General features: G+C 49.1%; 44 protein-coding genes, 7 pseudogenes and 1 CRISPR repeat array (2 of these 52 only partly in view). Of the genes and pseudogenes, 44 read left to right on the top strand and 7 right to left on the bottom strand.

Annotated elements, in window-relative coordinates:
* The 15 genes and pseudogenes from SAQUA_RS21355 to SAQUA_RS21285 form a co-directional block, all read left to right on the top strand.
* A protein-coding gene (locus SAQUA_RS21355; RefSeq protein ID WP_380676921.1) for a TIGR02594 family protein crosses the window boundary here: on the top strand, nt 1-71 show its 3' portion. It extends 1,792 nt beyond the left edge of the window; 71 of the gene's 1,863 nt are visible here — the last part of the coding sequence; the start codon falls outside the window, past its left edge; the stop codon is at nt 69-71.
* Between the two features lies 1 nt (nt 72).
* Entirely contained in the window at nt 73-591 is a 519-nt protein-coding gene (locus SAQUA_RS21350) for a hypothetical protein (RefSeq protein ID WP_380676919.1), read from the top strand.
* 206 nt (nt 592-797) lie between these two features.
* Nucleotides 798-1,148 carry a hypothetical protein gene (locus tag SAQUA_RS21345; protein ID WP_380676917.1) on the top strand — a complete coding sequence of 117 codons (351 nt, stop codon included), beginning with the start codon at nt 798-800 and terminating at the stop codon, nt 1,146-1,148.
* Nucleotides 1,149-1,231: 83 nt separating this feature from the next.
* Nucleotides 1,232-2,272: pseudogene (locus SAQUA_RS21340) on the top strand (IS630 family transposase).
* 15 nt (nt 2,273-2,287) lie between these two features.
* Nucleotides 2,288-3,060: pseudogene (locus tag SAQUA_RS21335) on the top strand (hydroxyethylthiazole kinase); the annotation flags it as partial.
* Nucleotides 3,061-3,555 (top strand): hypothetical protein, encoded by a 495-nt coding sequence (locus SAQUA_RS21330; RefSeq protein WP_380676915.1) that lies wholly within the window; start codon nt 3,061-3,063, stop codon nt 3,553-3,555. It begins immediately after the preceding pseudogene.
* A gap of 40 nt (nt 3,556-3,595) precedes the next feature.
* Nucleotides 3,596-4,603 (top strand): annotated as a pseudogene (locus tag SAQUA_RS21325) (DUF2345 domain-containing protein); the annotation flags it as partial.
* Nucleotides 4,600-4,731, top strand: a complete 132-nt coding sequence (locus SAQUA_RS21320; protein ID WP_380676913.1) for a hypothetical protein — start codon at nt 4,600-4,602, stop codon at nt 4,729-4,731. The pseudogene SAQUA_RS21325 and the gene SAQUA_RS21320, both read left to right, overlap by 4 nt.
* A gap of 68 nt (nt 4,732-4,799) precedes the next feature.
* Nucleotides 4,800-5,927 carry an ISAs1 family transposase gene (locus SAQUA_RS21315; protein ID WP_404413090.1) on the top strand — a complete coding sequence of 376 codons (1,128 nt, stop codon included), beginning with the start codon at nt 4,800-4,802 and terminating at the stop codon, nt 5,925-5,927.
* Nucleotides 5,928-6,005: 78 nt separating this feature from the next.
* On the top strand, nt 6,006-6,491 hold the full coding sequence (locus tag SAQUA_RS21310) for a hypothetical protein (RefSeq protein WP_380675082.1): 486 nt from the start codon (nt 6,006-6,008) through the stop codon (nt 6,489-6,491).
* Nucleotides 6,488-6,766 carry a hypothetical protein gene (locus tag SAQUA_RS21305; protein ID WP_380675084.1) on the top strand — a complete coding sequence of 93 codons (279 nt, stop codon included), beginning with the start codon at nt 6,488-6,490 and terminating at the stop codon, nt 6,764-6,766. Before SAQUA_RS21310 ends, SAQUA_RS21305 begins: the two co-directional genes overlap by 4 nt.
* Before the next feature lie 389 nt (nt 6,767-7,155).
* Nucleotides 7,156-7,638: a hypothetical protein gene (locus tag SAQUA_RS21300; protein ID WP_380675086.1), complete on the top strand. Its 483-nt coding sequence runs from the start codon at nt 7,156-7,158 to the stop codon at nt 7,636-7,638.
* 128 nt (nt 7,639-7,766) lie between these two features.
* Complete coding sequence (gene vgrG / locus SAQUA_RS21295) at nt 7,767-10,112, top strand: type VI secretion system tip protein VgrG (protein ID WP_380675088.1); 2,346 nt, start codon at nt 7,767-7,769, stop codon at nt 10,110-10,112.
* Between the two features lie 15 nt (nt 10,113-10,127).
* On the top strand, nt 10,128-12,368 hold the full coding sequence (locus SAQUA_RS21290) for a M23 family peptidase (RefSeq protein WP_404413101.1): 2,241 nt from the start codon (nt 10,128-10,130) through the stop codon (nt 12,366-12,368).
* A 5-nt stretch (nt 12,369-12,373) separates the two neighbouring features.
* Nucleotides 12,374-12,832 carry an XAC2610-related protein gene (locus SAQUA_RS21285; RefSeq protein WP_380679144.1) on the top strand — a complete coding sequence of 153 codons (459 nt, stop codon included), beginning with the start codon at nt 12,374-12,376 and terminating at the stop codon, nt 12,830-12,832.
* A gap of 972 nt (nt 12,833-13,804) precedes the next feature.
* On the opposite strand, the pseudogene SAQUA_RS21280 reads toward SAQUA_RS21285, so the two are convergent.
* A pseudogene (locus tag SAQUA_RS21280) lies at nt 13,805-13,995 on the bottom strand (IS630 family transposase); the annotation flags it as partial.
* A gap of 16 nt (nt 13,996-14,011) precedes the next feature.
* Between SAQUA_RS21280 and SAQUA_RS21275 the strand changes: the two are divergent.
* From SAQUA_RS21275 to SAQUA_RS21265, 3 genes are all read left to right on the top strand, one after another.
* Nucleotides 14,012-16,285, top strand: a complete 2,274-nt coding sequence (locus SAQUA_RS21275; protein ID WP_404413100.1) for a M23 family peptidase — start codon at nt 14,012-14,014, stop codon at nt 16,283-16,285.
* Nucleotides 16,285-17,172: a lysozyme inhibitor LprI family protein gene (locus tag SAQUA_RS21270; protein ID WP_380671716.1), complete on the top strand. Its 888-nt coding sequence runs from the start codon at nt 16,285-16,287 to the stop codon at nt 17,170-17,172. Before SAQUA_RS21275 ends, SAQUA_RS21270 begins: the two co-directional genes overlap by 1 nt.
* Before the next feature lie 228 nt (nt 17,173-17,400).
* Nucleotides 17,401-17,676: a hypothetical protein gene (locus SAQUA_RS21265; RefSeq protein WP_380671718.1), complete on the top strand. Its 276-nt coding sequence runs from the start codon at nt 17,401-17,403 to the stop codon at nt 17,674-17,676.
* A 15-nt stretch (nt 17,677-17,691) separates the two neighbouring features.
* Here the strand turns inward: SAQUA_RS21265 and SAQUA_RS21260 are convergent.
* A pseudogene (locus SAQUA_RS21260) lies at nt 17,692-18,034 on the bottom strand (transposase); the annotation flags it as partial.
* 152 nt (nt 18,035-18,186) lie between these two features.
* Here SAQUA_RS21260 and SAQUA_RS21255 point away from each other — a divergent pair.
* The 13 genes from SAQUA_RS21255 (at nt 18,187) to SAQUA_RS21195 (ending at nt 33,320) form a co-directional block, all read left to right on the top strand.
* Entirely contained in the window at nt 18,187-19,041 is an 855-nt protein-coding gene (locus tag SAQUA_RS21255) for a hypothetical protein (RefSeq protein WP_380671720.1), read from the top strand.
* A gap of 115 nt (nt 19,042-19,156) precedes the next feature.
* Nucleotides 19,157-19,885, top strand: a complete 729-nt coding sequence (locus SAQUA_RS21250) for a hypothetical protein (protein ID WP_380671722.1) — start codon at nt 19,157-19,159, stop codon at nt 19,883-19,885.
* A 351-nt stretch (nt 19,886-20,236) separates the two neighbouring features.
* Nucleotides 20,237-20,494 carry a PAAR domain-containing protein gene (locus SAQUA_RS21245; protein ID WP_380671724.1) on the top strand — a complete coding sequence of 86 codons (258 nt, stop codon included), beginning with the start codon at nt 20,237-20,239 and terminating at the stop codon, nt 20,492-20,494.
* A 5-nt stretch (nt 20,495-20,499) separates the two neighbouring features.
* The gene (locus SAQUA_RS21240; protein WP_380671726.1) at nt 20,500-21,720 is read left to right on the top strand and encodes a hypothetical protein; all 1,221 of its coding nucleotides are present in this window, start codon (nt 20,500-20,502) and stop codon (nt 21,718-21,720) included.
* 154 nt (nt 21,721-21,874) lie between these two features.
* Nucleotides 21,875-25,111 (top strand): ImcF-related family protein, encoded by a 3,237-nt coding sequence (locus SAQUA_RS21235; protein WP_380671812.1) that lies wholly within the window; start codon nt 21,875-21,877, stop codon nt 25,109-25,111.
* A 98-nt stretch (nt 25,112-25,209) separates the two neighbouring features.
* Entirely contained in the window at nt 25,210-26,364 is a 1,155-nt protein-coding gene (locus SAQUA_RS21230; RefSeq protein ID WP_380671728.1) for a PAAR domain-containing protein, read from the top strand.
* Nucleotides 26,365-26,568: 204 nt separating this feature from the next.
* The gene (locus SAQUA_RS21225) at nt 26,569-26,994 is read left to right on the top strand and encodes a hypothetical protein (RefSeq protein WP_380671730.1); all 426 of its coding nucleotides are present in this window, start codon (nt 26,569-26,571) and stop codon (nt 26,992-26,994) included.
* 515 nt (nt 26,995-27,509) lie between these two features.
* Entirely contained in the window at nt 27,510-29,273 is a 1,764-nt protein-coding gene (gene tssF, locus SAQUA_RS21220) for a type VI secretion system baseplate subunit TssF (protein ID WP_380671732.1), read from the top strand.
* Complete coding sequence (gene tssG / locus SAQUA_RS21215) at nt 29,237-30,322, top strand: type VI secretion system baseplate subunit TssG (protein WP_380671734.1); 1,086 nt, start codon at nt 29,237-29,239, stop codon at nt 30,320-30,322. The genes tssF and tssG overlap by 37 nt, the downstream gene beginning before the upstream one ends.
* Complete coding sequence (gene tssJ / locus SAQUA_RS21210; RefSeq protein WP_380671736.1) at nt 30,294-30,833, top strand: type VI secretion system lipoprotein TssJ; 540 nt, start codon at nt 30,294-30,296, stop codon at nt 30,831-30,833. Before tssG ends, tssJ begins: the two co-directional genes overlap by 29 nt.
* Entirely contained in the window at nt 30,833-31,258 is a 426-nt protein-coding gene (gene tssE / locus SAQUA_RS21205) for a type VI secretion system baseplate subunit TssE (RefSeq protein WP_380671738.1), read from the top strand. The genes tssJ and tssE overlap by 1 nt, the downstream gene beginning before the upstream one ends.
* Before the next feature lie 35 nt (nt 31,259-31,293).
* On the top strand, nt 31,294-32,658 hold the full coding sequence (locus tag SAQUA_RS21200; RefSeq protein ID WP_380671741.1) for a VasL domain-containing protein: 1,365 nt from the start codon (nt 31,294-31,296) through the stop codon (nt 32,656-32,658).
* Nucleotides 32,659-32,669: 11 nt separating this feature from the next.
* Nucleotides 32,670-33,320: a hypothetical protein gene (locus tag SAQUA_RS21195; protein ID WP_380671743.1), complete on the top strand. Its 651-nt coding sequence runs from the start codon at nt 32,670-32,672 to the stop codon at nt 33,318-33,320.
* 557 nt (nt 33,321-33,877) lie between these two features.
* Here SAQUA_RS21195 and SAQUA_RS21190 read toward each other — a convergent pair.
* Nucleotides 33,878-34,102, bottom strand: a pseudogene (locus tag SAQUA_RS21190) (DUF4942 domain-containing protein); the annotation flags it as partial.
* A 114-nt stretch (nt 34,103-34,216) separates the two neighbouring features.
* Between SAQUA_RS21190 and SAQUA_RS21185 the strand changes: the two are divergent.
* The 9 genes and pseudogenes from SAQUA_RS21185 to cas2e all read left to right on the top strand — a co-directional run.
* A pseudogene (locus SAQUA_RS21185) lies at nt 34,217-34,593 on the top strand (transposase); the annotation flags it as partial.
* 341 nt (nt 34,594-34,934) lie between these two features.
* Complete coding sequence (cas3, locus tag SAQUA_RS21180) at nt 34,935-37,619, top strand: CRISPR-associated helicase Cas3' (RefSeq protein WP_380671745.1); 2,685 nt, start codon at nt 34,935-34,937, stop codon at nt 37,617-37,619.
* Nucleotides 37,620-37,643: 24 nt separating this feature from the next.
* Complete coding sequence (gene casA, locus SAQUA_RS21175; protein WP_380671748.1) at nt 37,644-39,224, top strand: type I-E CRISPR-associated protein Cse1/CasA; 1,581 nt, start codon at nt 37,644-37,646, stop codon at nt 39,222-39,224.
* Nucleotides 39,217-39,807 carry a type I-E CRISPR-associated protein Cse2/CasB gene (casB, locus tag SAQUA_RS21170; protein ID WP_380671750.1) on the top strand — a complete coding sequence of 197 codons (591 nt, stop codon included), beginning with the start codon at nt 39,217-39,219 and terminating at the stop codon, nt 39,805-39,807. The genes casA and casB overlap by 8 nt, the downstream gene beginning before the upstream one ends.
* A gap of 20 nt (nt 39,808-39,827) precedes the next feature.
* Nucleotides 39,828-40,889 (top strand): type I-E CRISPR-associated protein Cas7/Cse4/CasC, encoded by a 1,062-nt coding sequence (gene cas7e / locus SAQUA_RS21165; RefSeq protein ID WP_380671752.1) that lies wholly within the window; start codon nt 39,828-39,830, stop codon nt 40,887-40,889.
* 9 nt (nt 40,890-40,898) lie between these two features.
* Entirely contained in the window at nt 40,899-41,627 is a 729-nt protein-coding gene (gene cas5e / locus SAQUA_RS21160) for a type I-E CRISPR-associated protein Cas5/CasD (RefSeq protein ID WP_380671754.1), read from the top strand.
* Entirely contained in the window at nt 41,627-42,292 is a 666-nt protein-coding gene (gene cas6e / locus SAQUA_RS21155) for a type I-E CRISPR-associated protein Cas6/Cse3/CasE (protein WP_380671756.1), read from the top strand. Before cas5e ends, cas6e begins: the two co-directional genes overlap by 1 nt.
* Before the next feature lie 4 nt (nt 42,293-42,296).
* On the top strand, nt 42,297-43,217 hold the full coding sequence (cas1e, locus tag SAQUA_RS21150; protein ID WP_380671758.1) for a type I-E CRISPR-associated endonuclease Cas1e: 921 nt from the start codon (nt 42,297-42,299) through the stop codon (nt 43,215-43,217).
* A complete protein-coding gene (gene cas2e, locus SAQUA_RS21145; RefSeq protein ID WP_380671760.1) occupies nt 43,217-43,507 on the top strand; it encodes a type I-E CRISPR-associated endoribonuclease Cas2e in 291 nt (96 codons plus the stop codon). The genes cas1e and cas2e overlap by 1 nt, the downstream gene beginning before the upstream one ends.
* Nucleotides 43,508-43,593: 86 nt before the next feature.
* A CRISPR array of direct repeats spans nt 43,594-46,980; the repeat unit is 29 nt; unit sequence GTGTTCCCCGCGCCAGCGGGGATAAACCG.
* A gap of 93 nt (nt 46,981-47,073) precedes the next feature.
* On the opposite strand, the gene SAQUA_RS21140 is transcribed toward cas2e, so the two are convergent.
* The 3 genes from SAQUA_RS21140 to SAQUA_RS21130 form a co-directional block, all read right to left on the bottom strand.
* Entirely contained in the window at nt 47,074-48,093 is a 1,020-nt protein-coding gene (locus SAQUA_RS21140) for a LacI family DNA-binding transcriptional regulator (protein ID WP_380671762.1), read from the bottom strand.
* A gap of 277 nt (nt 48,094-48,370) precedes the next feature.
* A complete protein-coding gene (gene adhP, locus SAQUA_RS21135) occupies nt 48,371-49,396 on the bottom strand; it encodes an alcohol dehydrogenase AdhP (protein ID WP_380671764.1) in 1,026 nt (341 codons plus the stop codon).
* Nucleotides 49,397-49,422: 26 nt separating this feature from the next.
* The gene (locus tag SAQUA_RS21130; protein ID WP_380671766.1) at nt 49,423-50,943 is read right to left on the bottom strand and encodes an aldehyde dehydrogenase family protein; all 1,521 of its coding nucleotides are present in this window, start codon (nt 50,941-50,943) and stop codon (nt 49,423-49,425) included.
* A 289-nt stretch (nt 50,944-51,232) separates the two neighbouring features.
* Between SAQUA_RS21130 and SAQUA_RS21125 the strand changes: the two genes are divergently transcribed.
* The 3 genes from SAQUA_RS21125 (at nt 51,233) to SAQUA_RS21115 (ending at nt 56,487) form a co-directional block, all read left to right on the top strand.
* Nucleotides 51,233-53,014 carry a sigma-54-dependent Fis family transcriptional regulator gene (locus SAQUA_RS21125; protein ID WP_380671768.1) on the top strand — a complete coding sequence of 594 codons (1,782 nt, stop codon included), beginning with the start codon at nt 51,233-51,235 and terminating at the stop codon, nt 53,012-53,014.
* A 570-nt stretch (nt 53,015-53,584) separates the two neighbouring features.
* On the top strand, nt 53,585-55,021 hold the full coding sequence (gene ascF / locus SAQUA_RS21120) for a PTS cellobiose/arbutin/salicin transporter subunit IIBC (RefSeq protein WP_380671770.1): 1,437 nt from the start codon (nt 53,585-53,587) through the stop codon (nt 55,019-55,021).
* Nucleotides 55,022-55,056: 35 nt separating this feature from the next.
* Nucleotides 55,057-56,487 (top strand): 6-phospho-beta-glucosidase, encoded by a 1,431-nt coding sequence (locus SAQUA_RS21115; RefSeq protein WP_380671772.1) that lies wholly within the window; start codon nt 55,057-55,059, stop codon nt 56,485-56,487.
* A gap of 123 nt (nt 56,488-56,610) precedes the next feature.
* Here SAQUA_RS21115 and SAQUA_RS21110 read toward each other — a convergent pair whose 3' ends face one another.
* Entirely contained in the window at nt 56,611-56,985 is a 375-nt protein-coding gene (locus SAQUA_RS21110) for a lysozyme inhibitor LprI family protein (protein ID WP_380671774.1), read from the bottom strand.
* A gap of 314 nt (nt 56,986-57,299) precedes the next feature.
* Between SAQUA_RS21110 and SAQUA_RS21105 the strand changes: the two genes are divergently transcribed.
* Nucleotides 57,300-57,671, top strand: the 5' portion of a protein-coding gene (locus SAQUA_RS21105; protein WP_380671776.1) for a YhbP family protein. Its footprint extends 60 nt past the window's final position; the window shows 372 of its 432 coding nt (coding positions 1-372); its start codon is at nt 57,300-57,302; its stop codon lies off the right edge, out of view.

Genomic DNA, 57,671 nt, shown 5'->3' with positions numbered 1-57,671 from the left:
TAATAGAGTTGAATAAGGATATAAACTATACATATACACGTTCTTCAAAACATAGAGTAAAAGATAGATAATATGACTAGGAATATATTTTTTATTTTTTTCTTGACTCTCTCTTTTATACCTTCAGTTATTGCAGGTGATAGAGGATATTATTTGTTTGCATGGGGTAATGAGTCTGGGAAAGAGTATCTTAGACATTATAGGAATGATAGTAGAGTGTATAAAGAAAATGAACCCTGCTGGAATCAAAGATATGGGGGTTCAATAGCAGCTGTTTATAGCAATGTATACCCTACTGGAATGACAGATGCATTGATTAATTCATTTTTGGCTGGAAATAATAATACTATAACTAGAATTAGAAAGTCATTGCGGGATTTTGGTGATGATCAAATTTCATCATCTCATGGTTTCGATGGAATGATTATTGTAAACAAAGAAGGTAATGTTATTGAGATAGTAACGATTACAGTTAAAGGGGAAAAATATTTACATAAGAGAAGGTTTGTTGTTAATAACGATGCTTATCGCTCCTTTGATAAGCAATTATGTGAAGCCTTGGCACCTATTGATAATTATTTTTCACCATAGTTTTATGTTGAGTAGAAAGTAATCCAATGCTCGATTTGGGAAAAATCGTGGTATGCCGTAGGCATAAAAGAGATTTTTTGAATAAATCAGATTGGGGAAAATAGAGTTACCTGAATGTAAATACATCAGGTAATATGCTCACTTTTTGACATGTTTGTGAGCGTCATCTTGTTCAATGCACGGAGCATGATCATAATTTCTGCCACTTGCGTATCATTATTTCCTATTTTACCTTCCGTGGACGTCAGTATCCGCAAACTGTGCGTAATGCACTTGTTGCAGCTTATAACCGGCTAGCACAGGGGAATGAGGTGATTAGGCGAGACGATAGAACATTATATGACATAAACCACCCTGATTTATCAGCAGAGGTGATCGGTTGGCGAGATGGAGTGCAATCCGGTGCTTTTGAACCAGCAGATAGCGCTGGTTTTTATTGGTGTAGTATTGGCATGGCAAAATATGCTGACCAAGAGCATATTCTGGAACGTCAGGTTATTGCAACGGATCGGGGGAGTAATATTTATTATCGGAGTCTAAATACCTGCGCCAAATAGTAGATCACTGAAGGGAACTCAATCCGGTTTGAGCGATCTGAGCAATCGCCAAACATCACAAACCCTCACAACCGGACTGAGCAATGCCGATCATAGCACCCATCCCTCGACATGAACGACGCCAGATGCAAAAAATTGTTCAGAAAACGCCAGATAAAAATCATGCCAGACGCCTTACTGCCATGTTGATGTTACACCGTGGCAACACGCTGACTTATGTCGCTAAAACCTTGTGTGCAGCCCGTTCCTCTGTCGGACGGTGGGTTAATTTATTCACGTTATACGGCTATGAAGGATTGGAAAGTCGGTCTCCCGGACGACTCAGGAAATGGCCCACGGAGGCGATGTTGAAGATGCTTGATTTGCTCGTTCAGCGTTCTCCACAGGACTTTGGCTATCTGCGTTCTCGGTGGAATACTGAGATGTTAACGATTGAAATTAATAAATTATTTAACTCGACGTTACATCCTGGCTCACTTCGGCGCTGGTTGCCGAGAGCCGGTATTGTGTGGCGTAGAGCAGCCCCCACTTTGCACATCAGAGATCCTCATAAAGAGGAAAAACTGGCGGCTATCGATACCGCATTGAAAAATAACAGTCCAGAGCATCCCATCTTTTACGAAGATGAGGTGGACATCGATCTGAATCCTAAAATAGGTGCCGACTGGCAAAAAAAGGGTCAACAGAAACGCATTGCGACACCGGGCAAGAATGAAAAACATTACCTCGCGGGAGCCCTTCATGCAGGAACAGGTAGAGTTGATTACGTCAGTGGGATACATAAAAACTCGGGTTTATTCATTAGCCTATTACGCAAGCTGAGAAGCACATACTGAAGTGCCAAAACCATTACGCTGGTTGTCGATAATTACATCATTCACAAGAGTAAAGAAACGTTGAACTGGTTGCGGCGCAACCCGAAGTTTATTGTTATTTATCAGCCGGTTTACTCACCATGGGTAAACAGAATAGAGCTCCTGTGGCTGGCTTTACATGAGACAGTCACACGTAATCACCGTTGCCGGACAATGTGGCAATTGCTGAAAAATGTGGGTCAGTTTATGAAAGCCGCCTCACCCTTCCCGGGCAATAAACCTAGCTTGGCAAAAGTGGAGCGGTATTAGGCGCAGGTATTTAGAACATCTGAGGATATTAGGGAGAAATATCGTGTTCCTTTGAATCTTATTTTGAGGAAATATGGCATGAATAATCCTATTCGTACAGCTCATTTCTTAGGCCAAGGCTCTGTGGAAACACAAGATCTATCCTTAATGTTTGAAGGAACAGTATCATTTGGACGAAATCCTACTCATCCATCATTTATGTACGAGACTGTGGGGTATTACTCAGGCCCAAAAGATACATATGGTTTTTTTCATAATTATGAGCGTGATGGCAATGACTTGGGTAACGTTATTAAGAGCGAGCTGCGAGACTCAAGAAATAATATACTTAACGTTGTAATTAGAAGGGACTCCCATGGCAGGCCAATATTAACGTCACCAGGGAGAGATATGATTGACAGAAACCTATCAAAGGTTGGGGATGGCATGAAATTCCGAGGTAGGGGATTTAAACAGTTAACTGGTTTGGCCAATTATACAGGTTATTGGACTTATAGAGGATGGCTTAAACCACAACGAGATTATGATAACAACTGGTGGTCAAATCCTATGGCATTGAAAATTCCCGTAATAAATAACCCACAAGTTATAGGCCTGATACCATATAATTGCATTGATTCAGGAGGGCACTTTGTGGCAAGAAAAGGTGTTATAAAAAAACAGATCTAGGTATTACTTCTGAAATTTCAAGAACTGTCAGTATGATAATTAATAGATGGGATTCTGGTTCTTTTAAACGTAGGTTTGACTCAACGCTAAAAGCATATTTAGTTTTAGGGGGTAAATGAATGAAAGAGTTCTTTATACTGTTTATTTTTGTTATTAATATTGGGTGTGCTCATGGTGAAGAAGGGTGTGGATATATTTTTTTCAAAGGTGCGGAGTTAAGCATTCCTCCTAAATGGAAGGTTGATGAAAAAAATGGTTGTTTAAATATTAAAAGACATGGTTCTTATGATTTAGAGAGCTTTGAAATATGTAAATATACATCTAGCGAAGGTGGCTATTTATTTGTAAGGAATGAAGATGATAAATGGGAGGCTGTTACTGAAGGCACACCTATTTTAGCTGATGTGAATGCTATCTCAAAATTCACCGGTTTGAGTGCTATAGTATCATGTAGGTATAAAGATGATGCGGGGTATCATTTAGAACAATGTTTTCAAGCAGAGATATTTTTGCCAAAAAATAAAGGTTTTACTTTCATAGGTAAAGGTGATTTGAATTCTTTTGATATTTACAAAAAAATATATCTTTCATTAAAAATTAAAGGTGTTGAGTAACTATGATTCATGACCTCAATTTGTAAAAATTATCCTCTTTGAGGATGAACGTAGCAAGGAGCATATCAAGCTCAGTACCGAGTACGGCGGCAAGAGCCAACTGAACCTGGGGCATCTGGTTGACGGTGAAAGGCAGCGGCTTGGCGAGGGTTTTGAGTTGCGCACCGACAGTTACGGTGCCATCCGTGCGAATAAGAGGCTGTTTATCAGTGCCGATGGGCAGGCCAAGGCACAGGGCAAGGTGCTGGAGATGGATGCTGTCATCAGTGAGATGAATGCCTTGAAGGAAATGGCGAAGTCCCTGTCAGATGATGCGCAAAGCGCGCAAGCAAACCCCGGCGATATGGCTGCCCAGATTGCCCTGATCAATCAACGGGTGAAGGATCTGACCGCTTCGGTGTTGCTGATGCACGCTCCGCAAGGGATTGCCCTGAGCAGCGGTGAACATCTGCAACTGTCTGCCAGCGATAACCTGATCGCCACGGCGGGTAAACATGCGGACGTCAGCGTGGCAAAAAACTTCTTTATCGGTGTAGGGAATACCCTGAGCGTTTTTGTGCGCAAACTGGGGATGAAGCTGATCGCCAATCAGGGGCCAGTGACGGTACAGGCGCAGAACGATGCGATGGAGTTACTGGCCCGCAAGGCCATCACCATCACCAGCACCGAAGATGAAATCCAGATCACCGCCAAGAAGAAGCTCACGCTGAACGCGGGGGGAAGTTATCTCACGCTGGATGCGAACAAAATTGAGTCGGGGACGGCGGGGGATTATCTGGTCAAAAGTGCTTATTTTGGGAAGCAGGAGAAGGCAAAGCAGGCGGTGACAATGCCTGTGTTTTCGTTGATACCCGAAAATATTGATGAGGAAATAATAGAGAGCTTTATTCTTCTTGATGAGAAAGGCAACTCTGTCGATGGATATAAATATCGGTTAGCAGAGAAAAAATCAGCTTTGTTCTCTTCAGAAGGAACATCCGAATTCACGCCAGACGAAAAGATGGAGATATCTTTTTGGTTGGATACTGACAGGTTAGCAAAATCATGAATGATACGACATTACCACCAATTTCAGATGAAGAGCGACTATTGGCTGCGATGGCATATGGTGAAGGCTCGGTAAGCAATGATGCTAATGAGTTAAAGGCTCAGGGCAAGATCACGAACGTTTTATGAGCAAGGCTATCCTGTTTGACTGAGTGTACAAGCTGTGATCTTATACTCCCTTTTACGGGAGCATCACCATGTCTATCAACGCCTTTTCAGAACACTTCGCTGACCTGCAAGATCCCCGGCAGACGGCCAAGGTCGCCTATTCCCTGTTCGATATTCTGTTTCTGACAGTCTGTGCGGTGGTCGGCGGAGCCGAAGGTTGGCAAGATATTGAGGATTTTGGCGAAGCTCATCTCCCATGGTTTCAGAAGCGAGGGCTTTTCCCCGCAGGATTGCCCGTTGACGATACGATTGCCAGAGTGATTTCACGCCTCAACCCGGAGCAATTTCAATGCAGCTTTATCAACTGGATGCGTGCGGTAAGCTCCCTCAGTAACGGGGCTGTCATCGCTATTGATGGCAAGGTGTTGCGGAGGTCTTACAACCCTGAAGACCGTGCCTCAACCCTCCATATGGTCAGTGCCTTTGCCAGTGCCAATGGCGTGGTCTTGGGCCAGGTAAAAACAGATGCCAAGTCTAACGAAATTACCGCTATCCCCGCCTTATTGGCGTTATTGGATATTCGTGGTTGCCTGATTTCCATTGACGCCATGGGGTGTCAAACCGCTATCGCTGCCCACATTGTCGAAAAAGGCGGCGATTACCTGCTGGCCGTTAAAGGTAATCAGGAGCGTTTGTCCAAGGCGGTGCGCAAGGCGTTGAGTAGTGTAGTGCCCGGCATGAGTGATATCGCCTGCGTTGAGCAAAACCGAGGCCGTGCAGAAATGCGGGAATACCACGTTATCCCTGCCACTGAGGTCGCTCGTGAGTTCCCCATCTGGAAAGGGCTAACGACGCTGGGTGTAGCGATAGGCTACCGATACGACCCACAGGGCAAAGAGTCGCTGGAATACCGTTATTACATCAGTTCAGCGGAGCTAAACAAGGCTCAATTTGCCAATGCGGTGCGAAGCCATTGGTGCATTGAAAATCAACTGCATTGGGTGTTGGATGTCACGATGAAGGAGGATAACTGTTCGATTTATCGGGACAACGGGGCGGTAAATTTGGCGACAGTACGCCATATGGCACTTAACATGCTGCGTTTAGAGAGCGGTAAAAAGGCCAGCATCAGACGTAAACAGAAGATGGCTGCTATGAACAGCGATTATCTTGAACAAGTGATACTGGCAGGTATTAATGGGGTGGATAAAAAGTAAGCATACATGCGTTTGCCCTGGTTAAAGGCTCTAGCAAGTGTATTAGTCAGGCAAAAAAATGCTCGAGGATATTCGAGTATGAGTGATTTTGTTAATGGAGAGTCATCATATTCTTATGTTACTAGTGATGGGAATGCTAGATATACAAAACTCAAGAAAGCGACGGATGAAAACATACGCAATGACACTGGAATGTCGAATGCTTTGGCCGCAGCAAAAAATGCACTAGCGAATGGTGAGGACCTTTCTAATGGCGCATACTTTTGGGATGGTGCTGATATAAAGTCTAACTATGACAAACATTTCAAAGTTAAGCACGGGATCAAGTTTTCCGACCCATCACATAATATATATAGTATTGCCGAGTCTACTAAAGTAGTTATCCTTTATAAGGAGGTAAAGAAAAAAGTAAAGGTAAATGGCAAAATAAAAACAAAAAAAGAAAAAGTTGAGATAGGTCGTTATGACCATGTTTATGATTCCACTGCAGCCTATGGAGGAACAATTTTCTGGAAAAATAACGATGACTACATTAGGGTATCAAAGGGGAAACTATATAAATGAAAAGAATTATCATCACCTTATCCCTGTTTCTTTTTTCAGTGACCTGCTCTGCGAAAAATAGCGTTCTCACAAACATAATTAAAAGCTGTTTGTATCAAAAATCATTATCAGAGAAAATAAAATACACAATTATAAAAACTGATGAGGTCATTACAGATGATAACTATCTTTCCCTAGGTGAGGCGAGTTATGTTGATTATAAAGGTAATGATATTGGATATGCAGAAAATAAATCTAAACGAGTTTTTTTTATAACAAGAATGTTTTCCAATTAGACCATGCTATCCCAGCAGATACCGGGTTACCCATTAAGAGTGAGGTAAAGGACATAGAGTATCTACTCTCAGAGTGGGCAGCAATATCAATCAAAAGTGATAATTATATCTGCGTAAATTTTCCTTTTAGCGGTATCGGAGAAAGTGGTTCGCATCAATATATTAGAAATGTTTTTGTTTTTAAAGAAAAAGGGAAGGCATTATATTACGCTGTAGGTGATGTTAGTAAAGGAGAGTGATGAGCTACATTACAATGCGATGCAGTTAAGTAATTAAATATTGATTAGTGGTCAAGGCAATTGAATCATCAACGGGTTGGATAAGTAAGTAATATGCGAACATGCTTTTCTGCTCAATTTTTTATTTCGTTTTCCTGTTTTTCTGATTCCATGAGGATTATTAAAGCCTGTGATTTAAAGCATAGTGAAAAAGTTCATCTTCTTTCCTTAAGAACGATTGATGGTGATACGTTATATTCAAGGTTTAGACATATTATAACTGGTGCATTTTTGGATGATTCGAAAAATAGCCACCAGTTTTTTGGGGATATTAAGCTATCTAAGTGTATAAGCAACTCCCTTGTGTTCTCACTTGACTATGGTTATCCATATATAAAAGGCTGCGTAGTAACTGGTTGGGAAAACGGCTTTAAAGGTGAAAATGATCCCAAAGGGTTCTGTTTTGCGGAAAAAGATCTTCCTGAGTCAATCTGGTTTGGTGATAAAAATACGTTAATTGTTATAAAAAATGAAATCAGTGCATTAGATGGGAAATATACTGTCTATGACAGTGCAAGAAAAAGTGGAGAGCGTTCATATCACCTTGACACTCTCCCATCCAAAGAGGGATATAAAATATTTTCATTAAAATGAAAATCAATAGAGAAATATTCACTCAAAACTCATAAGCATTTACTAGTTTAAATAACAAGCTGCTAAATCTCCTTTGGTTATAAAAGGTGCTGCCGCAACGCTAATCATACTGATAAGGACATATATGTATGACGACCTCATTGCCAATTTCATTTAACCACAGCCACCATAAATTGGCGGTGCGTGGCAATCAGGCGCCGATCGATGTGCTGGGTTTTATCGGTGAAGATGCCCTGAGCGAACCGTTCCGTTACGACATCCAGTTCACCAGCCGCGAGCGGCACATCGACCCGGCGACGATGCTGATGCAGGATGCGTCCTTCACCCTGCAGGCCCCGGTGGCGCAAGCCTTTGGTGTGGCTATCCAACAGCCGCAGCGGGTGATCCAGGGAGTAGTCACTGCTTTCAAGCGGCTTTCAACCTCGAAAGACGAAAGCCGCTACGAACTCTGCCTGCAACCACGGCTGGCGTTGCTGTCGCGCAGCCACCAGAACGCGATTTATCAGGATATCTCGGTGCCTGGCATTGTGGAGAAAATCCTGCGGGAGCGCCACGACATGCGCGGGCAGGATTTTGTCTTCACGCTGGCCCATGAGTATCCGCGCCGCGAACAGGTGATGCAGTACGGCGAAGATGACCTGACCTTCATCCGCCGCCTGCTGGCCGAGGTGGGTATCTGGTTCCGTTTTACTGCCGACCCGAAGCTCAATATTGACGTGGTGGAGTTTTATGACGACCAGCGCCACTATCAGCAGGGGTTGACACTGCAGGCGGTGCCACCTTCCGGGATGCACGACAGCGGTGTTGAATCGGTGTGGGCGTTGGTCAGTGCCCACAAGGTGGTGGAGAAATCGGTCAGCACCAATGATTACAACTACCGCACCGCCATTGCAGACCTGAATAGCCAGGTGGACGTGACCCGAGGCGACGCCACCACCTACGGTGAAGCGTATCACTACGCGGACAACTACCTGACGGCAGGCAGTGAAGGACGAGACCCGGCGCCGGAAAGCGGGGCTTTTTATGCCCGGTTGCGCCATGAGCGCTACCTGAACGCGCAGGCGCGGTTCTCGGGGGTAGCGAATGCGGCCACGCTGGTGCCGGGGTGGGAACTGAAGGTGACGGGTCACGATGCCCCGGTGGCGTTTACCCAGGGCGTGGTTATCGTGCGCACCACCTGCTCGGCACGGCGTGACCGCAGCTTTGAGGTCGCCTTTGAGGCGATACCCTATTCGGAGGATTACTGCTTCCGCCCGGCGCTCATCAGCAAGCCCACCATGGCGGGCACCTTGCCCGCCCGAGTGACCAGCACCACCGCCAACGACACCTACGGGCATATCGACAAGGACGGGCGTTACCGGGTGAAGATGCTGTTTGACCGCGACAGCTGGGAGGCGGGCTACGAGAGCCTGTGGGTGCGCCAGGCGCGGCCCTATGCGGGTGACACTTACGGGCTACACCTGCCGCTGCTGGCGGGGACCGAGGTAGCAATAGCGTTTGAAGACGGCAATCCGGACCGGCCTTACATCGCCCATGCCCTGCATGACTCGGCGCACGGCGACCACGTGACCATCCGCAACTACAAGCGCAACGTGCTGCGCACGCCGGCCAACAACAAGTTAAGACTGGACGATGAGCGGGGCAAGGAGCATATCAAGCTCAGTACCGAGTACGGCGGCAAGAGCCAGTTGAACCTGGGGCATCTGGTTGATGGTGAAAAGCAGCAGCGCGGCGAGGGTTTTGAGCTGCGCACCGACAGTTACGGTGCCATCCGTGCGAATAAGGGGCTGTTTATCAGTGCCGATGGTCAGGCCAAGGCACAGGGCAAGGTGCTGGAGATGCAACCGGCCATCAGCCAGTTGAACCGTGCCCAGGAGCAGATGCAGGCTATTTCCAGCGACGCACAAACTGCTACCGCCAATCCGGCAGACTTGCAGGCACAGATTCATCTGTTACAGCAGAACCTTGATGAATTGAAAGCGGCGGTTTTACTGTTGAGCGCCCCGCAAGGGATTGCCCTGAGCAGCGGTGAATATCTGCAACTGTCTGCCAGCGATAACCTGATCGCCACGGCGGGTAAACATGCGGACGTCAGCGTGGCAAAAAACTTCTTTATCGGTGTGGGGAACACTCTGAGCGTCTTCGTGCGCAAGCTGGGGATGAAGCTGATCGCCAATCAGGGGCCGGTGACGGTACAGGCGCAGAACGATGTGATGGAGTTACTGGCCCGCAAGGCGATCACTATCACCAGCACCGAAGATGAAATCCAGATCACCGCCAAGAAGAAGCTTACGCTGAACGCGGGGGGAAGTTATATCACGCTGGATGCGAACAAAATTGAGTCGGGGACGGCGGGGGATTATCTGGTCAAAAGTGCGCATTTTGCTCATACCGGAGCGGCCACACAAAGCGTCGAGGCCCCGACAATGCCAGACAGGGTTACAGACCCCGCAGTACGTTCGTTATTCTCTTGATTAAGGTACAAAACAATGATTATCAGTCCTCCGAGATTACGTGATCAGAACCGTGGGGAAAGTGATGCCGATTGGGTAGAGCGGATGGTACCGATTGATGTTCAACGCAATTATCCGCTTAACGGTCATCATGCCTGGCACGGCGGGGTGCATCTGTTGCACAGCGATATGGGCGGCAAGGTGGAGTATATCCGCGCGATTGCAGATGGTACGGTGATTTCGTTGCGCCAACCCAGCCTGGAAAAACGGGATAAACCGCCCTTGAACTACAACGGGGGCACAGATTTTGGCTACGTGCTGCTCAAGCATGAGACTGAAATAGGCAGCGGTGAGGTAGGTAACGTCGAGTATTATTCCCTGTATATGCACATGGGGAGTATCAAAAGTGAAGTGAAACAGGGGGCCAGGGTTTATCGCAAAGACCCACTGGGCCAGGTGGGAAAGATTGATGGTCGAAATGGTATTCACTTCCAGATATTCTGCGATGATGCCAATCTGCAAAAACTGGTGGGGCGCACGACGCCGGAGCTGGATATCAGCAAGGACGGTCGCAGTGATATTGTGTATGGCGATATGCATTTTTATCTGCCTGCCGGGACGCCATTTTACCCGACAAGACCGTCGAATAACGGGTTAACGCCGAGAGAAAGCGCACGGTATAAAAGTAGCGAACCGCTGTACGTGACTATGCATTTTGAGAAAGGCAGTTGCAGCATGACCACCCGGCAGAAAGCCAAGGCTCCCCAAAATGGTTACACGGCAGTGGGGGAGGTGTTGGTTAACGCGGATGGGGCGGATTATGAATATAATCTTTATAAAACCGCGCTTGATTTATATCCCGACAGCCCAAGTGCCGGTTATGAGTTATTGCGTTTTGGACGGGTGATTAATACCGAGCATGAAACTCTGGTGCCAGCCAACGCACCGCTGTGGCGTACCGTCAACTATCCGGGAGGCAAAGGCTGGGTCAATCTGGCGGCCAGTGAAATCAAAAAGTTCAGCGACGGAGATTTTCCACACTGGATGGGGTGGCTGCTGGTCGACGATGATGTTGATAACAACAGCCAATGTAATTCCCTGAGCATTCTGTGCCGTACGGACGATAAATTGAGCCGAACGATTTGCCACTTTCCGCTGGAATGGAACGTGGCGACGGTCGAGTCACGCTACAACTGGTTAAAACCGATGAGCAGTTCGGCGCTCCAAAAAGCCTATGATATCTTGTGCACCAGGCCGGAGGGCGTGCCGGCTCTGCTTGCGGATGCCTACTTTGCATCGACAGCCGTGCAGGTGAATGAGGCGGAATTGTTGGCGCATATCAAGGCATTATGTTTTGACACCGAAGCGCAGGGTTTACCCTCTGGGCGGGTCTGGCATTTTGAACCGCGAGAGTTTATTACGCATTTTAGGACGTGTGGGTGGCTTAGCATTGAAGAGTTGGCATCAACTTTTCCTAAATACATGTTTTATACATCGACGGGTAATACAAGAACTGCAATCACAAAAAATGGTCAAACTTATGTATTGAGTAGAAGTGAAGCAATACGGCGTATAAAGAATCATACGCCTTCTTTGAATCAGTGTTTAAGAAAGTATATAGGTGGTGATAAAAATAGAATTGCTATATTTTTGTCTCAGGTTCTTCTTGAAACAGCTCAATGGAGAAATATTGGTGGTAATAAAAGACTTATGCACGAATGGGGATTCGGTGCCTATTCTCCATTGAATCCCGCAACTGAGTTTTATACTGCATTTTATGGTCGAGGAATAATGCAGCTGACTTGGGCTAGTAATTATAGAACTTACGGAGATTATCGAAAGCTACCAGATGTTTCTGGTGATTATATCGAACGTTTAACTCCAACTAGTCCAAGAATAACACAAGCATCACTTCATTATACTGCACACCCTAATGATGGTGGTTGCCAAATAAAGTGGTTCCCTAGATATGATCCGGATTTTGTTGCTGAAGATATTTATTCTTCTTGTGATTCCGGTGGGCTTTATTGGGTATCGAAAAAATTTTCTGAAGGGTATTCTATAAACAGAATTTCAGATAAAGGCTATTCATCTGCTAATATAGGGTCTGTTAATAGGCTAGTGAATGGTGGAGGTAATGGATACTATGAACGCCAAGCATATACAGTATATATGCTAAGATTCCTTACTGATGATACTGCTAACTCAGAAATTGTGGATATAGTTCCACCTAGTCCTAAGAAAGCTGTTCAAGCAAATATGAAATGTCCAGGGTGATTTCTATGAGATTGATTTTTTTTGTTTTTATATTCATTAAGGCTATATTATGTAATTTGGCTTTAGCTTCTGATGAGGTTATTTTTAATATTGATAACCAACATAAAGCTTCTATGCGTATCAGTAATAGGCATGTTTCCTATCATATTGATGATGGCAATGTTAATCACGCAAAAGAAATTAGCGTTGATACGGTAAAAAAAATCAATCTAATAGTCGGTGATTTTAATTTCGATGGAAAGAAGGATTTTTCCATCGTTCATATAGATGATGGTATGGGGGTGTATTATATTTATAGGTTTTTTTTATTTTCCGTTAAACTAAATGATTTCATTGAAATATATCCGTCATGTGGCGATGAGTTTATAAATATAAGGATCGATAAAAAAAAGAAAGTGATAATGAGTACTTACTATCAGGATAATCAACCTATGTTGTGTATCACTAAGCCGCCTAAGATTTAGTTATGAAGATTTATTATTGTGTTAACTTTAATACAGGTAAGGTTGGTAGCAGAGTCAGATCGTGTATTCAATGAGTTGATACCGCATCAAATTTAATACGTTTGTTCAATGAAAGTACCAATGATCCTGTCGTACATTTTAGGTTGGTATTGGACGGCAGAAGCCAGGCCTAATAAAACTATTATTGAAGGGGATGTTAGTTTTGAACATTCAAGAACGGTGACATACTCTATTAATGGTGGGCATAATGCCGATGTAGAATGATGGAAATATCCTGTTAGGATATCTAAAATTTTAATGGATAGGATTAATTAATATGAGAAAAAAAATTATAATTCCATGCTTGACGTTATTGTCAGTGTGTTATTTTTTTAGGTTGTAGTTTCGCCTCTTGGCTTATTGTTGATAAGTCGGGAGATAGCGATGTTAAAATTAAAAACTTGGGGGTGTTTCCATCTTAAAATAGATGTAAATTTGATAGTTTATAATGTTAATTTCTCTGGGGATAGATTGATTTTATGAGAGTACCCAATAAAAATTAATGAGAGTAACCAGCAGAATAGTGCTGTGATTTTATTTTATTTGTCAAAGCAAAGGGTTTTTAAAAGGATTGGTTTTAGTAAGGGGGGCCTTGATGTTGATTTTCTAATGAAATCTGATGATATATATTGGTAGTGACCCTGGTTTTATTAAGAATGCTAATGCTGGGGGAGTGGCTACAGCACAGGGAAATTTTGATCCTGATGGTCAGGATCTTTTTAAATAATGCGTAAAAGATAAAGACTGGAAATAATATGGATATCAAAGCCAAGGGTTTATTATTAGTTGGTTAAATGAGGTTGAGTTGAAAGTGTATAGTATATGAAATAGTGGCCGGATGGGGTTTATTTGCATTGCCACTCATTATTCAAATATACTTAATATATTTTAAATGATGGTGCTTTAAAATAATGACTATATATCCAATAAGACTCAAAATGCATTTTTTAACACCTGAAAGATATCGTTAATTCTGGTTATCAACGAGCTTGCTATTTCTGGGAGGGAGGTAGAAAATTGAAAATCGCATCCCACACATCGTGTTTACTGGGAAAATAGCAATTTTTCCGTGCGTATTCATCCATCATTTTCAACAGCCGTTCAATAGCATTTATATTCGGGCTATTAAGGTACAGAACAATGATTATCAGTCCTCCGAGATTACGTGATCAGAACCGTGGGGAAAGTGATGCCGATTGGGTAGAGCGGATGGTGCCGATTGATGTTCAACGCAATTATCCGCTTAACGGTCATCATGCCTGGCACGGTGGGGTGCATCTGTTGCACAGCGATATGGGCGTCAAGGTGGAGTATATCCGCGCGATTGCAGATGGTACGGTGATTTCGTTGCGCCAACCCAGCCTGGAAAAACGGGATAAACCGCCCTTGAACTACAACGGGGGCACAGATTTTGGCTACGTGCTGCTCAAGCATGAGACTGAAATAGGCAGCGGTGAGGTAGGTAACGTCGAGTATTATTCCCTGTATATGCACATGGGGAGTATCAAAAGTGAAGTGAAACAGGGGGCCAGGGTTTATCGCAAAGACCCACTGGGCCAGGTGGGAAAGATTGATGGTCGAAATGGTATTCACTTCCAGATATTCTGCGATGATGCCAATCTGCAAAAACTGGTGGGGCGCACGACGCCGGAGCTGGATATCAGCAAGGACGGTCGCAGTGATATTGTGTATGGCGATATGCATTTTTATCTGCCTGCCGGGACGCCATTTTACCCGACAAGACCGTCGAATAACGGGTTAACGCCGAGAGAAAGCGCACGGTATAAAAGTAGCGAACCGCTGTACGTGACTATGCATTTTGAGAAAGGCAGTTGCAGCATGACCACCCGGCAGAAAGCCAAGGCTCCCCAAAATGGTTACACGGCAGTGGGGGAGGTGTTGGTTAACGCGGATGGGGCGGATTATGAATATAATCTTTATAAAACCGCGCTTGATTTATATCCCGACAGCCCAAGTGCCGGTTATGAGTTATTGCGTTTTGGACGGGTGATTAATACCGAGCATGAAACTCTGGTGCCAGCCAACGCACCGCTGTGGCGTACCGTCAACTATCCGGGAGGCAAAGGCTGGGTCAATCTGGCGGCCAGTGAAATCAAAAAGTTCAGCGACGGAGATTTTCCACACTGGATGGGGTGGCTGCTGGTCGACGATGATGTTGATAACAACAGCCAATGTAATTCCCTGAGCATTCTGTGCCGTACGGACGATAAATTGAGCCGAACGATTTGCCACTTTCCGCTGGAATGGAACGTGGCGACGGTCGAGTCACGCTACAACTGGTTAAAACCGATGAGCAGCTCGGCGCTCCAAAAAGCCTATGATATCTTGTGCACCAGGCCGGAGGGCGTGCCGGCTCTGCTTGCGGATGCCTACTTTGCGTCGACAGCCGTGCGAGTGAATGAGGCGGAATTGTTGGCGCATATCAAGGCATTATGTTTTGACACCGAAGCGCTGGGTTTACCCTCTGGGCGGGTCTGGCATTTTGAACCGCGAGAGTTTATTACGCATTTTAGGACGTGTTTGTGGTTGAGTAAGGCTGAATTTAAACAGACTATCCCTCTGCATGGTATGAGGAAGCAAAATGGAAGTTTTGTTTGGGAGAATGTGAATGTCAACGAAGGTGCTAATTCAATTTTCTCCCGGCACTATCCTCAATTAAATATTATAATGAGAAAGTATTGCATTAATACGCCGCTGCGAATGGCGTGTTTTCTGGGTAATGCTATTCAGGAAACACAGTGGATGGGGAAAACCGAAGAGGGGTATATATATAAACGCAGAAACGCACTAACCAATACGTGGGAGTCGTATAATATTTGGTATTACCCTTGGTATGGGCGTGGTTTTTTACAGTTGACTAATCCTATAAACTATTTTTCCTATTTTACCTTCCGTGGACGTCAGTATCCGCAAACTGTGCGTAATGCACTTGTTGCAGCTTATAACCGGCTAGCACAGGGGAATGAGGTGATTAGGCGAGACGATAGAACATTATATGACATAAACCACCCTGATTTATCAGCAGAGGTGATCGGTTGGCGAGATGGAGTGCAATCCGGTGCTTTTGAACCAGCAGATAGCGCTGGTTTTTATTGGTGTAGTATTGGCATGGCAAAATATGCTGACCAAGAGCATATTCTGGAACGTCAGGTTATTGCAACGGATCGGGGGAGTAATATTTATTATCGGAGTCTAGCTTTCTGGCAGACTAGCGCAGCAGTTAACCTCCCTGGTCGTATTAATGAACCTCATTATCGCGGGTTAAATGGATTTGATGCTCGTTGTTGTGCCTATGGCAATGCCATTGCAATATTGACAGAAATGAAATTTCCCGATGGGAATAGTCAATATACATTTGAAAAACCAGAATCCAATCAATTACGGAGAGATTAATGAAAGTTCAACCCCTTATCTCAAAGTTTTCATTTTATATTTATATAAAAAAAGAGAATTTACCATTAATTTATTGCTATGGTGAAAATATAGTAAAAAAAACAATTCTTAAGTTTTTTTTACTAATATTCATTGCTTCATTTAACTATATGGCCTCTGCTGCTAGTTTTAATTGTCAAAAAGCTGATGTATTAGTAGAAAAACTAATATGCAGTAGTGATAACCTCATTAAATTAGATTATACATTGAGTGATACTTACAAGAGTCTTATTAAAGATGCTGTTGACCTTCATGCGCTGCGTCAAACTCAACGTGATTGGCTCACCATCAGAAATAAATGTCAAACTGTTGACTGTATTAGTCAATCTTATAATCTCCGTCAGTATCAACTCAGCATGGTGCCAAGAAAAGGTTGGAAGGAATATACTGATAAAACATTAGGTGTCAGTTTTTCCTATCCGAATGAATATAAAATTGGTTCTTGCCCTCAGGATTATGGTAAAAATTGTATAGCTATTTTAGATAAACCCCAAAAAATGCCTTATAGTGATTATGTGATAGCATTTAGAGTAGTCAATGGTGGATTAAAGGAAAATGCAGTAAAAGAGGCTGGCTTTAAATATAGTGATGGGAAATGGATAGCATTTCCAGCTCCTGCGCAGTCTGAACCTATAGAGGTAGAGCACTTTAGCTTCAATAATTGGCAAGGAATGAAAGTATTAATAACTTGCGGTATTAATGATGATTTTGGATTTCATGCTGCAGGTGGTGACTGTTTTAGTGGTGTGATTAGTAATGGAAAAAATACCGTTGTAGCGGATACTCAAGGTATCATTGGTAATGATTCACGAACTTTTCATATAATCGAAACATTAAGGTTTCTTTAATTATCTGATCTGGGACTTTTTCTCTAACTTAGGTAGTGTGGATGGCTGAGTCAACGTGAGGTAGCAGCTTTACTACCCAGAAATGTATACACAGGATACCCAGGCTCAGTAAGAAACACTACAATTACCTGAGATGCAGCATTCTCTCGATGGACAAAATATACCGAGCATTTTAATCGTTGTTGTAATAAATATTTGATTTTAAGTCCAGAGCGTAGAAGTGTTTTTTTGGGTCAGATTTATACAGAAACGATGTTAGTGCAAACTGTGACTGAGTTAGGTAAAGGTCGGGGGGATCCTAGAAGAGGCTGGGTTAGTCCTGCTATGGAATTTTATCAAGTTTTCTATGGGCGGGGTATGATGCAATTAACTTGGCCAGAAAATTATCAAAAATATGGAAAATTTCAAGGTAGTATACCTTTGCCTGATTTGGTACAAGGGATACAATACTCTGATAATAGAATTTCACGTGTATCTTTACATTATTGGTCTGATCCTAAATAGCTGATCCTAATACCGCTACACTTTTGCCTGACCGTGCTTCCTACCAGGGAATGGGCTGACCGTTTTCATAAAGTGGCGTACCTTTTTCAGTAATTGCCACATCGAACGGCAGCTATGATTCCGAGTTATCGTGTCATGTAATGCCTGCCATAACCGTTCTACGTGGTTCACCCATAGCGAGTAGACGGGTTGATAAATAACAGTAAATTTAGGGTTCTTCTTCAGCCACTGAAGCGTTTCTCGACTTTATATGGATGATGTAATTATCAACGATCAGGGTGATGCTTTTTGCCCGCCGATACGTCCCCTTGAGGTGTTTCAACAAGTCGATAAATAACCCCGAGTTTTTGCTGCTGCCTTGCATCGACAGCCGTGCAGGTGAATGAGGCGGAATTGTTGGCGCATATCAAGGCATTATGTTTTGACACCGAAGCGCTGGGTTTACCCTCTGGGCGGGTCTGACACTTTGAACCGCGAGAGTTTATTACGCATTTTAGGAAGTGTTTGTGGTTGAGTAAGGCTGAATTTAAACAGACTATCCCTCTGCATGGTATGAGGAAGCAAAATGGAAGTTTTGTTTGGGAGAATGTGAATGTCAACGAAGGTGCTAATTCAATTTTCTCCCGGCACTATCCTCAATTAAATATTATAATGAGAAAGTATTGCATTAATACGCCGCTGCGAATGGCGTGTTTTCTGGGTAATGCTATTCAGGAAACACAGTGGATGGGGAAAACCGAAGAGGGGTATATATATAAACGCAGAAACGCACTAACCAATGCGTGGGAGTCTTATAATATCTGGTATTACCCTTGGTATGGGCGTGGTTTTTTACAGTTGACCAATCCTATAAACTATTTTACCTTCCGTGGACGTCAGTATCCGCAAGCTATGCGTAATTCACTCGTGACAGCTTATCAACGATTGGAAGGAAATAGTAGGCTTAGAGATAATGACACCTCCTTACACGTTGAACGCTATCCTGGATTAACTCCAGAGATTATTAGTTGGCGTGATGAACTGAAAAGTGGTGTTTTCGAGCCAGCAGACAGTGCAGGATTTTATTGGTGTAAATCTGGAATGGCAAAGCATGCAGATAAGGCTCATGTTCTGGAACGTCAGAGCATTGCAACAAATAAGGGCAGTAATGTATATTACCGGAGTACTGCATTTTGGCAAGCTAGTGCTATCGTCAATCTCCCAAGTAAGCTTAATGATACGTATTCTCAACGACTAAATGGTTTTGATGCTAGATGTTGTGCCTATGGTAGTGCTCTTGCAATACTGACAGAAATGAAATTTCCGGACTCGAAAGGCCAGTTTACTATGGAAAATCCGGAGTCTAATCAGTTAAGGAGAAAGTAATAAATATTTATTTTTGAGAAATACTCAAAGGCGATAGTTACTGTAGTAATTAGGGCTTTATTTATTGCTATCAATGATAGTCAATTCATGGATAAATCACAAAAGGCTATTATATATGTATAAGTTGATTTTTTTAATGTTGCTCTCAGTCTCTTTCTTCGTAAATGCTCAACAGTTATATTCATCAATTGACTCTATGATTGGTCATTTTTATCTAAAAAGTGACAATAATGAATATCCATGGCGTAAGAAAGATAGTGATGCTAATGTTTCAGATTATACACTATGCCATAATGATTTTTTTAATCCCCAACGCCAACAATTCATTATTGTAATGTGCCCGAATATGTGGCAAGAAAATATTGTAAATACTCCCCCTCCGACAGATGTTTATATAATGCAAAAAACTGTTGGTGGATATATATTACTCGTGTCAGAAAAGAATGTAGGGGCTGATTTTTTAGGAGTGGTTGATATCGGTAATGCTGAAAAAGCAATTCATTTTACCTATAGTGAACGAAACCCGAATCAAGGATATTCACAGGCTCATGATAACCTATCTATTATTTCTGGCCATGTGTTGAAGAAAATTGCTGAATGGACATCGCTTAGGGATAACACCGAATTTGTAGATTCGGCAGTTCCTGATACGAGAGTTAGTTCTGAAAAAATAGAAAATACTATAATTATAGATGATCATCAAAAATATTTGAAATATTACCCTTTAACGATCACTTCCATTGGAAAGGTGGGTGAACAGAAAGTGAATAAAAAATATCTTATAGATTATTCACCTAAAGAAGAGAGATATTTAGTTCCTGATGAGTTAAATAAGAGTTATTAAGATTTTATTAGTGGGCTTTTGGTGATGGCTCTAATCGTTTGAATCTTATACATGATACTGTCTTTTGAAGTTTATTTATGGCCAATGTTCATTGTCCCTGTTGTGATTCAGTTCTGGTACTAACGGCTATTGTAATATGGGCGTATTTTTTACAATTGATAAACCCAATCAACTATTTTCCCTTACGGGAGAGTCAGTATTAAAAAATTGTGCATAATAAACTCATTATAGCATATAAAACGATACTTTAGAATAAAAGTAACCATTGTTTAAAAATCAGATTTTATTAAAAAATATCTGCAAGCCTGTTTTTTCATATTAATTTCAACGTAATATACGGGAAATAAAACGATGAAAGGAATTATTCGTATCGGTGATAAAACCACCCACGGCGGTACGGTCACAGCGGGATCGTCCACTATGAAATTTGGTGGTATTGGTGTTGCCCGTCTCGGGGATCCGGTTTCTTGTCCCCAACACCGAGATACTGTGATCAGCGAGGGGCACGCTACGTTTTGTGATCACGGGATCCCGGTGGCCTTTCACGGCCATCGGTGTGCCTGTGGATGCACGCTGATTTCTTCACTCTCCCAAGCCACGGCGAGCTAATCCTTATGCCTGTCAGATTGGATCGACTGCCCGGATTGGCGCCGCGTCCTGCGCCAATCCGCTGGCGGCGTTGGCTGGGCGTTTTTCCCTGTTTCCTGTTGGTCGGGGTGATGGCGACTGCATTGCGGGGGGGAGAGTCCGTGGGGCGTCAGCCGTTACTTTACTGGCTACTGGCCCTGGGGATCCCCTCGCTGTTCTGGGGTTTGTTGGTTGCGGGACGCTGGCTGGTCTATGCCGGTCAGCATCTGGTGGCCGATGGTTGGGATGAACGCCGTTGGCAGGTGTTGTTACAGCAAACCCGACAAGGCCGCCGTTCGCTTCAGGTGTTGGCGGCGGTATTACACACGGCACATACCGATGAGGAAAATCCTGATGCTCAGCTTTCTGCCCTGATGCAAAACGAAAATGCCCTGTTATCACAACCCTCCTGGCAAGGTCAGGCCGCAGTGCGGCATAGCCGGTTGCCGCAGTTTGAGGGAGAGTCATCGGAAGTGATGACGCAACGTCTGCTATTTTCGGTGTTCACCACGTTTGCTGAAACATTGGCCCCTCTGGACGAAGCCCTTCCTCTAAAGCTGATATGGGAATCTGATACGGCATTATCTGACGAGGCATTACAGCAGGTGTGGCAGGCCGCCTGGGACGATGCGGATATTGTTCACTCAATGAGTCGGGTTGATGGTATGGGATTGTCGGGGGTAGATGACTGGCTGGATAACCATATTCATGAGGAAGCACTCCTGGTTGTGGTGGCGTTGCAGATACACCCTCCGCAACCAGAGATGACCGCCGAATCGGTCGTAGGGCTGATTTTCGGCAACCGGTTGACTCAAAAAACGTTGCCCCCGTTGGCTTATCTGCACCGTCCTGAATTCGCCAACGAAGCCAGGCTGGAATACGGTGTCCGTCAGGCTTTGGACTGGGTGCCACTTACCTCTGGGGAGCTTTGCCATGTGTGGCTTTCGGGCTTGGCCGAGGAGAGTACCACCTCGCTCAGCACCGTGATGGAAACGGTGGCGTTTCCGGTGACGCGCGAGCAGGGCGTTTATGACATGGGGTCCTCGTTGGGGTATCTCGGTTGTGTGGCTCCTTGGCTGGCGATTGCTGCTGCCACCCAGGCGGTCCGGTTGACACAGGCTCCCCAGTTTATTTTCAGTGGGGGGGCCGCGCCAGACATTGGCATATGGAGTACCGTGGTTTCCCCCCTTTTACCCCGAAGGAGATGACGCAGTGACGCGCACCTGGACTCGTTCTTACTTTTGGCCACTGGTCGTGGTTGTATTACTGATAACTGCTGCCTTGAGTTGGCTGCTCTGGCGCCAACCGGAGGTTTTGGGTATCCCCCCCGGTAGCGACACATACCGTTTCTGGCAATGGGGAATTCCCGGAGGTGCCTTTCTCCTCCTGTTGCTATTGACGTTTTATTATGCAGCAGTCCGTCGTGCAGGTCGCCAGGCCTATGAAATACAACGGCAAGCGCTGAAAGGTGATGATACCCCTGAAGCAGAAAAAAATGCACAAGCCTCCCCGCCATTACAAAACGAGACGGCGCTGCTAAAAAACCGCCTGCGCCGCCGTTACGGTCTGTTCTGGCGTTATAAAGTGCGGTTGCTGATGGTGGTGGGCGAACCTGAGCAGATCGCCGCCCTGGCCCCTACCCTGGCGGAACAGGGCTGGCAGGAGGGGCAGCGTACCGTCTTGCTGCACGGAGGCTGCCTGCACGCGCAAAATAACCAGTCCCAACTGTACGCATGGCGCACACTGCGCCGCAGCCGCCCACTGGACGGTGTGGTCTGGGCTGTCACTCAGGCACAGAGCCGCCTGTCTTCGTGGATAGATGACGGGTTGCGCACGTTGGAAACCGTCGGCGAAACACTGCGCTATCAACCGCCGGTCTATCTGTGGCAGGTGTGCGAAAGCGACTGGCCGCAGGATGAGCGGGTGACGCAGCCGGTCGGCGCGGTCTTTGCCCCCAGGGCCACCCCAGAGAGTATTGAGCATCAGTTACGTTCATTAATCCCCACCTTGCGCGAACAGGGCATGCAGCAGGTTTGTACTACCCCCCAGCATGATTTTCTGCTGCGGCTGGCGCAGTCTTTAGAGCACGATGGGGCGGTGCGCTGGCGGCAGGTGTTGACGCCATGGCTAGCGGACTATGGCACACGCATTCCGCTGCGCGGGTTGATGTTCAGTCTGCCCGCCGGCCCGCTGTCCGCTAACGAGATACATGAAAAAACCTGGAGCGCCCCGGCCAGTTGGCTAGGCGTGCTGGAAGATTGCCGTTCCGCAGGTGGCCGCCGCGTTGGCTGGCCGTGGGAGCAGACGTTGTGTTACAGCCTGCTGGCCTTAACGGTGTTGTGGGGGGCGGGCAGCGTGGTGTCATTTGCCGTTAACCGGCATCAGATGCTCTCTGCCGCTGAACAGGTGCAGCATCTGGCGAAACCACAACCCATCTCGAATGAGCAACTGCTCGCCTTGCAGGCATTGCGTAATGACATTGGCCGTCTGCAGGTTCGTGTGGCGAAAGGAGCCCCCTGGTATCAGCGATTCGGTCTGGATCACAATACTCAACTGCTCAACACTCTGATGCCATGGTACGGTCAGGCCAATAATCGATTGATCAGACAGGCGGCAGCAGAAAGCTTGCAGCAGAAGCTGGGCGAGTTGGCCAACTTGCCAGCCAAAAGCCCGAATCGAGCCACTTTGGCGGCCTCGGGGTATGACCAGTTGAAAGCGTACCTGATGATGGCTCATCCGGAAAAGGCAGATGCAGCTTTCTTCGCCAAGGTTATGGCAACCACCGAACCGACACGTCCGGGAGTTTCTCCGGGGTTGTGGCAAAGCCTGGCACCGGACCTGTGGCAGTTCTATATCCATAACCTACCCACCCAGCCAGGCTGGGCAATCAAACCGGACAAAGCCCTGGTTACACAAGTGCGGCAGGTGTTGCTGGGGGAAATTGGCCAGCGCAACGCCGACAGCACGCTGTATGAAAACATGATGCTGTCGGTGCGCCGCAATTATGCCGACATGACGTTGGCCGATATGACCGGCGGTACCGACGCGAAGCGCCTGTTTCACACGGCCGAGCTTGTTCCCGGCATGTTCACTCGCAAGGCATGGGATGAGCAAATCCAGCAGGCGATAGACCAGGCTGTTACTTCCCGCCGTGAAGAGATTGACTGGGTGCTAAGCGATAATCGCCGCACCATTACTGATGACGTTTCACCGGAAGCGTTGAAAAAGCGTCTGACCGAACGTTATTTCACCGACTTTGCCGGTGCCTGGCTGAGTTTTCTCAACAGCCTGCGCTGGAACGAAGCGAGAAACCTCTCCGACGTTATCGATCAACTCACCCTAATGAGTGATGTTCGCCAATCGCCGCTGATTGCTCTGATGAATACGCTGGCCTGGCAAGGGCAGGCTGGGCAGCAGAAACAGGCCCTGTCTGATTCACTGGTGAAATCGGCAAAGGCCCTTATAACCAAAGAGGCACAGCCGGTGATAGACCAGCACGCCAGTGGCCCTGTTGGCCCGCTGGATGAGACCTTTGGTCCGTTACTGGCCCTAATGGGTAAAGGTAATGCGCAGACCATGATGTCGTCCGATAGTTCGCTCAGCCTGCAGACTTTGCTCACCCGCGTCACACGTGTGCGTCTGAAACTCCAGCAAGTTGCAGGTGCTGCCGACCCGCATGCCATGACACAGGTATTGGCACAGACCGTCTTTCAGGGCAAAAGCGTCGACCTGACCGACACTCAGGAGTACGGCAGTCTGATAGCTGCCAGCCTGGGTGAAGAGTGGAGCCACTTCGGGCAGAGCCTGTTTGTTCAGCCGCTGGCTCAGGCGTGGGAAATCGTGCTGCAACCGTCGTCAGCCAGCCTGAACGAACAGTGGAAAGATGCCATCGTGGCGAACTGGAAATCAGCCTTTGAAGGGCGCTATCCATTTGCAGCGAGTACCAGCGATGCCTCATTGCCTATGCTGGCCGACTTCATCCGCAAAGATAGTGGGCGCATCGACAGCTTTCTGACTCGGCAACTGAGTGGCGTGCTGCATAAAGAAGGCAACCGCTGGGTACCGGATAAGGTCAATAGCCAAGGGCTGACCTTTAATCCTGAATTCCTGACCGCTATTAATCAGTTGAGCCAGATTTCTGACATCCTGTTTACCGATGGCAGCCAGGGGTTACGCTTTGAACTGCTGGCACGCCCGGTGCCAGACGTGGTGGAAACCCACCTGTCGATTGACGGCCAGAAACTCCATTACTTCAACCAGATGGAAAGCTGGCAAAGCTTCCGCTGGCCGGGGGAAACCTATAAACCCGGTGCCATGCTGACCTGGACGGGTGTTAAGGCCGGTGCCCGTCTGTACGGTGACTATCAGGGCACCTGGGGCTTTATCCGCTGGCTTGAGCAGGCGAAGCGAAAGAAACTGGAGGAAGGGCGTTACCAACTCACCTTTACCACCCCGGACAAGCATCCTTTGCAATGGATATTGCGCACGGAGCTGGGCAAGGGCCCGCTGGGGTTGCTGCAGTTGCGTAATTTTACGCTGCCGACAACCATCTTCCAGGTACAGCATGCCCGGGAGCCAGCCGTTGACCGAGCCCGCTAATGATAAAGCATTGGCAAGAATGGCTCATTGATCGTTTTGGTGAAGCCCCAGTGTGAGCGTAAGTGCTGTGTAGTTGACTCGACATTAAGGATACTCCAATGGCAAAAGGTTATTACCTGGTGGTACAGGATAAAACTACCTGCGGTGGCATTATCATCGAAGGTGACCCCTCCCACACATTGTTTGGCAAAGCGATTGCCCGTGAGCAAGATCGCGTTACCTGCGGCAAACATCCAGGCATGTACATCATCGTCGGCCATATCCCGGGGGATTCAGTGATGGGCCGCAAATTCGCCGGTACGCTGCACAGCAAAAGCAGTTGCCCGTGCCAGGCGAGTTTTATTCCGTCGATGATGAATGATACGTATGAGTTTGGGGTGGAGCAGGCAAAACGGCCTGTGTTGTCGCCTTATGTGACAGGGGAAAAAAGAGAACCAGATTATGTACCTGATTATCCTGCAACTGCGTTAATTAATACATGTAAGTTTCCTGACGATCGTATACGAGCAATGCTCGAAGCACAAAATCAGGATGTGATGCTACTTACGGCAAAAGAGAGTTACGAAATCTTAGCTTGTTGGAGTGTTTTTAAGAAAGGATGGGTCCAGATTACGCAATCTGGTCCAGGGCAAATCGTTGTGAACTATGGGCTAAATGGGCGAGATGCGATTAATACATCGATTTTAATAGCAAAGTTGGGTAGCTTTGGTATCAAAGCTACAGTTTTTGTAAATCACAAAGGTACTGAGCTTATCAAAATATCGGGCTACCCAGGGGTCCGTAAAGTATTAAATGCCCCCGTGTTTTCATTAAAAAATCCGAAAGTTGTAGATATTGGGATCGGGAGGTATGGATTAGCAAAATCCGTAATAGAGGGGGCACGGTTAACTATATATGTGGCTGCTGCTTATCGAACTGTTGATTACATTTTAAATGATCAAACTACCTTAGCTATGTTTATTGGTAGCCTTGCTACCGACGTAGCAAAAGTTGGTATTGTCTCCGCTGTAGTTTGGGGGGCTGGTGCACTCGTTTCAGTGACACCCTTTGTCGTTGGGCCATTGGTTATTGTTGTTGCTTTTGGTTTTGGCACTGCGTGGATCCTCAATACGATGGATGAGAAATTTGGAATAACAGACAAAGTGGTCAAATATATAGAGGCAGCTCAACAAGAATTTGTTTGGAAAGCAAGAGAGATGGAAAATGGTGTTTGGGATTTATACTCGTCATACTTCAAGTTGCATGGGTGTTAGCTGCGACCAATCGCACCAGTCACATAGTGGGCTATGCTCCTGGCGACTCTCGGTCTTGCCGCCTACATGCAACTCGAATTATTTAGAGTATAGGTGCAATGTACGCAGAGAAAATGTTGGACACTGGCGTTGAGGTTTTAGAAGAGAAAATCATTAAATATTTACGCTCAGCAATTAATGAAGTAACACCTCAGGTATATTAATATGTACAATTTAAAGCATAGGTTTCTAGCATTTCTAGGTTTTGTTTTTTTTACTTTTTTGTCATTGATTATTTCTTTTTTTGCCTTTGAGTCACTTTTCGGATACTTGCATAAAATGCCTGTTTTCGTTTTTTCTGCATGGAGTTTTTTTGCCGCACTTTCTCCATTGGTAGTAATGCCTTTTTTATTGATGGTTGTTCCTGTAATTATATATGGACGTAAAGTATCTATTAAGCTAGGTAAACAGTTGATGGTTTTTTCTTTTTTATCATTGGTTTTAATAGTTGTATTAATGATTTTGTTTTCCACTTTATATAAAGAGCATTTGAATAATCAAGGATACACTAGATGCCAAGGGGTACCAATGGGTTGGACCCCTGGCATGGCAACAAAATATGCTATTGACGCCTCAAAATGTAGTGATTGATGATATTAGAGATACATCAACCACAAAGATAATTAACTAATAAATAATCGGTTACCCTAGTAGATAACGTATTGAATGCCCGAGAATTTGTCGAAAACACCCCTAAAACAAAAGAATGGAGAAAAGAGTAGGGGAGTTTTTTATTAAAAGGCAATTCCGTCATGTTGTGAAATAAAATAGAAGCTTTCGCGAAAAGCAAATCCGATATTAGGCTGTGTCCCTTAATTGCACGCGAGCGCCGCTGGCGGTCATTTACGCGCAGAGCAAGGCGTGAGCCGTGAGGTTTGGTGGACCAAATAAGCGGTGAGCAACGCAGCAATGCGTGCAAATGGCCCCAGCCCGAAGGGGCGCGCGCCAAAAGCCCATTCTCTGTGTTGTCGGGCTTGAACAGAGGGCCACTCTGTCCTTCACCCTCCGCCTTGATAACGGGCTTTTGGGTCTGCGACGGCACCACGGGCAATTAAGGTACACAGCCTAATCTCCACGAAATATATACTCCTTAATTGAGGATCCTAATGGACGACTTAACCCTGCGTTATTTTGACGCTGAAATGCGTTATCTGCGCGAGGCGGGCGAAGAGTTTGCCCGTGCGCACCCCGACCGCGCGGCGGCACTCAACCTGGATAAAAACGGCGCTCGTGACCCATATGTGGAACGCCTGTTTGAAGGCTTTGCTTTCCTGATGGGCCGCCTGCGCGAAAAGCTCGACGACGACCTACCGGAACTGACCGAAGGGCTGGTCAGCCTGCTGTGGCCGCACTACCTGCGCACCATCCCCTCTCTGTCGATTGTGGAATTCACCCCGGAATGGCAGGGCATGAAAGAGCGTATGGTGGTGAGCAAGGGCTTTGAAGTGATCTCCCGGCCGATTGGCGAACAGGGAACACGCTGCCGTTACTCCACCACGCAGGACATAGATCTGCTGCCGCTCACCCTGAACCGCGCCCTGTTGGATACCGAACCCGATGGACGTTCGGTGATCCGCCTGCGCTTTAGCTGTAGTGAACTGGCCGACTGGAGCACGGTCAATCTGAGCGAACTGCCGCTCTATTTTGATGCCGATGCGCCGCTGGCCTGTGCCTTGCACGAAGCCTTTACCCTCAATACCGCCTCGTTGTGGCTACGCCTGCCGGGGCAGACTGACCGTCAGCCGCTGGACGGCTTTTTTGCGCCACTGGGGTTTGACGAGAAACAGACACTGTGGCCGAAGGGCGACAGTGCGTTCAGCGGTTATCAACTGCTGCTGGAATATTTCACCTTCCGCGAAAAGTTCATGTTTGTGGGGCTTAACGGGTTAGACAAGGTTGAACTGCCTGCCGATCTTGACGGGTTTGAGATTGACGTTGTGCTGGAGAGGCGCTGGGAGCATGACTTTACCTTCTCCGAAAAACACCTGCGTCTGCACTGCGTTCCGGTCATCAACCTGTTCCCGCTGGAGTCCGACCCATTGTCGCTGTCCTCTTTACAGACTGAATACCTGCTGCGCCCGATGCGCGTTCAGGACGGCTACACCGAGATTTACTCGGTGGACTCGGTGATTTCCTCCCGGCATTCGGGCCATCAGGTGTATGTGCCTTTCACCAGCTTCCGACACAAAGGCGGCATGTTGCGCCACAATGCGCCGGAATATTACTACCACACCCGCGTCAAGCGTGGGCCATCGGGCCTGCACGACACCTGGTTGGTACTGGGCGGAGAGGCGTTCGATAACCACACGGTGCCGGATAATGAAAACCTCTCCCTGAGCCTGACTGGTACCAATGGGCAATTACCCCGTAAAGCGCTACAAAGCACCGTGCTGGATACGGTAGTGAAGTCAACGGGAGCCAATGTCCGGGTTCGCAACCTGTCTGCGCCATCGATGCCGTGTTACCCGCCCAACCGCGATCGTTTTCACTGGCGGGTGCTGAGCCATCTGGGCAGCAGTTTCCTGTGGATGATGGATAGTGCCGACGTGCTGCGCGGGACGTTGGCCTTATATGATTGGACCGAGAACGAAATGAACCGTCGTCGGCTGGACGCCATCGCCGAGGTGAAACACCGCGAGATTGAGCGCGTCGAGCGGGGCTATCTGCTGCGTGGGGTACATATTGAAATTACTCTCGACAGCAACGGTTTTGCTGGCACTGGTGACATCTGTCTGTTCGGTGAAATGCTCAGCCGCTTCTTTGCACTGTATACCGATATTCATCTGTTTAATCGTCTGACCCTGATACTACAACCGACAGGAGAACGTCTGGAATGGGAAGAGAATCATCCCCCACGCATTCCCGGCTGACGGCCAGGCTAAAGCGGGATATCGGACAGATCAACTTTTACCGTTTTTGTCAGTTGCTGGAGAAGCCCGGCAGGCCGCCGCTTGGCAGTACGGCCAGCCCGATGGACGATCCGGTGCGCTTTCGCCCCCACCCGGGCATGGGCTTCCCGGTCAGCGAACTGAAAGCGTTGGAAATAAAAGAGGACGACCTCCATGCACCACCGACCGTTCGCACCACTTTTATGGGGCTGTATGGCGTGGACTCGCCGCTGCCCACCATCTATATCGATGACATTACCCAGCAGCGCGAAGGGCATGAGGTGCTAGAGGGGTTCCTCGATATCTTCAACCACCGGATCATGACCCAGTTTTACCGCATCTGGCGCAAGTATTCGTATCCGGCGACGTTTGAATCTGGTGGCAAAGATCCCACTTCACAGAGCCTGCTGGGGCTTATTGGCATGGGGATCCCTGGTACACAGCAGCATTTTGCCACCCCCTCGTCACGCTTCCTGGCGTTGCTGGGGGCCATGCGTCAACCGGGGAGAACGGCTGAGGGGGTTCAGATGCTGGTGCGGTTGCTGGCACCCGGTACTCAGGTGGACGTGACACCCCATTGTTTACGTAAGGTACGCATTGCCTCGCCGATGGCCTTTGCCGATGAGGGGATGAACTGGTTGGACGGCTTTACGGTACTGGGTGATGAAGCCACCGATGCCAACAGCCAACTGCTGATTTCCCTGTACACCGAAAATGCTGAGGAATCCCGCGGCTGGCTACCGGAAGGGCCGCTGCATGCCGATTTTCTGGTGCTGTTGCGGGTATACCTGGGATGGCGTTATACCGCGCAAATTCAACTGACCGTTCCGATCCGTTTGCTGCCGGTACCGATGCTGGGTGATACGCCAATAAGGCTGGGTCTGACAGCTGTGTTGGGCCTTGATGATGACGTCCCGGCTGACGATCTTCCCGACCATTTCACCATGGAGCTGGGCCACTATCGTGGTATGGCACCTTACACGCATGAAGAAGGAACACGCCGTGTTATTAACTACCGCCTGGAAAAGTAAAATCGGTCTGCCTGCCCTGGCACTGTTACTGGGGGGCTGTGGGCTAACGCAGACGGTGACGGACAGCACCGTATCTGCAACTAAATCGCTGTTTTACAAGCAGGTAAAAGTCCTGCATCTGGATTTTACCGCTCGCGAAGCGCTGAATACCGACGCCCGTGAAGCGAATTCCGCCTCTGAACCGGTGCTGGTTCGGATTTATCAGTTGCGCGATGACAAGCTGTTCCTGAAAACGGTGTATCAACAACTAACGGGAGACGGGGATGAAGCCCTGAAAGCGGACCTGCTGGCCAGCCGCAATGTGGTGGTCAAGCCCGGCACGGCGGCAACGCTCGATATGCCCCTGGAAAATGAGGCCAGATTTGTCGCCATTGTTGGCCTGTTCCGTCACCCTGATATGGAAAAAAATCATTGGCGTTTGCTCCTGACGCGGGAGGATTTGGATCCTGATAAACCCCGTACCCTGGAACTGGGTAATAACAGCCTGACGCTGTTGCCGGAGAAAAAGTGATGCCGCAACCCTCACTTTACGAACAACTGCTGGGTAATTTCAGCGGTGGCCTCGAGCTGCATCTGGTCAGTGAAGAGGACCAGGTTATTCTGTCCGTGCTCGACAATATGCAGCGTATTTTCAACTGCCGCGCCGGTACGCTCAGCCATCTGCCGGATTACGGGCTGCCGGACATGAGCACCATTCTGCAGGGGATGCCCGGTACGGCGCACGCCCTGCTCACCACCCTGTGCGAAACCTTGCTCAAATACGAGCCGCGGCTCAAAAACCTGAATATCGTCTTGCTCCCGCCAAGCACGCCGGGGCAGTTGGAATACGGCATCGATGCCGAACTGAAAGGGCGCGGGCTGGTGCGTTTTGGCACCGCGTTCATGCCGGAGGGGCGGGTCATGGTCCGCCACCTGAAACAGCGTAACTACCTCTGAGCCCCCCGCAATAACCTCATAGAAAGGGAACTATCATGTCTATTAACCGTCAACTGCGCACTGGCAGCGACCCACGCACGCTTGCCGATTATGCCGCGCTGCGTGATGAACTCAATAAACTTACCCATCCGGCCCGCCCGGATGTGAACTGGCATTATGCCGAGAAACTCTGCCTGTCGCTGTTTGAACACAATGGCGTGGAGTTGCAGACCGCCGCCTGGTATACCCTCACCCGGGTTCATTTGGCAGGGGTGTTCGGGCTGAACGAAGGGCTGGCTATTATTGACACGCTTATCAGCCACCAGTGGGGCAACTTATGGCCACAGCCGGTCCATGCCCGTGTGGAAATCCTCACCGCACTTACCCAGCGGTTGCACGGGGTATTACGTACCCTGAACTGGCAATACAGCGATTTATCGGCGCTGTATCAGGCCGAGCAGCGGCTCACCCATCTCAACGCGGTGTTACAGCGCCTGGAACTGCGCCATGTCAGCCAGTTGGACATGCTGGCCCAGTTGCTGCACAACGCCGCGGTGCGGCTGGAGAATACCCAGGGCAACGATCTGCAAGGGGCTACGGATATTTCTGGTGTGGTGCTGCCTTTCCAGTCTCACGCCTCGCGGCCCCAGCCAGCGGCAGAACAAACCTGGGTGTATGTGGCGCAGCCTGATACCCACCCCAAAGTGATTACCGTCGAAGTACAGAAAAAGCGCCTGGAATGGCGGGGGTTCTTGGCTGGCGTTGGCATCAGCGCCCTGTGTGCCGCACTGGCTTGCTGGGTTGGCTACAACCACTACGTGACCGGCGTTCAGGCCCAGGTGAAAAACTCGCTGGCGCCGTTACCGCAGGCCTTGCCATTGCAGGCACAGTACCAACTGCGCCAGACTCACCCCGCATCGTTGAATGATATTGCTCCGGCTTTACTGGATGAAACGGACAAACGGCTTTCACAGTTAGCCACTGAATCCCCACGCTGGTTACAAAACTACGGTGGCGAACTGGTGAGGCAGGCAAAAAACCTGTGGCCGGATAGCCCCGTCAGTGCGTCGTTGCAGCAACACTGGCAACAGGCGCTCAGTACCAACGCGCTGCCGGTCGAGCAGTTGGAAGACGGCTATCTGGTGCAGGCACGGGTGCAGGCTCTGGTCGCCAAGCTCAACGCACTGGACGAAAAACGCGGCCGGTATATCACCGTCTCTGAGCTGAAATCCGCGTTGTATGGGATACAGCAACCGCTGCTGCGCACCCCGTCACTGGAAACCCTGTTGCGGGAACTGGCACTACAGCAACAAACCGGGAAACCGTCGGCGCCCCTGCAGGCACAGATAGATAACCGACTAACGCAGTTACTCAACCGCTATGCGCTGATAGAGCAGGCGCAAGCTATCGCACCCCGTTGAGGGAGACTGAGATGATGGCTAAAAAAATACCCCAACGCAGTAACCACCGCACGCGCTGGACGCTCAGGGAACTGCATTATGTGGAAATGCACTACCGCAAAAAAACCACCCGTGAAATTGCCCAAAAACTGGGGCGTACCGAAGTTGCAGTCAGACTGGGTGCTCAGTCATTAGGGGTGTGTAAAACGCTGATGCCCCAGTGGACAGAACAGGAAATCGAGGTACTGCGCACCTATTATGCCGATGGTGCAGGAATTACCTACGTCCAATCGCTGCTGCCTGGGCGAGCCAAATCCTCGATCCGGGCAAAAGCCAATGGTCTGGGTATCACCAGCGCACGCAATTGGCACGCTGAGGAGGTTCGCATCCTGCGGAAGTATTACCCGGCGATAGGCACCAAGGTTGCCAAAAAACTGCCGCGTAGAAGTGTCGAAGCGGTGAAAATCAAGGCCAACCAGTTGGGGCTGAGATACCGTAAACTGAAGCCAAGGGAAGCTCCGGCCCGGCGCTGGAGCGATGAAGAGTGGTGTTTGTTGGAAAACAACCTGGCCTTGCCGTATGACGAACTGCTGCTGCTGTTGCCGGGGCGGTCAAAATTGGCGTTGGAAAAGGCCAAAGAGCGATTGAAGGAACGGCGAACGCGGTGTACAGCAGTAAAGTGAAAAAAGTGATTTTACATCAGGCTGTTAAAACTTACTGCGCTTGTTCCATCGTATCTTGGTCCAGTGGGGGTTACATGGTTGGTGCACACTCCCACAATAACGCCAGCGAACATATCAATAATGAACGCCACATAAGCGAGCATTGCCAGGTGCCCAGTAGCTTTAGATACAGGGTGTAAACACCGCCATTTTTCAGCCTGAGCGGTTTGAGTTCAACAGATAAATAACGAAACCTGCTCCCAACCCTATTTTTACGCGAATATTTAATTAATTGATTTTAAAGGCATAAAATTAGGCGCTGCAAAAAAGGGTATTTGCCCTATTTTACCCAGCAATGCTTCTCAGATCAGGTAATTAGCGCTAGTCTGTAACAGTTCACTGCCGTACAGGCAGCTTAATAATGAATCAATATCATTGATTTACAATGAATTTATTTTTCAGTGATATAATTGAGCCCCCCAAAAGGCCCCAAAATGTTTTGCTGTAAATATGCGCTAAACTTGCCTCTGTGACTGAGAAAACCACCAGACACATTGCCTCTTTACCTATAACACTTATTACCGTGCGGGCAGTTCCTGCGGATAATGCCTCGCGATAATATCATTCATCCTACCAACCAACTCGGGCTTTCTTAATGTCAGGTGCACCGAGCCCTTCATGAAGTATTTTATCGAAAAGTACTCATCTTGGTAGTCCTTGCTCATCTGCCGATTGGCACTGATATGCTCATATAACCGAGCGGTCACATCCCCTCGATTATCAGGCGGCGGTTTACCATCTAGGCTGTGTCACTTAACTGCACGACTCACGGCTTGCTCTGCGCACAAATGGCCGCCAGCAGCGCTTACGTGCAGTTAAGGGGCACAGCCTAAACTCTTAGTGAAAGGGGAACCAAGATGACATCAAAATCAGCAAATCGTTATCCAGCCGAGCTGCGTGAACGCGCGGTAAGAATGCTTCTGGAGCAGCGCAGTGAATACAAATCTGAACACGCAGCTTTCAGCTCCAACGCCCCTAAAAATTGGGTGTAACCCCGACAAGTTAAGGGCTAGGTGCGTCAACATGAAAGTGATTCTGGTTCCAGTGCCAGTGAGAACAACCTTACGACCAGTAAGCGTCAGCGTTTAAAAGTGCTGGAGCGTGAAGTGCGTGAACTCCGTCGCAGCAACGATATTCTGCGTCAGGCATCAACCTATTTTGCGCAGGAGGAACTCAACCGCTACTGGAAAAGATAATGCCGTTAATAGACAGCCTGAGTGCTAAGCACGGGGTTGTAGTACACGAGAAATCGTCGCTCACCCTAACTATACCCGTCGCCCTTCAAGCTGCATGGGTGTTGGCTGCCTTCACTCACCCCAGTCACTTGGTTTACCAAGCTCCTGGGGCTTCGCTCAGTTGCCGCCTACATGCAACTTGAAGTAACTTGGGTATATATATCGTTGTATACTGGGTGCCGGGCGATTGTACAGAAGTACTTGATATCTTATATGCTCGTCAGAATCATCCTTAATTTCTAAAAATAATAGATATTAACTCCATGTATGGAGAAAATTAGAAATAAAAATGTCGCTATTCTCACTATGGTACGAGTAATAAGGGATAAAGGGAATTATCATGATGCCAAACGATAGTGCTACATATATGCGATATTGGGGAAAGGCTCGTAAAGTAGAGAGTGACTCTTGCGATGATTATCACCTATTAGCATATCACTGCCTTGATGTTGCAGCCTGCGGCTATCAGCTAATCATCGATAATAGATATCATTCAGCTGACATATTAGAAGAATTAGGATTTTCACGCCAGGATGCAGCCACTTGGTTTGCCTATTTCTTGACTATGCACGATATCGGTAAGTTTGCTCGCGGTTTTCAGCAACTCTACCAACACCCTGCTTTAGTTCCTCCTGCTGGCAAGATTTATATAGCACGTCATGATTCTTTGGGATTCTGGCTGTGGAACGAACATATACAGCGGCGTTGGTTGGAAGATGATCGACCTCTTTTTCCCGGAGAAGAAAACAAAAAACAGTGGAGAAATAGCCTGCATATTTGGCTGCAAATTGTCACTGGTCATCATGGTGTCCCGCCTGATGCTTCAGCGAAAGGTGCTTTAGCATTTACACCTGAAGATCTGCAGGCAGCAGAATTTTACTTGCAAGACGTGCGAAAAATATTCCAATGGGAGACATTCCCCCAACAATTTGCTGATAAAGAATGGCGTAAGAATTTAAAAAAACAGAGCTGGATCCTTGCCGGGTTATCAGTCTTGGCAGATTGGTTAGGGTCCAATCAAGCTTATTTTCCTTTTACTACCACCGTTATGCCGTTAACCGAATATTGGGAGAATGCGCAGCAGCGAGCACAGACCGCGATTGCGGCTTTACCAACATCTGCTGTTGTCAGCGCTTTTAAAGGGCATAAAGATCTTTTTCCGTTTATTGAGCGGTTGACGCCACTCCAGCAATTGGCATGTGACATAAAGATTGAAGCTGATGGCGCTCAATTGATGATTCTAGAAGATGTCACCGGTGCCGGGAAAACGGAGGCTGCCCTGATCCTGGCGCACCGCTTGATGGCACAGTCTAAAGCAGACGGCCTGTATATCGGGTTACCTACAATGGCAACCGCTAATGCCATGTATCAGCGCCTTGCTGATGCCTATCGGGCTTTGTTTCAGCCCCAAACGCGTCCCTCTTTAGTGCTGGCTCACGGGGCCAGCAAAATGTCGGCAGCATTCAGCCAATCGGTCTGGCAGTTAGATAACCAGGGTTCTGCGCATTATGGGCAAACAGAGTCTAGCGCCAGTGGTGAATGTAATATCTGGTTTGCTGACTCGCGTAAAAAAGCGTTATTGGCGGAAGTGGGGGTTGGGACCTTAGATCAACTGCTGATGGCGGTAATGCCCTTTCGTCACCAGTCGCTACGTTTAGTTGGAATGCTGAACAAAGTCCTGATACTTGATGAAGTGCACGCTTACGACGGTTACATGGTGCGGTTGCTGGAAGGGTTATTGTATTGCCACGCCGCGCAAGGTGGGAGTGCCATTATTTTAAGTGCAACCTTGCCTCATGATTTAAGGGAAAAGTTGCTAAGGGCATTCGCCAGCGGCGCAGAGTGTGAAATCCCCCTATTAGATCCGCAAGCGGGTTATCCCTGGTTCTCGCATTTGGGCCGCAGTGGCCTGCATGAAATGCCGGTAGCAACCCGTGAAGAGGTAAAACGTTGTGTACAAGTCAACTGGCTGACCCAACTGGATGAAGCCATTGTGATGATCGAACAGGCGGTAAAAGAGCAGCGTTGCATCTGTTGGATACGTAACAGCGTTGATGATGCCATCCTGGTTTTTCGGCAATTACGCGAGCGCGGCAATATCCCGGCAGAAAACCTGCTGTTATTTCATAGCCGCTTTGCTTTTATCGACCGTATGCAGATTGAGCAGAATGCGTTGAACTGGTTTGGTAAACATGCTTCACCTGATTCACGGCGTGGCAAAGTGTTAATTGCCACCCAAGTAATTGAGCAATCTTTAGATATCGATCTGGATATTATGATTTCCGATATAGCACCGATAGATTTGCTTATTCAGCGTGCGGGGCGTTTGCAGCGTCATATTCGTGATAATAGCGGCCAATGTAAATCGGCATTGCCTGATGAGCGGCCTGCTCCCGTATTATCAATTCTGGCTCCTGAATGGCAACCTGAGGCTACTGCAGGCTGGTTGGGCGAAACCTTGCGTAATACCGGCTATGTTTATGCCGATCATGCCTGCTTGTGGCGCACCCAAGCGATATTGCGCGAGCTAGGTGCCATCATCATGCCTGAACAGGCCAGGACGATGGTGGAAAGCGTCTACGCTGAAATGTTGGATGCACCCGCAGAATTGGTGGAGATCTCCAACAGAGTATTGGGCCAATTAATGAGTAACCGGGCTGCTGCCGGGCAAAATCTTTTATCTTTGGATAAAGGGTACGATCGCCGTGCCAGCGACACGCTATGGAGCGATGCTGTCGATATCTCTACCCGCCTGAGTGAACCTTCTCTTGATGTCTATCTCGCTTACCGCAAAGGTAGCGAGATCATACCTTATGCCAATGCCGATGATTTCCCGTGGGAAAAAAGCCGCCTTCAGGTACGTGAAAGCTGGTGGCGCAAGCATGGCAAAGCGCTACCACAGCTTGCTGAGGATGAGCTGGAACGTTTTAAAACGCAAAACCATTTGTTTGCAGGGATCGTGTTGTTACTGGATAACGCAGGTGAGGCGGGTTATTACAGCAAAACGCAGGGGCTTTTGGGTTAATAAAAACTAGTAAGGGAGAGCGGTATGCTATCTTTTTCATTACTCACGGAACCGTGGTTACCGGCCATTAATCAGGCCGGGCAGCATCAGAAGATTTCCCCATTGCAGTTAGCCGACGAGGACATTATCGATCTGGCGTATCCTCGCGCTGATTTTCAGGGGGCGGCCTATCAGTTCCTGATTGGTTTGTTACAGACCACCTATGCGCCAGAAGATGAAGAGGAGTGGCAGGAGGTTTGGGATGAGGGATTTGACGATCAAAGATGGCCGCAAGCCTTAGCGATGGTTGAAAGCGCCATGCAGTTTGGCCCTGAGAAACCGGCCTTTTTGCAGGACTTCGCCACGTTGGAAACCGACAACTCGCCAATCTCCGGCCTATTGATCGACTCCCCTGGCGGTAACACGCTCAAACTCAACAAAGACCATTTCGTTAAGCGCAGTTATTACCAGCGTATTTGCCCCCACTGTGCCGCCATGGCCCTGTTCACAGTACAAACCAACTCTCCGGCTGCTGGCGCAGGTTTTCGTACCAGTATGCGCGGTGGTGGACCGATGACGACTCTGGTTATGCCGCAAAACGCCGAGCGTCCACTGTGGCAAAAGCTTTGGTTAAACGTTATCCCGCAGGAAAAACCACTAACGGCGGCAGATTTACCGCTAATATTCCCTTGGCTTGCGGCAACCCGCTCCAGCGAAAAGGCTGGCAATAGCGTAACGCCGGAAAACTCCCACCCCCTACAGGCTTATTGGGGTATGCCGCGGCGTGTGGAGATCGACTTTAACCAAACAGCTTCGGGCAATTGCGATATCTGTGGTGAGGAAAGCGCCGATTTACTGACACAAATCCGCAATAAAAATTATGGTGTGCAGTATGAAGGCTGGATCCACCCGTTATCCCCCTACCGGCAGGCCTTAAAAGAGGGTTCTCCACTACTGCCATTAAAAGGGCAACCGGGCGGATTGGCCTACAAAGATTGGTTGGGTTTGCTGCTTGGTGGGGAGGATAAATTCAATCGTACCGTACCCGCTAAAATTGTGCGGGAACAAATCGTCACCGGGCGCAGGGTAGGGGAGAAAACCGGTCTTTGGTGCTTTGGTTATGACATGGACAATGCCAAGGCGCGTTGTTGGTATCAACATCGATTGCCAATGGTGGTTGCCAATTCGGTAGATACCCCAGCTTTGGTTGAAACTATCGAGCTAGTGGTGGCTCTGGCCTCCGTGGGTTTATCGTTACTGCGCCAGGCACTGAAAGAAGCCTGGTTCACTACGCCAAAAGAAGCTAAAGGGGATTTCAGCGCGGTTGATATCGCCTATTGGCAGGAGACCGAGGGGTATTTCCGCACGCTGCTGCCTCATTTGGTGCAGGACGCTCACAGACAATTACCGCAGACCCGTGAAGCACTCCAGCGTTGGAGCTCGGCGATGTATCAACATATCTTCGGCATATTTGATGCCCAAACCCTTGCCAACCCTGATTCTGCACAAGAACTGCTGCGAATTCTCAGGGCGCGGCGTCGGCTGGATAAAGAATACAACAAGCAAAAAGTGTTGAAGGAACTCAAATCATTAATGGTGATCGGCAAGGAGGTGCAACATGCTTGATAGCAATACAAGTCAGGAATTGGTCATTTACAGCCAGAACGCTAAAGACATAGTGAACGGCTGGTTTAATGACTTACAGCAGCGTGACCATAGTAAGTCTTTTAATGGTCGCCTTTGGCGTGCTGAATTACGGCGCGCCAAAGATATTTACCAGGTTATTACTACCCAAGGTTTCCGTGCCTTACTCAATAAGTTGGAAAAAGTGCTGAATTTTCAGCAGAGCGATATTTTGGCTCTGGCGATCTTTGCTTCAGTGGCAGCGCATGCGCGGCGCATCAACAATCAGCGCAGCTTTGCGGCGCAACTGGGTACCGATTTAAAAGGGAAACCCTGCCTTTCAGCACTGCGTTTTGACCGCTTAATTCAGGCAAGACAACCTGAGGAATTCTGCGCGCAATTAATTCGCGCGGTAAAGCTGCGGGGTGATGAAGGTGTCAATATAACGTCTTTAGCCGATGGTGTTTTTCTCTGGATGCGTGAATGGCAAGCGCGTCAAGAACATCAGGCTTTAGAACTCAATCCGTTTAAACGTAATGATGTTCGCTGGTCGAGCGAGTATTTAATGGCCTCGGAAAAAAATTAAATATCAATAAGGATCGTACCATGACGAAATTTATTCAGTTCCATCTGTTAACCGCTTACGCCCCTGCTAATTTAAACCGTGATGATACTGGTCGCCCTAAAACCGCCATTATGGGAGGGATTGAACGCCTGCGTGTATCCTCTCAAAGTCTGAAGCGCGCTTGGCGCATTTCTGAAAAATTTGGGGAGGCGTTAAGCGGCAACATCGGTGTACGAACCCGTCGTTTAGGTCGTGACATTTATCAAAAGCTGTTGGATAAAGGGGTAACGGAGAAATCAGCATTGGCTACTGCCGCCAAGATAGCTGAGCAATTTGGTAAGTTGAAAAACGATAAAGGCGCTAAAGGTGATCTGGTCAATCTGGATATTGAGCAACTGGTACATATCAGCCCTGATGAGCAACAGCAGATTGACCAGTTGCTCGCGTTGTTGGCAGAGCAAGGCGGCAGAGAGCCGCAAGACGATGAGTTGAAACTGCTACGGGCGCAGGCTGGTGGTGTTGATATCGCGCTATTCGGCAGAATGCTGGCGTCAGCGCCGGGTTTTAATGTTGAAGCAGCCTGCCAGGTGGCTCATGCAATAGGGGTGAGTGCCGTCACCATTGAAGAAGATTTCTTTACTGCTGTGGATGATTTAAACCGCAAAGAAGAAGATGCCGGTTCGGCACATATGGGGGAACAAGGTTTTGCTTCCGCCCTGTTCTACAGTTATATCTGCATCAGCCGCGATCTGCTATTAAAAAATCTTAATGGCGATGAAGAGTTGGTTAAACGTACGCTGCGTGCATTGGCCGAAACGGTCGTCACGGTATCCCCCACGGGAAAACAGAATAGTTTTGCGACGCGGGCTTATGCCTCTTATGTGTTGGCTGAAATAGGGGAGCAACAGCCGCGTTCTCTTGCGGTAGCATTTTTTAATCCGGTACGCAGTGATAATCAGGTTGCCGAGGCTACTCAACGCTTAGAGGAACAATATAAGAAATTCGATCGTGCCTATGGTGTATGTGCCGAGCGCCGCTATGTGATGAATGTGGAATCTGGAGAAGGGTCATTATCGGAGCTGTTGGATTTTATCTGCCAATAAGGAGTTCGTATGTCCCGTTATCTATTATTCCAGCTTTACGCACCCCTGGCATCTTGGGGGGCTGCTGCGGTTGGTGAAGTCAGGCATACCGAAGTAATCCCAACGCGCTCGGCGCTGTTAGGGTTGCTGGCAGCGGCTTTGGGGATCGCTAGAGAGCAGGAAGAACGCCTGAATCAATTTAATCAGCACTATCACTTCGCTGTGCTGCCGCTGTCCTCACGGGAACAGTGGTTGCGTGATTACCATACGATTGGTGTGCCAAGGGAAAATAAAAAACGCACTTATTACACCCGGCGTGATGAGCTGACACTGATCCCCGAGGATGTTGGCACCATGCTTTCATCGCGAGAATATCGTTGTGATGCGTATTATCTAATCGCAGTAAGAGAAACCCCGGATGCGCCAGAAACAATAGAGTCATTGGCGCAAGCTTTATTAACGCCAATTTTTCCTTTGTATCTGGGGCGAAAGTCTTGCCCCTTGGCTTTACCATTGTCACCCAAGATTGTGGAGGGGAGTTTGGCAGAGGTGTTCAGTACGGCGGAAAAAGCCTTGGATCAGGATTTGGCATTGCTCTTTCCTGATAGAACCTCGCCAGCAATCTGTTACTGGGAAGGAAGTGAGGTGCAAATGGAACTTATTGAATCACGATTGCGTAGCGATCAGCCGATCAGTCGCAAACGCTGGCAATTTTCTACAAGGACGCAACATTGTGGCAAATATGGGAGGAGCGAATAATGTTTCTTTCACGCGTCACGCTAGATTTACGCAGGCTAAATATTGCGATGATGAAAAAATGGCTGAGTGCAGAACAGCCATATGCCTGTCATCAGTGGTTATGGCAATTATTTCCGCAAGACCAGCAGAGAAATTATCTCTTCCGTCAGGAGTATTCTGCGGCGCAGGGGCTATTTTACGTGCTGTCTAAAAATAAACCGCAACAGGATCATAATTTACTGCATGTAGAAACCAAGCCTTTTTCTCCGCAGATAAATAAAGGAATGTATCTTAATTTTTGTTTACGGGCTAATCCGGTGGTCACCCGTAACAATAAGCGTAGTGACGTCCTGATGGATGCTAAGTATCATGCTAAAAAACAGGATATTCCTCAAGAAAAATGGTGGGAGTTGCAAGAGAATGCGGCCCAGGAATGGTTGGTGACTCAGGGGGAGCAACGGGGATTTTGCTTGGTACCTAATATTAATAATTTACCTAATGTTGTTGCCCATCAGCAGCAACGGTTTATTCGCCGCGAAGGTGAGAATCCCATCACTTTTAGTTGGGTAGATTATTCTGGCTATTTAAAAGTCACTGAACCCGAGGCATTCTTGAACGTGCTTTACAACGGGTTGGGAAAGAGCAAGTCACTCGGTTGCGGTTTATTAATGATAAAGCGAGGATAAGTGAATGAGTTATGTACCTCTTAATCCGATCCCGCTGAAAGATCGCACTTCAATGATATTTCTGCAATATGGTCAGATCGATGTTGTTGATGGGGCTTTTGTTCTGATAGATAAAACCGGTATTCGAACCCATATCCCGCTGGGATCTATTGCCTGCATTATGCTTGAACCGGGGACACGGATTTCACATGCAGCGGTAAGGCTTGCTGCGGTCACCGGGACGTTGCTTGTTTGGGTAGGAGAAGCAGGGGTAAGGATGTATGCCAGTGGGCAACCCGGTGGTGCGCGTTCTGATCGCTTGTTATATCAGGCAAAGTTAGCGTTGGACGAAGAGTTGCGGCTGAAAGTGGTGCGTAAAATGTTTGAATTGCGCTTTGGTGAGCCTGCACCTAATCGCCGCTCTGTAGATCAACTGCGTGGTATTGAAGGTGCCAGAGTCAAACAAACCTACGTGTTGTTGGCCCAGCGCTACGGCGTGAAATGGAACGGGCGACGCTATGACCCAAAGGACTGGGAAAAGGGTGATGTTGTTAACCAATGCATTAGTGCTGCCACTTCTTGCTTATATGGCATCACCGAAGCGGCGGTATTGGCGGCGGGTTATGCTCCAGCGATTGGTTTTGTGCATACCGGTAAGCCACTGTCTTTTGTCTATGATATTGCAGATATTATTAAATTCGAAGGTGTTGTCCCGAAGGCCTTTGAAATAGCAGCCCAACATTCCCTGACACCAGATAAAACGGTTCGTCTAGCCTGCCGGGATATTTTCCGCAGCCAGAAAACACTGGCACGCCTGATCCCTCTTATTGAAGAGGTACTCTCTGCTGGTGAAATTGAGGTGCCAAAACCTTATGAGGACGCACAACCCCCAGCTATACCAGAGCCTGCGCCTTTAGGGGATATCGGTCATAGGAGTCACAGTTAATGGGAATGTTAGTTGTGGTGACTGAGAATGTCCCTCCGCGTTTGCGCGGGCGACTTGCCGTATGGCTGTTGGAGATCCGAGCAGGTGTTTATGTTGGTGATACATCGCGGAAAGTGAGGGAAATGATCTGGCAACAGATTACCTTACTGGCCGAGGTGGGTAACGTCGTTATGGCTTGGGCGATGAATAACGAGTCCGGTTTTGATTTTCAGACTTTGGGAGATAATCGGCGCATACCTGTGGATTTGGACGGATTAAGATTAGTTTCTTTTCTACCTACAGAAAATTAATAAATCTGCGTTCTTTAAAAATGAGGAAAGTTGGTAGATTTTTATATGTCTAAAAAACTATTATAAAACAGTAAGATATTTTTAGAGTGTTCCCCGCGCCAGCGGGGATAAACCGCGGCAGCAAAGAAGTTTGGTGATGGTTTCATGCGTGTTCCCCGCGCCAGCGGGGATAAACCGCATACGGCCTGTTTAAAACTATGGGTAAAGGCGTGTTCCCCGCGCCAGCGGGGATAAACCGGTCTTTTTCTGTACACGCGCTATCCCAGATTAGTGTTCCCCGCGCCAGCGGGGATAAACCGGCATTGGCACATCAAGACTACCGGCAGATATTGTGTTCCCCGCGCCAGCGGGGATAAACCGCTAAGGATCTAAAATGACTAAATCAAACTTCTGTGTTCCCCGCGCCAGCGGGGATAAACCGTCTGATGTTATTCACAGAGAACTTTTGAAACGGTGTTCCCCGCGCCAGCGGGGATAAACCGGAGGCTACAGGAAAAAAAACAGCGACACACAAGTGTTCCCCGCGCCAGCGGGGATAAACCGGACACAAGAAATTTGTTCAAGGTGTCGCATGAGTGTTCCCCGCGCCAGCGGGGATAAACCGGTTGGATAGAACTGAGTGAACCAGCGTGCGGAGTGTTCCCCGCGCCAGCGGGGATAAACCGTGGAATTACCGGAGGGGTTGCAGTAGTGGCAAGTGTTCCCCGCGCCAGCGGGGATAAACCTTTACCCTTGCATGATTCCACTATCTCCTTGAAGTGTTCCCCGCGCCAGCGGGGATAAACCGGAATGCGCCGTTAAATCTATGGAGACAGGAACGTGTTCCCCGCGCCAGCGGGGATAAACCGAATTGACGACATATGAAATTAATCTGGCAGCGGTGTTCCCCGCGCCAGCGGGGATAAACCGCGTGATTTTATTGACCAATTCGGTACCGAGCAGTGTTCCCCGCGCCAGCGGGGATAAACCGGCTAGGCAGGATGATAAGCGGATGGGTGGGACGTGTTCCCCGCGCCAGCGGGGATAAACCGATGATTACTGATATGCTAAAGACTTCTTGCGAGTGTTCCCCGCGCCAGCGGGGATAAACCGTCCGTCATGCCATTCCCGGCGTGCCATTTTTCGTGTTCCCCGCGCCAGCGGGGATAAACCGGATTCCGCTAATAAACTCGCCGGACTCGTGAAGTGTTCCCCGCGCCAGCGGGGATAAACCGCAGAGTTTCAGCGCGGGAAACTTTGAACGTGCGTGTTCCCCGCGCCAGCGGGGATAAACCGGGGTTCAAGATTACCACCGCCGACAAAATTGTGTGTTCCCCGCGCCAGCGGGGATAAACCGTTACGACATGACCTTGCCGGGCGGATTCGATGGTGTTCCCCGCGCCAGCGGGGATAAACCGCCAGCTAATTTAATTAGTGGATTTTGGAAAAAGTGTTCCCCGCGCCAGCGGGGATAAACCGCAGGAAAACCTCTACCCGTTGGCGTAGCAACGGTGTTCCCCGCGCCAGCGGGGATAAACCGCTGACCGCTCCACAGCAAATTTAATTGATAGCGTGTTCCCCGCGCCAGCGGGGATAAACCGCCAGTCGGCCTCTTCTGGTCTTGCCTCTGCGCGTGTTCCCCGCGCCAGCGGGGATAAACCGGAATCCACGCTAACATTGTCGCCGGTATAATTGTGTTCCCCGCGCCAGCGGGGATAAACCGACTATTTAAGACCATATCACCACTAACCAGATGTGTTCCCCGCGCCAGCGGGGATAAACCGCTTCATTAGACCGAAAAAAATTTCCCGCTCTCGTGTTCCCCGCGCCAGCGGGGATAAACCGGCTATATGTTTGTCGATTTGCTGATGTTTATGAGTGTTCCCCGCGCCAGCGGGGATAAACCGTCTTTCCCGTAGCAGTGACGACAACATACACGGTGTTCCCCGCGCCAGCGGGGATAAACCGGGATCACTGAGGCTGCGCCACAGATGGCCTGTGTGTTCCCCGCGCCAGCGGGGATAAACCGCACGTCACGAAATCCGCCCCGGCTTCGTAGTCGTGTTCCCCGCGCCAGCGGGGATAAACCGCCAGCTCGGTATGCCGCTTCGATGGCCTCCCAGTGTTCCCCGCGCCAGCGGGGATAAACCGTGATTGGAGATCGAGCGCAAGGCAGGCCCAGGGTGTTCCCCGCGCCAGCGGGGATAAACCGAATTTAATCAACCGCTACTCCGCTGTTATTATGTGTTCCCCGCGCCAGCGGGGATAAACCGCGCCGAATTGGCTGTTGTTAAAACCGCCATTAGTGTTCCCCGCGCCAGCGGGGATAAACCGTAATACCGGCCACGAATTTTATTCTGATGTAAGTGTTCCCCGCGCCAGCGGGGATAAACCGATGGTGACAACTATCGCGCTTGGGCACTGAAGGTGTTCCCCGCGCCAGCGGGGATAAACCGCCTTTGACCTTTACCCCCATGCCTCACCCCGTGTGTTCCCCGCGCCAGCGGGGATAAACCGTCGATCCGGCGCTGTAATTGATGTAGCGCTAAGTGTTCCCCGCGCCAGCGGGGATAAACCGGGCTGATAAAAACGGGGACGGCAGGAATAACAGTGTTCCCCGCGCCAGCGGGGATAAACCGTCGGACGCGGATTGGGCTTTCTGCATGTACTCGTGTTCCCCGCGCCAGCGGGGATAAACCGTCTATAGCCCTTTTCATGTTGAATTCAAAGTCGTGTTCCCCGCGCCAGCGGGGATAAACCGCGCCGATCACCGTTGAGATTGACGGGAAATACGTGTTCCCCGCGCCAGCGGGGATAAACCGATATCTGGATCTTTGTGCCCTGAGACTTTTCAGTGTTCCCCGCGCCAGCGGGGATAAACCGGTTGCGTTGAGAATTAGATCAAATGCCCCAGGCGTGTTCCCCGCGCCAGCGGGGATAAACCGTTTAAACACAATACCCGTGATCTGGAGTGGGAGTGTTCCCCGCGCCAGCGGGGATAAACCGCCGATCAGCGAGAACGCCGTATTATTGGTGATGTGTTCCCCGCGCCAGCGGGGATAAACCGGCACCATGTTAAAACCCCACTTGTTGCGTGACGTGTTCCCCGCGCCAGCGGGGATAAACCGCAATACGGCACATCCTACGGCTGGGGTTATGAGTGTTCCCCGCGCCAGCGGGGATAAACCGGTAGGGAATCCCTTGCGCAAGCTTGTGCTGCTGTGTTCCCCGCGCCAGCGGGGATAAACCGGCATGATGAAAGTCGATTTCTCAAAAGAGGCAGTGTTCCCCGCGCCACCGGGGATAAACCGGCTAGGCGGAACTTGGGCCCGTTACGATAGGCGTGTTCCCCGCGCCAGCGGGGATAAACCGTTTGGAGTCCAAAGCCGCAGCGCAAGCGACTGGTGTTCCCCGCGCCAGCGGGGATAAACCGCTATCCTCGGAAAGCACAAATCTGATGCTTACGTGTTCCTCGCGCCAGCGGGGGCACAGGCAGCCAATACAAACAGCGCATTAGCAGATCTTACAACGGACATTTTCACCGCCGCAGTTACCCATTGATAATCCGGAACATAATAACTTTATTATTACTTACCCCAGAAAGGCCCATTGCTAACTGAATCCCTGAGCAACAGTTCGGAGGTAAAAACATTGTTTTTTGATAAGTATCCGCCGTCGAGCATGGAAATCAGCCGGTCAATCACTTCATTCATCATAGCGCTAACCGGATCTTTAACGCTGGATAACGCGGGGGTTAGGTACGGGGCGGTTGGAACGTTATCGAAACCGATAACAGAGACCTTACTGGGTACGGCAATGCCCGCCTGGTTTAATTGCTTGATGGCACCAATCGCCATGTCATCATTGCTGGCGAGTACTGCGCTAAAGGCGATCTGCTGGTCCAGTAGGGACTTCATGGCTGCGGCACCGCTGGTCGGCGTCCATTTTCCCTTGACGATCAGGCTTTCCTGCAGCGCAATATCATAACGGCTTAACGCTTCTTTATAGCCAGACAGCCGTTCGATGGCCGTTGGCGAATCCAATGAACCGGTAATGAACGCAATATCGCGGTGGCCTTGCTCAATCAGGTGTTTTGTTGCGTTAAAACTGGCACCTTTATGGTCGCAGCAAATACAGTGGCTTTGATGTTTTCTTAGCCTGCGGTTAACGACCATTATGGGCTGTTTATATTGCTCAATAATCTCATCCATTACATCGATGGATAAGAAACGCGGGTAGATGATAATGGCGTCGCAGCGTAAATCGAGCAGGAATTGGATCGCCTGGTGCTCTTCCTCGGCGCTGTGTTTCCCATCCACCAGAATGAGCTGGCGCCCATTGTTTTCCAGCTTTTGCGCCGCCTGAGAGATCAACTCGCTAAAGTAATTACCGTTGTAGAGCGTATTGGTCACTACCAGGCCAATACATTGCGACTTATTGGTCGCCAGATTTCTCGCCAGCAAATTAGGGCGATACCCGGTCTCTTCGATAGCTTTGTATACCTGATCTTTGGTTGCTTCGCTGACGTATCCTTTACCGGAAAGAACACGTGAAACAGTGGCTTTTGATACGCCCGCTTTCTTGGCCACTTCCTGCATGGTAGACATAGGTATTTCCAGGCTTTTTAAAATTATCCACATTCTATACTCTAAATAATTCGAGTTGCATGTAGGCGGCAAGACCGAGAGTCGCCAGGAGCATAGCTCACTATGTGACTGGTACGAACGGACGTAGCCAACACCCATGCAACTTGAAGTATGACGAGTATATACCCAAAGTAGATAGGCAGGCACAACCCAAACGCTGTACCTGCCTGATTATACCGTCGCCATTCAAGCGGTGGCGATGCATCGGAGCCTGCTCTCAAGAAGCGTTGCTAGCGTCTTACAACGCTAAGTCGACCACGACACGCCCCTCAATCTTACCGGCGTGCATACGGGCGAAAATATCGTTGATGTTGCTCAGTGGCTCAACGGAGATATTCGCTGCCACTTTATGACGCCCGGCAAAATCGAGGGCTTCCTGCAGATCTTTGCGGGTGCCGACAATCGAGCCACGCACGGTAATGCCGTCTAACACCATATTAAAGATCGACAGATCAAAGGTACCCGGTGGAAGCCCATTCAGCACCATGGTGCCGCCTCGGCGCATTGTCCCGATGGCTTGCGCGAAGGCTTTAGGCGATACCGCGGTCACCAGCACACCGTGCGCACCCCCGAAGCTTTCATGGAATACCTTCGCCGGATCGACATTTTTCGCATTCGCCACCACGCTGGCACCAAGACGTTTGGCAAAAGCCAATTTATCGTCGTCAATGTCCACCGCCGCCACATTCAGCCCCATGGCAACCGCATACTGGATCGCCATATGCCCAAGCCCACCAATACCGGAAACTACCACCCAGTCGCCGGGTTTGGTTTCGGTCATTTTCAGGCCCTTATACACCGTGACGCCAGCGCACAGGATCGGCGCGATTTCGTTGTATGCAACGTTATCCGGTAGGATGCCGACATAGTTGGCGTCCGCCAGGCAATATTCAGCAAAACTGCCGTTAACCGAGTAACCGGCGTTTTGCTGTGAGTGGCACAGGGTTTCCCAACTGTCCAGGCAGTGCTCGCAGTGGCCGCAGGTGGAGTACAGCCATGGTACTCCAACACGATCCCCCTCCTTGATATGTTTCACGCCTTCACCCACTGCGACCACATAGCCCACTCCTTCATGGCCGGGGATGAACGGCGGCTGCGGCTTGACCGGCCAATCGCCCTCGGCGGCGTGCAGATCGGTATGACAGACGCCGGTAGCGACAATCTTCACTAACAGCTGGCCCGGTCCTGCTTTAGGGATTGGTACCTGCTCAATCACCAGAGGTTCACCAAATGCTTTAACCACAGCGGCTTTCATCGTATTCATCTTTTCGTCCTTAAAAGTAGAATGGCTTAGAACAGGCCTAACGGTGCTGTGCCATAGCTGACCAGCAGGTTTTTGGTTTGTTGGTATTGGTTTAATGCCATTTTGTGGGTTTCACGCCCGACGCCCGATTGCTTATAGCCTCCGAACGCTGCATGAGCAGGGTAGATGTGATAGCAGTTGGTCCAGACGCGGCCAGCTTTGATGTTGCGCCCCATGCGATAAGCCAGATTGGCATCACGGGTCCATACGCCCGCTCCCAGGCCAAACTGGGTCTGATTGGCGATAGACAGGGCTTCTGCTTCGTCTTTGAAGGTGGTAACACCGATCACCGGCCCAAAAATTTCTTCCTGGAAACAGCGCATCTGGTTATCCCCTTTGATCAGCGTGGGCTGGATATAAAAACCGTTATCCAACGCAGGCGTGATGCTGGCCTTCTCACCACCGACCAGGATCTGCCCACCTTCATTACGGGCGATGTCGATATAAGAGAGGATTTTGTCAAACTGCTGGCGGGAAGCCTGTGCACCAATCATGGTGTCTGTATCCAGCGGATCGCCACGGCGAATGTTTTTGATTTTTTCCATCACCCGCTCCATGAACGGAACATAAATCGACTCGTGGATCAGAGCACGGGAAGGGCAGGTACAGACTTCACCCTGGTTAAAGAAACCGAGTACCAGGCCTTCAACCGCTTTTTCGATAAACTCCGGTTCAGCGTCCATCACATCGGCAAAATAGATGTTTGGTGATTTGCCACCCAGTTCCACCGTGCATGGAATAATGTTCTCTGCTGCACAGGCCATAATGTGGCGGCCAACCGGCGTTGATCCGGTGAAGGCAATTTTGGCGATACGCTTGCTGGTTGCCAGCGCTTCGCCCGCCTCGCGGCCATAGCCCTGAACCACATTCAGCACACCAGCGGGAAACAGATCGCCGATAAGCTCCATAAGCAGCGTGATGCCCAGCGGTGTCTGCTCAGCCGGTTTCAGCACCACGCAGTTGCCCGCTGCCAGGGCCGGAGCCAGCTTCCAGGCGGCCATCAACAGAGGAAAGTTCCAGGGAATGATCTGGCCGACTACGCCTAACGGCTCATGGAAGTGATAGGCAACGGTGTGCTCATCAATTTCTGCCGTGCTGCCTTCCTGTGCTCGCAGGCAACCGGCAAAGTAACGAAAGTGATCGATAGCCAGCGGCAGGTCCGCGTTGAGCGTTTCGCGGATCGGCTTCCCGTTGTCCCAACTTTCCGCGACCGCCAGGTATTCCAGATTGGCTTCGATACGATCGGCTACCTGCAGTAACAGAGTAGAGCGATGTTGTACGCTGGTTTTCCCCCAGGCTTCAGCGGCCAGATGGGCTGCATCCAGCGCAGCGTTAATATCCTGGGCATCGGAGCGTGGGAACTGTGCAATGTCACTGCCATTCACAGGCGAAGTATTCATAAAGTATTGACCGCCCAGCGGTTCTACGAATTTGCCGCCAATATAGTTGCCGTAAGCCGCTTTGAAAGAGACCAGTGCATCAGGCGTACCGGGATGTGCGTAACGCATTGCAAACTCCTTATAGAGGTTTCGATGTCAGAGTGTGGCAACCGCCAAGTCAACTTTTCCTCGGGTGGTCTTGCGGTTACGTCATAACTAATGCACCCGCTGTGCCACTCTTTTTGTTGGGCTGGTTTAAAATTAAAATGTGATTTAAATCATTAGGTTAAATTTATCTGTATTATCGGGGCGGGGTACAAAGAGAACGATGTTTGCCATTTGTGTTGCAAATCGCAACACAGATAAAACTTAATTGCTACAATATTGCAACAATGTCCGGGCAAAGATGAGGTCACCAATGCGTGGAAATTCGTCAGCCACCAACATATCCATCACTGGCAATACGCCGCTACTTAATGAGTCCTGGTTTCGCAGCGAGCTCTATGGCTTAGATCGTATGGCTGATGATTTTCCTCGTATTCGTCAAGCAGAGCTTGCCGATGTTCTGGCGAATAACGCCGCGCTACAACAGTTTGCCCAACCTGCGGTTAAAGCCCTGGCAGATAAAATTGCCGACAAGCAAGCCGTGGTGATCCTCTCCGATGCTAGCGGTCTGATACTGAACTCCTTTGGTGATATGCGGGCTCTGCAAAAAGCCCAACGCTTTGCCCTGGCCCCCGGTAATTTGTGGAGTGAGTGTGGCCGTGGGACCAATGCGATTGGTACCGCGCTGGCCATTGATGACGGCTGTGAAATCTTCGCGCATCAGCACTATCTCACCAGCAATCACGGGCTATATTGCGCCGCAATGACGCTGCAAACACCAAACGGGCAGATTGCCGGTGTGTTGGATATATCTGGGCCAGCACATTACCCCCATCCCTACACGCTGGCCTGGATCAAAGAAGCGGCAAAGCAGATAGAGTCTTTATGGATTAAGCAGAGTTTGCTCCCGGATCAGTGGTTGATGAGTCTGCATCCACAGGCGCATGGAATAGACAAGGTTGAGGAACTGCTACTTATTTTCTCAGACAATGTGCTAATGGCGGCGAACCGCCTGGCGATGCGCGAGCTGCATATCGCTGCCGACCGTTTTGGCTCACTCACTTTCCAGCAACTTTTTCCCGATGCTGAGCAGCAAGCAAACGCTATTCCGCTGCCGATCCTCTCTTATCTCCGCCAGCGTTATTTTTTCCGCCTGCGCGCCCCAGCTCGAACTCACTTTGCGGCAACGTCGGCGGTCGCGTCAGATCTTTCCCTTTCCCTCTGTATAGACACCAATAAACTGGTGCGGTTGATGAATGCAGGGGTGTCTTTGTGTATCCATGGTGAGACCGGCAGCGGCAAGGAGTATGTCAGCCGAGCGCTCCATCAGCAAAGCAAGTGGCGAGAGGGTAAATTTGTTGCCATCAATTGCGCGGCTATTCCGGAAACGCTGATTGAATCCGAGCTGTTTGGCTATCAACCGGGTGCATTTACCGGTGCTAGCAAGAATGGTTACATCGGTAAGATCCGTGAGGCGGATGGGGGAGTGCTGTTTCTGGATGAAATTGGCGATATGCCGTTAACGCTGCAAACCCGTCTTCTGCGAGTGCTACAGGAAAAAGAGGTAGCACCGCTCGGTTCCAGCCGTAGCTGGCCAGTCAACTTTGCGGTTATCTCTGCCACACACCGCGATCTCAACCAAAGGGTGGCCGAAGGCGAATTCCGTGAGGATTTATATTACAGGCTGCAGGAATTTTCCTTAACGTTGCCCCCGCTGCGTGAATGGCCTTCATTGCCCCTTTTCATTACCCAACTGTGGCGGGAACTGGGCGGTGTGAAACGTGGCATCCTGCTTACCCCAGAACTGCAGGAAACGTTGGCGAATTACAGCTGGCCGGGCAATGTGCGTGAATTAAGAAGTTTGCTGAAGGTGTTGCTCGCCCTGGCAGACGACGATGAGGTGCTAGACTGCCAGGCGTTACCGGAAAAATATCGGCTTGAGCAAGTCATGCCGCAGATTGCCCTGCATCAGCATGATGAACGCGTGATTGCAGAAACGCTTGGGCGCTATAACGGTAACGTGACTAAAACGGCTCAGGCGCTGGGAATTGCTCGCAGCACGCTTTATCGACGCGCCGCCCGAGAAAAGCGCTAAGGTACGTTGCTCCGGCTTACTGGGGTAAGTATTGCGTATGGTTTAGCGCTTTCGCGCTGCACTGCACTGCATTTTGACGTGAGTAAACGTCTGCCATCGATCAACACCTTTCCAACTATTCCCCTTCCCCGTTCCCAAACAGCACCCTTTGTACCCTTTCAGCACGTAACATTAGGCTGTGTCCCTTAATTGCACGTGAGCGCCGCTGGTAGTCATTTGCGCGCAGGGCAAGGCGTGAGCCGCGAGGTTTGGTGGACCAAATAAGCGGCGAACAACGCCGCAATGCGCGTAAATGGCCCCAGCCCGTAGGGTCGCGCCCCAAAAGCCCGTTCTCTGTGTTGTCGGGTTTGAACAGAGGGCCACTCTGCCCTTCACCCTCCGCCTTGATAACGGGCTTTTGGGTCTGCGACGGCACCACGGGCAATTAAGGGACACAGCCTAGTTTCTGGTACGCCTGCTATCGAGATGCTAATCACAAAAAAAACAACCAAAAAAAATATAAATTGATATTTAGTTTAAATATAAACAATCTTATGTGAAACCGGTTACCTATCTATGAGAGTTGTCCTCATGTCTAAGAATTATGCGGCGGTATCACAAGCAATAGTGGATGCAGTTGGAGGGGCGAGTAACGTCGCCGCGGTGACGCACTGCATGACGCGGCTGCGCTTTGTGCTCAACGACGATAGCGTTGTCGATAGCGCCAGGCTGAAAGCCATTAGCGGCGTGCTCGGGGTGGTTAGAAGCGAGAACCAGTGTCAGGTGATCATCGGCAACACGGTTTCTCAAGCTTATGCAGAAGTGCTGAAACTGCTGCCTGAAGGGGCGGTGGGGCAGCAACCTGCGCCAGTGAAAAACAGGATCACCTTGAAACGCATCGGCGCCGGGATCCTGGACGCGCTGATCGGTACCATGTCACCGCTTATCCCGGCCATTATCGGCGGATCGATGGTGAAACTGCTCGCGATGATCCTGGATATGACCGGTGTATTTGGCAAAGGCTCCTCGACGCTTATTATTCTTAACGTTATCGGCGATGGTGCATTCTTCTTCCTGCCGGTGATGGTTGCCGCTTCCGCCGCCATCAAGTTCAAAACCAACATGTCGCTGGCTATCGCCATTGCCGGGGTTCTGGTTCACCCAACCTTTATCGATTTGATGGCCAAAGCAGCGCAGGGGCAACAGGTTGAATTTGTCGGCCTGCCCGTTACTGCGGTGAAATATACTTATACGGTAATTCCGGCGCTGTGCATGACCTGGTTACTCTCCTACATTGAAAAATGGGTCGATCGCATCACGCCAGCCGTGACCAAAAACTTCCTCAAACCGATGCTGATTGTGCTTATCTCCGCCCCCATCGCTATCATGCTGATTGGCCCACTGGGCATCTGGATCGGTAGTGGTATTTCTGCGCTGGTCTTCACCGTACACAGCTACCTGGGCTGGTTATCCGTCGCGATTATGGGCGGATTATGGCCGCTTCTGGTGATGACAGGGATGCACCGTGTGTTCACCCCAACCATCATTCAGACTATTGCAGAAACCGGTAAGGAAGGCATGGTAATGCCGTCAGAGATCGGTGCCAATCTCTCGCTGGGCGGTTCATCGCTGGCGGTTGCCTGGCGAACTAAAAATCCTGAACTGCGCCAGACGGCATTAGCCGCAGCGGCGTCAGCCATCGTGGCCGGGATTTCAGAACCTGCACTGTACGGTGTGGCGATACGCCTGAAACGCCCACTTGTTGCTGCGCTGATCAGTGGTTTTGTCTGTGGTGGCGTTGCGGGAATTGCCGGTTTGGCAAGCCACTCGATGGCTTCACCGGGGCTATTCACCAGCGTACAGTTTTTCGACCCGTCAAACCCAATGACCATAGTCTGGGTATTTGGCGTGATGATCCTGGCGGTTGTGCTTTCCTTTGTGCTCACGCTGCTACTGGGATTTGAAGATATTCCGGTCGAAGAGGCGGAAAGTGAAAAAGCCAGGCCTGCACCCGCATTATCTGTGTAACCTGTTGTAAAAAAACCATTAAGAAGAGGTATCTTATGCCAGCATCTGTTTTCCCCGCAGATTTTTTATGGGGTGGTGCGTTAGCTGCCAACCAGGCTGAAGGCGCTTATCTGGAAGGCGGCAAAGGGCTGACGACGGTTGATATGATCCCTCACGGTAAAGCGCGGCTGGCAGTAAAACTGGGCCAGGAAAAGCGCTTTACCTTGCGTGAAGATGAGTTTTACCCCAGCCATCTGGGTATCGATTTTTATCATCGTTATAAAGAGGACATAGCCCTGATGGCAGAGATGGGGTTCAGCGTATTTCGCACCTCAATCGCCTGGAGCCGTATTTTCCCTAATGGTGACGAAACGGTGCCCAATGCGCAGGGTATCGCCTTTTATCGCGACGTTTTTGCCGAATGCAAAAAGTACGGCATCGAGCCGTTGGTCACGCTGTGTCATTTTGATGTGCCGATGCATCTGGTGCGTGAGTACGGTTCGTGGCGCAACCGGCAAATGGTGGGGTTCTTCACCCACTACGCCCGTACCTGTTTTGAAGCCTTCGACGGGTTGGTGAAATACTGGCTGACGTTTAATGAAATCAATATTCTGCTGCACAGCCCGTTTTCCGGTGCTGGGCTGGTGTTCGAAAAGGACGATAATCAGGAGCAGGTGAAATATCAGGCCGCTCACCACGAACTGGTGGCGAGTGCGCTGGCCACCAAAATTGCCCATGAGGTTAACCCAAAGAATCAGGTTGGGTGCATGTTGGCGGGGGGGAATTTCTACCCGTGGTCGTGCAAGCCTGCAGACGTGTGGGCCGCGCTAGAAAAAGACCGCGAAAACCTGTTCTTCATCGATGTTCAGGCCCGTGGGGCTTATCCTTCCTACACCAAGCGCCTGTTTAGTGAAAAGGGTATTACTGTCCAGATGGAAGAGGGGGACAGCGAGATCCTCAAAAACAGTGTCGATTTCGTCTCCTTCAGTTACTACGCTTCCCGCTGTGCCTCGGCTGAGATGAATGAGCAGAACAGTAGCGCAGCCAATATCGTCAAATCTCTGAAGAATCCATATGTCGAAGCCAGCGAATGGGGATGGGGAATCGATCCTCTAGGCCTGCGTATCACCATGAACATGATGTATGACCGTTACCAGAAACCGCTGTTCCTGGTGGAAAACGGTTTGGGTGCCAAAGACGAGTTCAATGAGCAGGGTGAAATTGACGACGAGTATCGTATCAGCTATTTGCGTGAGCATATCAAGGCCATGGCAGACGCTATAGGCGACGGCATCCCGGTGATGGGCTACACCTCCTGGGGTTGCATTGATCTGGTCGCCGCTTCCACCGGGGAAATGAGCAAACGCTATGGTTTTGTTTATGTCGACCGCGACGACCAAGGGAATGGCACTCTAGCCAGAACCAGAAAGAAATCGTTCTACTGGTACAAGAAAGTGATTGCCAGTAATGGTGCAGATTTAGGTTAGTGCTCATTGCCCCTCAAATGACCGAGGGGCAACAAATTATTATCGCTTTGGTTATCTTCGGCTGTGAATTGACGAGGAGCTAATAGAAAGGGGCATCAAAGTATGTGCCCCGAGCATTAAGCATCACTGCTGCTGGGTGAGTTTATTGCTGTCGCAACCCGTGCTCTTGCATTCCCTCTCCACACCTTTCAGAAAATCGATTCGATTTTTCATAATCTTATTGGAGCAGGAGACGTACAGGAGTGAACCATCGCTGCACTTATCGTCGCGGATTTTCAACCACTGGATTTGCGATTGTTTTAACATCTGTTTTTGTTGTGGGTTCAGCAAACCTATCACTTTCTTATATTCAACATTGAGTTCCTGATCCAGTTGGACCATTTCCAGTGATGCACAATAGGTTTGATCGTAGGCATTACGTGGATTGTCACATCCCCCAGCCAGCGAAGCGGTGGAAACCAACAGTAGTGAACATCCCAAAATTGTTTCTTTAATCACGTTGAACCTCTCCTTGTTTAGTTTTTAACTGTATATACCCGTCGCCCTTCAAGCTGCATGGGTGTTGGCTGCCTTCACTCACCCCAGTCACTTGGTTTACCAAGCTCCTGGGGCTTCGCTCAGTGGCCGCCTACATGCAACTTGAAGTAACTTGGGTATAGACCTTAAACGAATGCTCCTGCATTGGAATAGTTTGGCAAACATTCATTTATGGGGGCATATGGGTAAGCATCCTTCGGTCTAGTGCCTCGGTTGCCGCATACCCATAACTTGCAGTAACTTGGCTATACCGCAGGCGATAAGGAAAACTCACGTTGAACCACACCGAAGATCAACAGCACATTATCCGCTTTCTCAACAAGCAGCACGTGCTCACGCTTTGTGCCGGTAATGGTACAGAGATGTGGTGCGCCAATTGTTTTTACGTGTTTGACGCAGAGCACATGGCGTTATGGTTAATGACCGATTTGCAGACTCGCCACGGTGAGCTGATGCAACAGAATAGCGTAGTTGTTGGCACTATCGCGCCGCAACCCAAGACGGTGGCATTGATCAAAGGTGTGCAATATCGGGGGGTAATAACCCTGCTGGAAGGAGATGAAGCTCTACTGGCACGTGCGCGTTACTGCAAACGTTTTCCGGTGGCGAGGGTGATGAAGGCCCCTATCTGGCAGCTCGATCTGCAG

Origin of the sequence: Serratia aquatilis (assembly GCF_044865145.1) — a bacterium.
Taxonomy (GTDB): domain Bacteria; phylum Pseudomonadota; class Gammaproteobacteria; order Enterobacterales; family Enterobacteriaceae; genus Chania; species Chania aquatilis.
The sequence above is the reverse complement of the archived record's forward strand: the minus strand, read 5'-3'. Positions and strand labels throughout refer to the sequence as shown.

What these genes read in the sequence shown, in the direction of transcription:
- SAQUA_RS21115 (WP_380671772.1), top strand. Translation starts at nt 55,057, where the DNA reads ATGCCAGCATCTGTTTTCCCCGCAGATTTTTTATGGGGTGGTGCGTTA.
- vgrG (WP_380675088.1), top strand. Translation starts at nt 7,767, where the DNA reads ATGACGACCTCATTGCCAATTTCATTTAACCACAGCCACCATAAATTG.
- SAQUA_RS21290 (WP_404413101.1), top strand. Translation starts at nt 10,128, where the DNA reads ATGATTATCAGTCCTCCGAGATTACGTGATCAGAACCGTGGGGAAAGT.
- SAQUA_RS21140 (WP_380671762.1), bottom strand. Translation starts at nt 48,093, where the DNA reads ATGTCTACCATGCAGGAAGTGGCCAAGAAAGCGGGCGTATCAAAAGCC.
- SAQUA_RS21350 (WP_380676919.1), top strand. Translation starts at nt 73, where the DNA reads ATGACTAGGAATATATTTTTTATTTTTTTCTTGACTCTCTCTTTTATA.
- SAQUA_RS21225 (WP_380671730.1), top strand. Translation starts at nt 26,569, where the DNA reads ATGTACAATTTAAAGCATAGGTTTCTAGCATTTCTAGGTTTTGTTTTT.
- casA (WP_380671748.1), top strand. Translation starts at nt 37,644, where the DNA reads ATGCTATCTTTTTCATTACTCACGGAACCGTGGTTACCGGCCATTAAT.
- ascF (WP_380671770.1), top strand. Translation starts at nt 53,585, where the DNA reads ATGTCTAAGAATTATGCGGCGGTATCACAAGCAATAGTGGATGCAGTT.
- SAQUA_RS21125 (WP_380671768.1), top strand. Translation starts at nt 51,233, where the DNA reads ATGCGTGGAAATTCGTCAGCCACCAACATATCCATCACTGGCAATACG.
- SAQUA_RS21245 (WP_380671724.1), top strand. Translation starts at nt 20,237, where the DNA reads ATGAAAGGAATTATTCGTATCGGTGATAAAACCACCCACGGCGGTACG.
- SAQUA_RS21330 (WP_380676915.1), top strand. Translation starts at nt 3,061, where the DNA reads ATGAAAGAGTTCTTTATACTGTTTATTTTTGTTATTAATATTGGGTGT.
- SAQUA_RS21130 (WP_380671766.1), bottom strand. Translation starts at nt 50,943, where the DNA reads ATGCGTTACGCACATCCCGGTACGCCTGATGCACTGGTCTCTTTCAAA.
- cas7e (WP_380671752.1), top strand. Translation starts at nt 39,828, where the DNA reads ATGACGAAATTTATTCAGTTCCATCTGTTAACCGCTTACGCCCCTGCT.
- cas5e (WP_380671754.1), top strand. Translation starts at nt 40,899, where the DNA reads ATGTCCCGTTATCTATTATTCCAGCTTTACGCACCCCTGGCATCTTGG.
- cas3 (WP_380671745.1), top strand. Translation starts at nt 34,935, where the DNA reads ATGATGCCAAACGATAGTGCTACATATATGCGATATTGGGGAAAGGCT.
- tssG (WP_380671734.1), top strand. Translation starts at nt 29,237, where the DNA reads ATGGGAAGAGAATCATCCCCCACGCATTCCCGGCTGACGGCCAGGCTA.
- SAQUA_RS21195 (WP_380671743.1), top strand. Translation starts at nt 32,670, where the DNA reads ATGATGGCTAAAAAAATACCCCAACGCAGTAACCACCGCACGCGCTGG.
- SAQUA_RS21315 (WP_404413090.1), top strand. Translation starts at nt 4,800, where the DNA reads ATGTCTATCAACGCCTTTTCAGAACACTTCGCTGACCTGCAAGATCCC.
- tssF (WP_380671732.1), top strand. Translation starts at nt 27,510, where the DNA reads ATGGACGACTTAACCCTGCGTTATTTTGACGCTGAAATGCGTTATCTG.
- SAQUA_RS21285 (WP_380679144.1), top strand. Translation starts at nt 12,374, where the DNA reads ATGAGATTGATTTTTTTTGTTTTTATATTCATTAAGGCTATATTATGT.
- cas2e (WP_380671760.1), top strand. Translation starts at nt 43,217, where the DNA reads ATGGGAATGTTAGTTGTGGTGACTGAGAATGTCCCTCCGCGTTTGCGC.
- SAQUA_RS21270 (WP_380671716.1), top strand. Translation starts at nt 16,285, where the DNA reads ATGAAAGTTCAACCCCTTATCTCAAAGTTTTCATTTTATATTTATATA.
- adhP (WP_380671764.1), bottom strand. Translation starts at nt 49,396, where the DNA reads ATGAATACGATGAAAGCCGCTGTGGTTAAAGCATTTGGTGAACCTCTG.
- SAQUA_RS21200 (WP_380671741.1), top strand. Translation starts at nt 31,294, where the DNA reads ATGTCTATTAACCGTCAACTGCGCACTGGCAGCGACCCACGCACGCTT.
- SAQUA_RS21230 (WP_380671728.1), top strand. Translation starts at nt 25,210, where the DNA reads ATGGCAAAAGGTTATTACCTGGTGGTACAGGATAAAACTACCTGCGGT.
- tssE (WP_380671738.1), top strand. Translation starts at nt 30,833, where the DNA reads ATGCCGCAACCCTCACTTTACGAACAACTGCTGGGTAATTTCAGCGGT.
- SAQUA_RS21250 (WP_380671722.1), top strand. Translation starts at nt 19,157, where the DNA reads ATGTATAAGTTGATTTTTTTAATGTTGCTCTCAGTCTCTTTCTTCGTA.
- SAQUA_RS21310 (WP_380675082.1), top strand. Translation starts at nt 6,006, where the DNA reads ATGAGTGATTTTGTTAATGGAGAGTCATCATATTCTTATGTTACTAGT.
- SAQUA_RS21300 (WP_380675086.1), top strand. Translation starts at nt 7,156, where the DNA reads ATGAGGATTATTAAAGCCTGTGATTTAAAGCATAGTGAAAAAGTTCAT.
- SAQUA_RS21305 (WP_380675084.1), top strand. Translation starts at nt 6,488, where the DNA reads ATGAAAAGAATTATCATCACCTTATCCCTGTTTCTTTTTTCAGTGACC.
- cas1e (WP_380671758.1), top strand. Translation starts at nt 42,297, where the DNA reads ATGAGTTATGTACCTCTTAATCCGATCCCGCTGAAAGATCGCACTTCA.
- SAQUA_RS21275 (WP_404413100.1), top strand. Translation starts at nt 14,012, where the DNA reads ATGATTATCAGTCCTCCGAGATTACGTGATCAGAACCGTGGGGAAAGT.
- casB (WP_380671750.1), top strand. Translation starts at nt 39,217, where the DNA reads ATGCTTGATAGCAATACAAGTCAGGAATTGGTCATTTACAGCCAGAAC.
- SAQUA_RS21320 (WP_380676913.1), top strand. Translation starts at nt 4,600, where the DNA reads ATGAATGATACGACATTACCACCAATTTCAGATGAAGAGCGACTATTG.
- SAQUA_RS21240 (WP_380671726.1), top strand. Translation starts at nt 20,500, where the DNA reads ATGCCTGTCAGATTGGATCGACTGCCCGGATTGGCGCCGCGTCCTGCG.
- cas6e (WP_380671756.1), top strand. Translation starts at nt 41,627, where the DNA reads ATGTTTCTTTCACGCGTCACGCTAGATTTACGCAGGCTAAATATTGCG.